Genomic DNA, 57,671 nt, shown 5'->3' with positions numbered 1-57,671 from the left:
TGTCCCGCGGCGAGCTGGTGGAGATTGGCGGGGCGTTTCGCATCCCGGACGTGATGCGCCAGGCGGGCTGCACGCTGCATGAAGTGGGTACGACTAACCGTACCCATGCGAATGATTATCGCGCGGCGGTGAATGAAAACACCGCCCTGCTGATGAAGGTCCACACCAGCAATTACCATATTGAAGGCTTCACCAAAACGGTTGAAGAGGCCGAGCTGGCGGCGATTGGGCGCGAGCTGAATATTCCGGTGATTGCCGATCTTGGCAGCGGCTCGCTGGTGGACCTCAGCCAGTACGGGTTACCGAAAGAGCCGATGCCGCAAGAGATGATCGCCGCGGGCGTGAGCCTGGTCAGCTTTTCCGGCGACAAACTGCTGGGCGGGCCGCAGGCCGGGATTATCGTCGGCAAGCGCGAGCTGATTGCGCAGCTGCAGCAGCACCCGCTCAAGCGCGCCCTGCGGGCCGATAAAATGACCCTTGCCGCGCTGGACGCGACGCTGCGGCTCTATCTCCACCCGGAGAAACTGGCCGACCGCCTGCCCACGCTGCGCCTGTTAAGCCGGGATGCCGCCTCGATTCGCGCCCAGGCCGAACTGCTGCTGCCGCGCGTTGCCCCGCACTACCCCGATTTTGACGTTCGCATTGAGCCCTGCCAGTCGCAGATTGGCAGCGGTTCGCTGCCGGTGGACAGGCTGCCGAGTGAAGCGCTCACCTTCACCCCGCGTGATGGGCGCGGTAGCCGCCTTGAGGCCCTGTCGTTGCGCTGGCGCGGCCTGCCGACGCCGGTCATCGGACGGATTTACGACGGCCGCATGTGGCTGGATCTGCGCTGTCTTGAAGATGAAGAGCGATTTCTGGAGATGTTGTTGAAATGATTATTGCCACCGCCGGTCACGTCGACCATGGAAAAACTACGTTACTGCAGGCAATTACCGGCATAAACGCCGATCGCCTGCCGGAAGAGAAAAAGCGCGGCATGACCATCGATCTGGGCTATGCCTACTGGCCCCAGCCCGATGGCCGCGTGCTGGGCTTTATTGATGTTCCGGGGCATGAAAAGTTTCTGTCCAACATGCTGGCGGGCGTAGGGGGTATCGACCATGCCCTGCTGGTGGTGGCGTGCGATGACGGCGTGATGGCGCAAACCCGTGAACATCTGGCGATCCTCCAGCTGACCGGCAACCCGCAGCTGACCGTCGCGCTGACCAAAGCCGATCGCGTTGACGACGCGCGCATCAGCGAGGTGCGCGAAGCGGTGCAGGCGACCCTACGGGAATATGGTTTTGCCGATGCGCCGCTTTTTGTCACCGTGGCGACTGAAGGGCGCGGTATCGACGATCTTCGCCACCATTTACAGCAGCTTTCGTCGCGCGAACACGCCAGCCATCACCGCTTCCGTCTGGCGATTGACCGGGCGTTTACCGTCAAAGGCGCGGGTCTGGTGGTCACCGGTACGGCGCTGAGCGGTGAAGTGAAGTTGGGCGATAGCCTGTGGCTGACGGGCGTTAATAAGCCGATGCGCGTGCGCGGCTTGCATGCGCAAAACCAGCCTGCGGAGCACGCCCACGCAGGGCAGCGGATCGCGCTCAACATTGCCGGGGATGCGGAAAAAGAGCAGCTTAACCGCGGCGACTGGCTGCTGGCCGACGCCCCGCCCGAGCCGTCTGACCGCGTCATTGTCTCCCTGCAGACAAACGTGCCGCTGACCCAATGGCAGCCGCTGCATATTCACCACGCGGCCAGCCATATCACCGGGCGGGTGTCGCTGCTGGAAAACGATCTTGCCGAACTGGTTTTTGATGCGCCGCTCTGGCTGGCGGACAACGACCGTCTGGTGCTGCGGGATATTTCCGCACGGGAAACGCTGGCCGGAGCGCGGGTGGTGACGCTGAACCCGCCGCGACGCGGCAAGCGTAAGCCTGAATACCTGCAATGGCTGGCTGCGCTGGCGCAGGCTCGGGATGATAACGCCGCGCTGCGGGTGCATCTTGAGCGCGGGGCGGTGAGCCTGAGTGATTTTGCATGGGCGCGCCAGCTGAGCGGCGAAGGGTTGCGTCAGCTGACCCAACAGCCGGGCTTTATTCAGGCCGGCAACAGCCTGCTCGATGCGCCGGTGGCTGCACACTGGCAGCGTAAGTTACTTAACACCCTCGCGACTTACCATGAACAGCATCAGGATGAACCCGGTCCTGGTCGTGAGCGCCTGCGGCGCATGGCGCTGCCGACGGAAGACGATGCGCTGGTGCTGCTGCTGATTGAAAACATGCGCGAAAGCGGGGTGATTAAAAGCCATCACGGCTGGCTGCATCTGCCGGATCACAAAGCCGGGTTCACCGCAGAGCAGGAGGCAATCTGGCAAAAAGCGGCCTCGCTGTTTGGCGATGAGCCGTGGTGGGTTCGCGATCTGGCGCGTGAAACGAACACCGACGAGCAGGTGATGCGTCAGGTATTGCGCCATGCGGCGCAGCAGGGGCTGATAGTCGCGATCGTGAAAGATCGTTATTACCGTAACGATCGCATTGTGGCGTTTGCTAACCTGATCCGCGAACTGGATCAGGCGCGCGGCTCCACCTGCGCAGCCGATTTCCGCGATCGGCTGAACGTAGGCCGCAAGCTGGCGATTCAGATCCTGGAATATTTCAACCGTATCGGGTTTACGCGTCGCCGGGGTAATGACCATCTGCTTCGCGACGCGCAGCTGTTCCCTTAAGCGTTACGAGCGAGCTTCTGCTTCGCCAGCCATACCGCGCCCAGTCTTCCCGCCTGGTTACCCAGCTCGCAGGGCAGAATGGGCACCTTGAGCGCTTCCCATTCCTCGAATCGCTGCAGGTACTTATCGAGCAGGAGATAGATTTTCTCCTGCTCGCTTACCCCGCCGCCAATCAGCACTGCCTGTGGATCGAACATCGAGATCACGCTATAAACGCCGCGCGAGAGAAAATGCGCCCAGGCTTCAATAGCTTCGCGCAGGTGCACATCGCTCTCCATGCGTTTAAACAGCTCCTCGCCGTCAGGCATCTCTTCTTCTGATACGGCCAGCGCGCGGCGGCAGGCTTTCATCAGGCCGCTGGCAGACGCAACCTCGTGCATCGGTTCGCCCTTGTCCCCCACGGGCAGCACGCCAAATTCACCGGCGCGGTAATGCGACCCGCGATAGAGATCCCCTTCCATCACAATCCCGCCACCGATGCCCGTGCCGATGGTGATACAGACGAAATGCTCGTAATCCTTACCCGCGCCCTGCCAGCGCTCGCCCAGCGCCGCACAGTTGGCGTCGTTTTCTACGGTGACGGGAAGGTCGGTCAGACCGGCGAAAAGTTCGCACAGGTTTTCGCCGTCGAGGTACTCGAGCGCGCCCGCTTTAGCCGCTTCGCCGCTGTGGTGGTTAATATGGCCGGGAAAGCTCACGCCGATACCGACGATGTCGTTTTCGTCCTGATACGCTTCAACCACCGCTTTCCACTTCTTTTTGAAGGTATTTTTATCCTCAGGGGTATCGTACTCGTCCGTCGTCAGCTCCTTGCCATTTTCATCAATCACGCCGTGCTTGATGTGGGTTCCGCCTACGTCAAAACCGATAAATAGCTGCATCGCATCGTTCCTTATGAGCTCTTGAACTGTTAAGTATGGCTCAGTGGCAGAAACGAAACGTAAAGTACGGTAATCCGTGATACGGCTCGTAAACCCGTCACCCACTGGCGAGAAAACCGCCAGCCGGGACTACCCTTGTTGTACAACAACAGCAAGGAGACGGTCATGACAAACAATCCTCCCTCTTCGCGTATCCAGCCCGGCGAGTATGGTTTTCCCCTCAAGCTGAAGCCTCGCTATGACAACTTTATCGGCGGCGACTGGGTGGCCCCCGTCGACGGCGAATACTATTCCAACCTGACGCCCGTTACCGGCCAGCCGCTGTGCGAGATTGCCAGCTCCGGCAAGCGTGATATCGATTTGGCGCTGGATGCGGCGCACAAAGCGAAAGATAAATGGGGCAACACCTCCGTTCAGGATCGCGCCGCCATTTTGTTCAAAATCGCCGACCGCATGGAGCAGAACCTGGAGCTGCTGGCGACGGCGGAAACCTGGGATAACGGCAAGCCGATTCGGGAAACGATGGCGGCAGACGTGCCGCTGGCTATCGACCACTTCCGCTATTTTGCCTCCTGTATTCGCGCGCAGGAGGGCGGAATAAGCGAAGTTGACAGCGATACCGTGGCGTACCACTTCCACGAACCGCTGGGCGTCGTCGGGCAAATTATTCCGTGGAACTTCCCGCTGCTGATGGCGAGCTGGAAAATGGCGCCCGCGCTGGCCGCCGGGAACTGCATTGTGCTCAAACCGGCGCGTTTAACCCCGCTCTCGGTCCTGCTGCTGATGGAAATTGTGGGCGATCTTCTGCCGCCGGGAGTTATTAACGTGGTGAACGGCGCGGGCGGTGAGATAGGGGAATATCTGGCCACCTCAAAACGGATCGCTAAAGTGGCGTTTACCGGGTCGACGGAAGTGGGCCAGCAGATTATGCAGTACGCCACGCAAAACATCATTCCGGTGACGCTGGAGCTGGGCGGGAAGTCTCCGAACATTTTCTTCGCGGACGTGATGGAGGAAGAGGACGCCTTCTTCGATAAGGCGCTGGAAGGGTTTGCGCTGTTCGCCTTTAACCAGGGCGAAGTCTGCACCTGCCCAAGCCGCGCGCTGGTGCAGGAGTCCATCTACGAGCGCTTTATGGAGCGGGCCATTCGCCGCGTCGAGTCTATCCGCAGCGGTAATCCGCTCGATAACGTCACCCAGATGGGCGCGCAGGTCTCGCACGGACAGCTGGAAACCATCCTCAACTACATTGATATCGGCAAGAAGGAAGGGACGGATATCCTGACCGGCGGTCGCCGTAAGGTGCTCGGCGGGGATCTGCAGGAAGGGTATTACCTTGAGCCGACGATCCTGTTCGGACAGAACAACATGCGCGTCTTCCAGGAGGAGATTTTCGGACCGGTGCTGGCCGTGACCACCTTCAAAACGATGGAGGAGGCGCTGGATATTGCCAACGACACGCCGTATGGCCTGGGGGCGGGGGTCTGGAGCCGTAACGGTAATCTGGCCTATAAAATGGGCAGGGGCATACAGGCCGGGCGCGTCTGGACCAACTGCTACCACGCCTATCCGGCGCACGCGGCGTTTGGCGGGTATAAGCAGTCGGGCATCGGGCGTGAAACCCACAAGATGATGCTGGAGCACTACCAGCAGACGAAATGTCTGCTTGTCAGCTACTCCGATAAACCGCTGGGGCTGTTCTAATCCCCCGGTTCAGGCCGTCCGTGGGCGGCCTGAGCAATTTGCTGGCGCAGACGGTTCAGTACGCCATCCAGAACATACTGTACGCGCCAGGGCTGGTATTCGCGTTTGCGGAAGATAGCGGTTAGATCGAGCCACCACTCTTCCTGGTGCGGGAAGCAGGGGACCAGCGTGCCCTGCGTTAATTCTTTCTTCAGGCTTTCTTTCGGCGCGAACACAATGCCAAGGTTATTTCTTGCCAGCTCCAGGGCCGTCTGCGTATTGTCGCAAATATAATTGCCGGTCACCCGATAATCATGCACATCCTCACTGCCGTGTACGCGAAAACGCCAGATATTGGCATCATCGACGAGCATGGAGTCGATCAGGATACACGAGTGATTAATTAAATCTTCAGGTCCGGTTAAAGGGTGTTTATTTAAATATTCCTGGGTAGCGAATGCCGTGACGGAATATTTCGTTAACACGCTGGCGACAAGATTTTCATCTTTAGGTTGCGCATAGGTAATTAAAATATCGCAGTCGTCCGGGAAGGACACGCCTTCTGAATATTCGTTGCGATCCAGGTTGTAGGTTTTCAGGGAAATGCGAATGTCCCCGATGTCCTTTATCTGGTGGATCACGTGGCGCGCGAGATAGGTCACGATGCCCGTTGGGGCGTAAATCGTGACTTTTCCACGCTTTTCATGCTTGTAATCAGCAATGAAATTAATAAGTTGCGTATTTTTGTCCAGCGTGGCGTCGACATAAGGAAGTAATGCTTCACCGAACTGCGTCAGAGCGAGCTGGCGGGTCGTGCGCTCAAAAACCTTCAGCCCAACCCGCGTTTCAAAATCCGAGAGATATTTACTGACGTTGGCCTGCGCCATGCCCAGCAGGGCGGCGGCATCACCAATGCTGTGGGTGGCTGCGATGACGGAGATTATTTTTAATTCGCGTGGCTTTAGCTGTAATTTATTCATCATGCGCACCCATCTATATGGTTTTATATATAATATTATATAAACCGCAGCGTTGCACAGGCAAATTTGTAACCATTATTATTCGCCCCGCTTATTTGGCGTATAAATGGATTACTTCACATGACTATTAAATACAATTTACTGATTGCTGCCACGTTATTTGCAACATCTTCTGCAATGGCCGGTGACTTTTCACTTGGCGCGGGGGCCGTATTTAATGAGTCTCCTTACAAAGGCTATAACGAAAATACCACCGCGGTGCCGTTAATTAGCTATGAGGGCGATCGCTTTTATGTTCGCCAGACCACGGGCGGATGGATCCTGTGGAAAGACGCAAAAAATGAACTCAGCCTGACCGCATCCTGGATGCCGCTGCATTTTGATCCGGACGATAACGACGACCATCAGATGAAGCAGCTTGATGAGCGTAAAGCCTCTGCGTTCCTCGGCGGTGCGTACTACCGCCACGAAAGCTGGGGTTCTTTGAAAGTGGCGGTCTCTGGCGATGCCACGGATGAAAGCGGCGGCGTGGTGGGCGAGGTATCCTACTTCCGCCCAATCAGGATGGAACGCCTGACCCTGACGCCCTCTGTCGGTGTTTTTTACAGCGACGAAAGCTATAACGACTACTACTACGGCGTATCCGGCAGCGAGTCTCGCCGCTCAGGTCTGGATCAATACACCGCTGGCGACAGCTGGACGCCGTACGTTGGCCTGGCAGCTAAATATCAGCTAACCCAGAAGCTGTACCTCAACGCCAGCGCGGTCTATACCGTGCTGCCTGACGACGTGAAGAACAGCCCGATGATCGACCGCGACGACAGCTTCGCGCTGATGACCGGCCTGACCTGGCGTTTCTGATGCGATAAAGCCGGGTGGCGGCGTTGCCTTGCCCGGCCTACGATCGTGCCTGCATATTTGTCTGCAATACAATGTATTCCTTTTTCATTTCTCGATGCTTCTTCCCGTTCCGTCAAAACACCGCTGCACTGATGTTCCTTGTGAGCTAATGTGATTTAACCCGGTAGTGATGGTGTGTATTATGTGTATAATCATGGAAGGATTGGGATGTGAAAAGTGCGGATGTCATTACTGTTCTGATCGGCCACGGCTGGAAATGTGTCAGAACGAAAGGAAGCCATCATCAGTTTCGCCATCCCGTGCAGAAAGGACTGGTTACCGTCCCACATCCTAAAAAGGATATTAAACCGGGCACGCTCGCGCAGATATGGCGGCAGGCGGGAATCAAACACTGATATCAGGAGTAGTTATGTTTTATCCGGCTTACATTCATTCTGATACCGACGGCAGCGCCAGCGGCTTTTTCCCTGACGTTCCAGGCTGTTTTTTTGCAGGTGATTCCCTGGATGACGCATTTCAGGATGCACGTGAGGCGCTCACAGCGCACTTCGAAGCGCTGTTTGAAATGGATGAAGCATTGCCGCTCCCGGGTAACGTGGAAGCGCACCTGGAAAGTCACCCTGACGACTTCACTGGCGGACAATGGCTTCTGGTGGATATCAATATGAAACAGTTCGACGGCAGGGCCGAGCGTATCAACATCACGATGCCTCGTCGTTTACTGATGAAGATTGACTCCTTTGTCAGCGAGCATCCTCAGTTCAGCAATCGAAGTGCGTTTCTGGCTGAGGCAGCACGTCGCGTGCTGCCATAGCGTTCACCCTCTCCCGTGGGTGAGAGCAACAGACCGAATATATTCAGCCTTCATCCACCCATATCCGCATTTCCCCTTCTCCCCGGTTAGCCCAGCTAAACCACGGAATAAAGGTCAACGTCTGGGGCTGACGCTGTATCGGCGGGCGGTCGTACTGCCACAGCGCATTCGTGTCCTTTGCCTGGCACCCAATCCCCTCTGCCTGTATCAGCATCTTGTGCGCGAAGATGCCTTTGCCTTCAAACACCCGGAACTCGCTCTCTCGGGGCAGGGAGAGGTTATGCAGGTTGGCGCCGTTATCCGCTTCTTCCAGGCAGTAAACCAGCGGTCCGCGCTGGAGCGCGACTTTACCCGCCTGCTGGCGCACCTGGGGGTTACCGTACACGCGGCGGACCGGCATCGGTAGCGTCAGGGTCAGGGTGTCGCCTTCCTGCCAGCGGCGGTTGAGGTAGAGGTATCCGCGTGAAGCTTCACCGGTAATGGCTTCGCCATTCAGCGAAACAGCAGGTTCCGCGCACCAGTCCGGCAGCCTGAGTGCCAGCGTGTGGGTGACCGGAACCAGCGAGGTGATTTCGATCTTCACCTGCTCCTGCCACGGATAGTTACCGCTAATGCGCAGCTGTAGGGTGCTATCCCCCACCGGAATGGCGACATCGTTCCCCACGTACAGGTTAATCAGCAGCGCATCCGGGCGAACAGTATAAATGTAGTGCCCCAGCGAGGTCAGTACGCGGGCGATATTCGGCGGGCAGCAGGCGCAGCCGAACCAGCGCTGGCGCACCGGCTTCACGTGGTCATAGATATGGTTAAAGGCCAGCGTTTTCGGGTGCACTTCCAGCGGGTTCACATAAAAGAAATGCTTACCGTCCAGCGCCATCCCGCCCAGCACCGTGTTATACAGCGCGCGCTCCATCACGTCGGCGTAGTGGCCTTCTGCCTCCATCTCCAGCATCCGGCGGGCAAACATCATCAGGCCGATTGAGGCGCAGCTTTCGGCGTACACCGTATCGTTGGGCAGATCGTAATCGCTGCTGAACGCTTCCCCGCTGCTCTGCGAGCCAATCCCGCCGGTAATGTACAGCTGGCGCTGCGCCATGTTGTTCCACAGCCGCAGACAGTCCTGCCGTTTACCCTCGTCATGACTCAGGCGCGCCAGGTGCGCCATGCCCGCCATCAGGTAGACAAAACGCACGGCGTGGCCGATGGCCGTTTGCTGCTCGGCAAGCGGCTGATGCGCCTGGCTGTAGGCTTTGTCCTTGACCATCCACGCCGGGCCATAGGTGTTCCAGTAAGACGTTTTGCCGCGCTTCTCGTATTCGCTATCGTAGAAGTGAGGCTGCGCGCCGCGTTCTTCGATAAAGTATTTCACCAGATTGAGATAGCGCGGCTCCTGCGTGATGTCGTACAGCCGCATCAGCGCCAGCTCGATTTCCGGGTGGCCAGGGTAACCGTGTAGCTGCGTCTCGCCCGGTCCAAACACGCTGTCGATATGGTCCGCCAGCCGGCACACCACGTCCAGCAGGCGACGTTTTCCGGTTCCCTGGAAATACGCCACGCCCGCTTCAATCATATGCCCGGCGCAGTACAGCTCGTGGCATTCGGCCAGATTCGTCCAGCGTTCCTCGGGGGCTTTTACCGTAAAGTAGGTATTGAGGTAGCCATCTTCACACTGCGCCGCCGCGACCAGCTCAATTACCTCGTCGGCGGTTTTTTCCAGTTCTGCATCCGGCTTCTGGCACAGCGACCACGCCACGGCTTCGAGCCATTTCGCCACGTCGCTGTCCTGAAATACCATCCCGTAAAACTCCCCCTGTTCCAGCCCGGCCGCGATGCGGAAGTTGGCGATGGCGTGGCTGGGTTCGGCCTCCGCCACGCGGTCGTTAAGCGCATCCCACTGGTATGGGATCACCACGTCACGGACCAGCCGTTGATATTGTCCGAGAAACGGATCGTTGATTTTCAGCTGGTGCAGGTCGGGTTCCATTATGAACATAGCGTTCTCCTCAGGACGGTACGTGACGCTGGCGCAGGTCGGTGGCAATGCGCGACATCACAGGGTTATTAAGCCTGCACCAGCGGATAGCGACCGCCAGCAGCAGGTGGAAAAGGGCAGGCAGCAGCGTCTCCATGGCGGTGATGCCCTGCAGTGAGGCTGGCGTCTGGTTGCCCGCGCCTGGCTGATAGGCCACGGCAATAAACACCAGGCTAATGATCCCGGCGCTGGACGCCCACGCAAGCTTGATGAAAAACAGGTTGAAGGCGAAGTTCATTCCCGACGAACGGACGCCGGTTTTCCACTCGCCGTAGTCATCGGCAAAGGCCATAAGCGAGAAGTGCAGCGGCAGGGTGAAGCCCAGGATCACGCCGTTGCTCAAAATGACGATCAGCCACAGCGTCTGGTGCGCCGGGCCACCCGGCAGAAACCACATGCCCACTGCAAGCGCCGCGAGCACCAGGTTGGTGTAGTAGTAGAGTTTGACGGTATCAATACGGCGGGAAAGCGGGCTGACGATCACCGCGCCCAGAATGGCGGCAAAGGTTACCATGGTGAAAAACAGCGAGGTGTACGCCGTGCTGCCCTGAAGCACGTAGGTGATGAAGTACATATATCCGCCGCCGCGAATGTTAAAGACGTTGATCAGCAGAAACGACATCAACAGCATCAGCAGCAGCTGATCGTTTTTACGCAGGCCCGCCAGGTGCTCGCGCAGGGTGAATTTGCCCATCAGCGCCAGCGGGACGCGTTCGCGCACCCAGAAGAAGCAGCACAGGAACATCACCACGGCGATGGCGCACAGCACGCCAACGCCCAGCTGATAACCCTTTGCGGCATCGCCCTGGCCCAGCTCCGCCACCAGCCACGGCAGGCCAACGGAGACCAAAAAGCCCGCCACGCCGCACAGCACAAAGCGCCAGGACTGGCAGGCGATCACCTCGTTGTGGCGGGTGGTCATGGTGTTAATCAGCGCGCAGTAGGGCACGTTGATGGCGGTATAGCCCACGGATAACAGCAAATAGGTGCCGAACGCCCAGGCGATTTTCACGCCCATGCTGGCTTCCGGAACGGTGAAGGTCAGTACGCCGATAATGCCTATCGGGACCGCGACCCACAGCTGCCAGGGACGAAAACGCCCCCAGCGGCTCTGCGTGCGGTCAGCAATGACGCCCATCACCGGATCGGAAATGGCGTCAAACACGCGAAGGGCAATAAACAGCGTGCCCACCAGCGCAGGGGTGAGGCCAAATACATCGGTATAGAAAAAGGTCAGAAAGTTCATGATCAGGCAGGTAATCACCGTGCCGCCCGCATCGCCCAGGCCGTAGCCAATTTTCTCGCGGACGGACAGCCGGTTATCGACTTTCTGTTTTGCAACGTCTGCGTCTGTAATCGGTGTGGAAGTCATGGGTAACTCCTCGATAAACGATTTTTTATCGTATTTGTAGGTACCCCATTTATTCTGCATTCAACGGTCAGACCAACAAGGGAAGGGAAAAGTATAAAAAGGTGACGATTCCGACCTGATGATAAAAATGTGATTCCGATCGGACAGATATTCGAATATTAATTAATAATCAACGGGTAAGTTGAATATTAGCGGCAATAAAAGCGGAATGGTGAATATCCATGCTCGAATTATCCATAGCGCTTCCGGTTAAGGTCCAAAACGGCGGGCTATTTATCTCCCGCGGAGTGGGCCGCCATCCTGCGCGAAAATTAACATCGTGGGAGATTATTTTCGTCGAAAAAGGGACATTAACGATTCAGGAAGAAAATCATCTTTTTGACGTTAATGCGGGAGAGAGTTTGTTGCTCTGGCCGCAGCGTCGGCATGTGGGCGTGGAGGATTTTCCGGCGGACCTGCGCTTTTACTGGCTTCATTTTGAGGTGGAACCGCAAGATTCAGCGTTACCCAACGCCGCTCCTCTGGCAATAGAACAACACTGCCGGGTAAGGGATGCGGAATATGTAATTGCGCTATTTCGGCAATTCCTCAGCGAGCAGGAGAAATTACAGCGCAGCCTGGCGCTGGAGATGATTTTATTATTGATTTTACAGCAGGTGTCGAACTCTTCAGGATATGAAGACAGCGCCGATCAGGCCGGCGCGGCGATGGCCTGGAAGGCAAAACAGCTTATTCGCACGCAGTTTCATTTACCGATATCCACCTCGCAGCTGGCAAAAGCGTTGCACTGTAATGCGGATTATCTCGGGCGCGTATTTCGCCGGACTTTCCATTTAACCCTGACGGAGGCGATACATCGCCAGCGCGTCAGGGCGGCGGAAAAACTGCTGCTTAACGATTCTGCATCGTTAACCGAGGTCGCAGCGCGCTGCGGCTTTAATGACGTGGGGTATTTCCGGCAGATATTTTCTAAGCATACCGGGTTAACCCCCGCCGTCTGGAAACGGCGGTACTGTAAGGAGCATATTAACTCCGGTTGACCCGTGCCGGGGCCGCCAGACTACGCTCGACTCTGCGGCACAATCTGGCGTAACGCGTTATTGACCGCCTTCGTGCCAGGCTTTTTCAATTTCTTCGGCGAGAATTTTGACGCCCGCTTCGATTTTTTCCGGATCGGGCACGTAGTTCATGCGCATGCACTGGTGCGTATGCGGCCACGGCTTATCCAAACCCGGGAAGAAGTAATCGCCCGGCACCATCAGCACGCCGCGTTTTTTCAGGCGCTGGTAGAGCAATTCGGTGGTGATCGGCAGATCCTTAAACCAAAGCCACAGGAAAATCGCCCCTTCAGGTTTGTGGATCAAGCAGCGTTCTTCCGGCAAATAGCGGCGAAGCGTCGCAATCGTCTCCTGAACGCGCTGGTAATAGAACGGCTTGATCACCTCGTTAGACAGACGCAGCAGGTCGTTGCGCTTGATCATTTCGCACATCATCGCCGGGCCAATGCCGCCCGGTGAAAGGCTGATAATGCCGTTCATATTGGTAATGGCGGTGATGATTTTCTCGTTGGCGATGATGATGCCGCAGCGGCTGCCCGGCAGACCCAGCTTTGAGAGGCTCATGCACAGAACAATGTTCGGGTTCCACAGCGGGCGTGCTTCGCTGAAAATAATGCCCGGGAACGGTACGCCGTAGGCGTTATCGATCACCAGCGGGATGCCGTGCTGATTCGCCAGGACATCCAGCTTCATCAGTTCGTCGTCGGTAATCACGTTGCCCGTTGGGTTAGTCGGGCGCGATACGCAGATCATCCCCGTCTCTTCACCGATATGCAGGTGTTCAAAATCGACGTGGTATTTGAACTGGCCTTCCGGCAGCAGCTCGATGTTCGGGCGCGCGGAGACGAACAGATCCTCTTCCAGACCGGAATCAGCATAGCCGATATACTCCGGTGCCAGCGGGAACAGTACCTTTTTGGTTGTGCCGTCGGCACGACGCCCTGCGAAGAGGTTAAACAAGTAGAAAAACGCGCTCTGGCTGCCGTTTGTCAGTGCAATATTCTGTGGTTCGATATCCCAGCCCAGCTCTTCACGCAGCATTTTGGCAAGGAGAGTCAGTAGCTCGGTTTTACCCTGCGGACCGTCGTAATTGCAGAGCGCATCGGTCGCTTTGCCGTTTTCCAGCATCTGTGCGAGCAGCGTCTGGAAATAGGTCGTCATCTCCGGAATTTGCGCCGGGTTTCCGCCGCCGAGCATGATGGCGCCCGGTGTGCGCAGCCCGTCGTTGAGGTCCTCCATCAGGCGAGTAATGCCTGAATGGCGGGTGAATTTGTCGCCGAAAAGTGAAAACGTCATAGCAGGTGTTCTATCGAGCTTATTTTGAAAGTGGGTAACCATAACGCTAGCACCGTGCTGGTGCAAATCTGGGGGTGTGGTCGGATTTGTTTTTTTGTATGGCGGAGTTGGATTTGTGTAGTGAATAGTTCTGATGGAGGTACCCCTCACCCCGGCCCTCTCCCCAAAGAGGCGAGGGGGAAAAGACGGTGCCGTGCGGTTCCCTCTCCCCTGCGGGGAGAGGGTTAGGGTGAGGGGGCGGGGAAATTATTGATTACCCGCCCATACCACCATCACCTTATCGCCCTTGTGCTCGCGCACGAAGCCGTACCCCTCTTTCAGCGACAGCGTGGTTTGCCTGCCTTCACCGATCGCCGGATGGCGGGCGCGGAACTGGCCCAGCGTTTGCCAGTGGGCGACGGTTAAGGCCTGCTTGCCCGTCACGTCCTGCCAGTTCATATCCGAGCGGGTACCCTGCAGCGGGTCGGATCCCGTCAGGCCAAACGGACGCTCGGATTCATCCCCGTAATAGATTTGTACACTGCCCGGCGCCAGCAGGAGCAGCTCCGCTGCGCGCTGGCCCCCTTCGCGGAACAGGCGCGTGTCATGAGAAGATAGGTAGCTCAGGACGTTGAAGCTTTGCAGCTTTTCCGCCATCTGCTGCCACGTCAGGTCGATATCGGCTAGGCAATTCACCGCTTTCGCCGCCTGCTCCTGATAATCAAAGTTGATCATCGCGTCGAAACCGTGGCGGTAATAGTCGCTTTGCATCACCCCGTGGCCCCAGGATTCGCCGGTCATCCAGAACGGTGCGTTATCGAGCTTTTTGTCCGGGTTGGCCCCTTTCCACGCGGCCAGCGCCTGGCTTGCCTGGTCTTTCAACTGCTGCCAGGCCTCAAGCTCGACGTGCTTCGCGGTGTCCACCCGGAAACCGTCAATGCCGTAGTCGCGTACCCACTGGCTGAGCCAGTGGGTGAGATAGTCGCGCGGGGTATATCCCGGGATGGCCTTCGCGTGGGTATCGGGCTTGTGCTGATAAAAGTTGGGTAATCCGGAAGGGGCGGTGGATTCCGTTTTCAGATCCGGGAGAAACGCCAGCGACATGGTTAAATCGTCGAAGCCGGGGTTGTCGTAATCGCCAATGTCGGTGCGGATCCATTTCTTGCCCCACCATTTTTCCCATGCGGCTTTGTCGCTAAAGTTAATGTAGTCATTAAAACTGTGCCAGCTTTGGCCAGCGCCAGGCTTCCAGTCAGTCCAGCGGTTGCCCAGGGTCTTTTTCAGCTCATCCCCCTGCAGATACAGCGAGCCAAACTGGTACTCCTGCATGTCCGCAAGCGTCGCGTAGCCCGCGTGGTTCATGACGATATCGAACAGGACGCGAATGCCGCGCCTGTGCGCTTCATCAATAAGATGGCGCAGGTCATCCTCGGTGCCCATATTGGCATCGAGCTTCGTCCAGTCCTGGGTGTAGTAGCCGTGATAGGCGTAGTGTGGGAAGTCCCCTTTGGTGCCGCCTCCTACCCAGCCGTGGATCTGCTCAAGCGGGGAGCTTATCCAGAGCGCGTTCACCCCCAGCTGCTGTAAATAGTCGAGCCTGCTGGCGAGCCCTTTGAGATCGCCACCGTGGAAGGTGCCAATCTCCTGCATGCCGTCTTTGTGGCGGCCATAGCTATTGTCGTTGCCCGGGTCGCCATTCACAAAGCGGTCGGTTAGCACAAAATAGACGGTGGCGTTCTGCCAGCTAAACGGCGCTGGTTTGTCGGTTTCGGCGCGCTCAAGCAGCAGCAGGCCACCACTGCTGGCGGCTGGCTGCAGGGTAATGTTTCCGTTCTGCACCGTCGCGGTCTGTTTGCTGTAGAAATCACGCACCACGGTGCCTTCCGGGAAGGTATGGCTGACGTCCAGCGTCAGCGGTTTACCGTCCCACTTCGGGCACTGACGGATAACGTTTGCAACCGGCTGTTCTGCGGCACTCTGAATGGTCAGCAGCAGGGTCGGCGTGCCGGATCGGGTATCAATCCGCATCTGGTATTCACCGTCGCGGAACAGGCGCCACTGCGGCGGTGTGCCGTCGCAGGGCTTGAGCGACAGCATCTCATTGAGTTTTATCGCCTCCGAAGGCTGCCAGCACGTCTTGTCAAAACTCAGCGTCAGAGGACGCGTACCCTTCGCAAGCTTTGCCTGGCTGGTAAAAACCCCGGTGCCTTCGGCGTGAAATGCGTTAAACCCCGGCGATGACCAGTCGGCATGTGCCAGAGCGGGTAACATCAGAAATGCTAATGCGGTGCGTTTCATTCCATTTTCCTGTCGCGGCATTTTTGACCAGTGTGCCATCAGGTTGTGGTTAAAAACTCATCCCCCATCGCTTTCTCCCGGGAGGACGCGTGAGGATGAGTGATCCCGCGCAAAATGAGGCAGTTATCTGCGATATCGCACACATTTTTTCAGCAATGATGTTTTTATGAGCAAGTTTCAGGTGACATAGTTTCAGATTTGGACTATTTCTATACGTGCTCTTGAAGTCTATTTTTGATATGATTTGAGATTCCGCTCTCAAATTTGTGAAAAAAATAAGGTGTTGGGATGATTACATCCGACCAGGAGACCTAATGATATCGACTCCCATTCGACGATATGGGGCCGCGATACTCATGTTACTCACCACGACATTTTCGGGTGGGGTGCTTGCGAAGACGCACACGGATACAACGAGTAAGAAAGCCCACGTAATAAAGACGACAAGTAGTAAGGTTAGCAGTAAACAAGAGTATTCTCGCAATAGTGCAAAGAGTAGTTCACTTCCTGATTTGCGAAAATACCCTTCCGGAACACCAAGAAAAAAAGCGTTTCTCCGGACGGTAATGCCTTACATAACAAGTCAAAATGCCGCGATTACGGCGGATCGTAACTGGCTGATTTCAAAACAGTACGATAGCCGCTGGTCGCCGTCTGAACGCGCGCGTTTGAAAGACATCACGAAGCGCTACAAGCTGAGCTGGAACGGCAACACGCGTCGCGTACCGTGGAATGCTCTCCTTGAGCGTGTGGACATTATCCCAGGCAGCATGGTTGCGACCATGGCAGCAGCCGAAAGCGGCTGGGGAACGTCTAAGCTGGCGCGTAATAACAACAACCTGTTCGGCATGAAGTGTGCGAAAGGGCGTTGTAATAATGCGCCTGGCAAAGTGAAGGGCTATTCACAGTTCGAATCAGTAAAAGATTCCGTGAATGCTTACGCGGTGAATCTTAATACGCACCCGGCCTACTCATCGTTCCGTAAATCACGCGCTCAGTTGCGTAAAGCGGATCAGGAAGTAACGGCCAGCGCAATGATTCACAAGCTGAAAGGTTATTCGACGAAGGGAAGTAGCTATAACAACTATTTGTTCGCTATGTACCAGGATAACCAGCGCTTAATTGCCGCCCATATGTAATCTCAAAAAACGCCTTCCATCGGAAGGCGTTTTCTTTTCTATATCAGCACCTCGCTGTGGCGATCCCGGTACTCTTTTGGCGTGGTGTCATACTCTTTGCGAAACACCGAATAGAAATACTGTAGCGACGGGTAGCCGCACATCTGCGAGATTTCGTTGATCGACAGTGACGTAGAGACAAGCAGGCTGCGGGCCTTCTCCAGCTTCTCCGCATGGATGACGGCATGGATGGTTTCGCCCACCTCTTCTTTAAACCGCTTCTCCAGATTCGAGCGGGAAATGCCCACCGAGTCCAGGACCTGATCGACCTTAATCCCTTTGCAGGCATGGTTGCGAATATAGTGCATGGCCTGAATGACGGCCGGATCGCTTAGGGAGCGATAATCGGTTGAGCGACGTTCCACGACGCGGACAGGCGGCACCAGCAGGCGCTGAAGCGGCAGAGACTCTTTATCCAGCAGACGGTGCAGCAGCTTCGCCGCCTGATAGCCCATCTGACGTGTGCCCTGTGCAACGGAGGAGAGCGCCACGCGGGACAGATAGCGGGTAAGCTCTTCGTTATCAATGCCAATCACGCACAGTTTTTCAGGCACCGGGATATGCAAATGTTCGCAGACCTGCAGCACGTGTCGGGCGCGGGCGTCCGTGACGGCAATAATCCCGGTTTGCGGCGGCAGCGTTTGCAGCCAGTCCGCCAGGCGGTTTTGCGCGTGCTGCCAGTTTTCCGGTGCGGTTTCCAGCCCCTGATAGACCACGCCGCGGTACTTCTCCTGCGCGACCAGCTGGCAAAATGCATGTTCACGCTCAACGGCCCAGCGCTTGCCGCTGGTGGTGGGTAAACCATAGAACGCGAAGCGATGAACGCCTTTCTCCTTTAAATGGAGAAAGGCGGCCTCGACCAGGGCATGGTTATCGGTAGCGATATAGTGAACCGGGGGATAGTGTTCGGGTGAATGGTAGGAGCCGCCGACGCCCACTATCGGGACGTCGACGTCGGTCAGCAGCTGCTCGATGACGGGATCGTCATAGTCGGCGATGACGCCATCGCCCAGCCAGTCTTTGATGTTCTCCAGGCGGGTGCGGAAGTCTTCCTCGATAAAAATATCCCACTCGGATTGCGACGCCTGCAAATATTCACCAACACCTTCCACCACCTGACGGTCGTAGGCTTTGTTGGCATTGAATAACAACGTAATGCGGTGACGCTTTTCAAACATGGCTCGCTTCCCAATTAAGTCACAATGCGGTTATCAGGCTCGTCGCTTGGTGGCAGAGTCCATCCAGACTGCCAGTAAAAGAATGGCCCCCTTGACGATATACTGCCAAAACGTCGGGACGTCCATCATACTCATCCCGTTATCCAACGACGCCATGATAAATGCCCCCATAACCGCGCCCGCCACGCTTCCGATACCGCCTGCGAGGCTGGTACCACCGATGACGCAGGCGGCGATAGCATCCAGCTCGGCGATGTTACCGGCGGAGGGTGAGCCGGCCCCCAGACGCGAACTGAGGATCAGCCCGGCGATAGCGACCATCAGGCCGTTAATGGCGAAAACCGCCAGTTTGGTACGTTCGACGTTAATACCCGAAAGGCGAGCAGCTTCAAGGTTGCCGCCGATGGCATAAATACGGCGGCCAAACGCGGTGCGCGTCGCCATAAACATGCCGCCGAGCAGCAACAGCGCCAGCAGCAGCACCGGCGTCGGAACGCCGCGATAGTCGTTAAGAAGCCAGATAGCGCCCAGCACAATGACCGCTGTCAGCGCCTGACGTCCTACCACTGACGTTGACGCTGGCGACGTAAGACCCAGCGCCTGACGGCGCATACGTCCACGCCACTGCCACGCGACAAAGGCCAGCAGTCCCACCACGCCGATCGTAAAGCCTATGCTGTCGGAGAGGTAACTCTGGCCAATTTGCGACATCGCCGCGCTGGTGGGGGAGACGGTCGTACCGTTGGTAATACCGATCAAGATCCCACGGAAGGCCAGCATTCCCGCCAGGGTGACGATAAACGATGGCACCTTCCGGTAGGCAACCCACCAGCCGTTCCAGGCGCCTAAAACCAGCCCCAGAACCAGCGTGACAGCCACGGTCAGCGGCAGCGGCCAGCCGAGCCAGACGTCAAAAATGGCCGCCACGCCGCCGAGAAGACCCATCATCGACCCGACCGACAGGTCGATTTCCGCAGAGATGATCACGAACACCATGCCCACGGCCAGGATGCCGGTGATAGCGGTCTGGCGGAGCAGGTTAGAGACGTTACGCGCGCTCAGGTAAGAGCCATCCGTCATCCACGTGAAGAACAGCATGATGACGATAATCGCCGCGATCATCACGAAAACCTGCAGGTTCAGCGCTTTTAGCCCCGCGAACGCGCCGGGCGTCGGAACAGCGACTTTGATATCAGACGGATTGCTTTTCGACATGACGTTCGCTCCTTAAAGCGGCTTCCATCACCTGCTCCTGCGTCAGGTTCTGGTTAATCAGGTTGGCTTTCAGTTTCCCCTCGTGCATGACCAGCACGCGGTCGCTCAGGCCGAGCACTTCGGGTAACTCAGACGAGATGACAATGACGGCAATCCCTTGCTGTACAAGCTGATTAATCAGTTTGTAGATTTCGTATTTGGCACCGATATCGATCCCACGCGTTGGCTCATCAAGGATCAAAATGCGTGGATTGAGGAGCAGGCAGCGCGCCAGAATCGCCTTCTGCTGGTTACCGCCGCTCAGGCGGCCAATCGCCAGTTCCGGCGAGGAGGTTTTGACCTTCAGCCGGGCAAGTGACTGAAGGATGCACTGCTGCTCGGCGGCATCATCCAGGCTGCTCAGCGCGCCGGAGAACCGATCGAGCACCGCAAGGGTGATGTTTTTACCCACCGCCATGACCGGCACAATGCCGTCTTTTTTGCGGTCTTCCGGCACCATGGCAATGCCGCGGGCAATCGCCTGCTGGCAGTTGTCGATTTTCACCGGCTGGCCGTCTATGTAAATCGTGCCCTCCCAGCGCCCCGGCCACACGCCAAACAAGCACTGCACGGCTTCGGTGCGCCCGGCACCGACGAGTCCCGCAATCCCAAGAATTTCGCCGCTGTGAAGGGAAAACGAAACGTTATTGACCCGCTTAATGTGGCGGTTAACGGGGTGCCACGCGGTCAGGTTTTCCACGCGCAGCACTTCATCGCCCTGAGTGTGGGGCTCATTCGGGTAGAGCGCGGTCAGCTCGCGGCCCACCATCATGGTGATGATGTCATTTTCACTCATGCCCGCGGCTTCACGCGTGCCGATGTGTTGCCCGTCGCGGATCACGCAGATGGTGTCCGAAATGGCTTTAACCTCGTTCAGCTTGTGCGAAATGTAGATGCAGGCGATACCGTGGTTTTGCAGATCGCGGATGATATTGAGCAGAACCGCCGTTTCCTGTTCAGTGAGCGAGGCCGTTGGCTCATCGAGGATCAGCAGCCTGACCTGTTTATTCAGCGCCTTCGCAATTTCGACCAGCTGCTGTTGCCCCAGACCCAGATCGCCCACGCGGGTATCCGGCGAAATGTTGAGGCTCACCTGTGCCAGCAGCTTTTCACAGCGGAGCGTCATGGTGTCGTAATCCAGCACGCCGTGGCGGGAAATCTCGGCTCCGAGGAAGATGTTCTCCAGCACGGTGAGATGTTTCACCAGCGCCAGCTCCTGGTGAATGATGGCGATGCCTTTGCGTTCGGTGTCGCGAATGTGTGTCGCCTGGATGACTTCACCGGCAAAGACGATTTCGCCTTCGTAGCTGCCGTGCGGGTAGATCCCGCACAGCACTTTCATCAACGTTGATTTGCCCGAACCGTTCTCGCCACACAGCGAAACCACTTCGCCGGGGTTCAACCGGAGACTGACGTTGTCGACGGCTTTCACCGCCCCGAAGCGCTTGGTGATGCTTTTCATTTCAAGTAAATAAGGCATAACTGCTCCACATAACCCGAGGGAAGAACAGTACAACGTGATGCGCCCCCGCAGGGCAGGGGCAGCGCCGGATTACAGTTCGCTCTTCTTGTGGAAACCGTCTTTAATCACGGTGGCGTCAATGTTCTCTTTATTAACTTCAATTGGCGTGAGCAGGCGAGCCGGGACGTCTTTCAGGCCGTTATTCAGCGTCGCGTCTGCTTTAGGTTGCGTACCGTTGCCCAGCTCAACGGCAATTTCCGCCGCCGTATTGGCAAGTTCGGTAATCGGTTTGTAGACCGTCATGGTCTGGGTACCTGCGATAATGCGTTTTACGCCTGCCAGGTCGGCATCCTGACCAGAAATCGCGACTTTACCGGCCAGCCCCTGGGCACTCAGGGCCTGGATAGCCCCGCCGGCTGTGGCATCGTTGGAGGCCACGACAGCATCAATTTTGTTGTTATTGGCCGTCAGCGCGTTTTCCATAATCTTCAGGGCGTTTTCTGGCAACCATCCGTCGGCCCACTGATCGCCAACCACCTTAATTTTTCCGTTGTCGATGTACGGCTTAAGAACCTTCATTTGCCCTTCGCGGAACAGTTTGGCGTTGTTATCCACCGGCGAACCGCCCATCAGGAAATAATTGCCCTGAGGCACTTTATCGATCAGGCTTTGCGCCTGTAATTCGCCCACTTTTTCATTGTCGAAAGAAATATAATAATCAATATCGGCATTATTAATCATGCGGTCATAAGCGAGAACTTTTATGCCTTCCTGCTTCGCTTCTTTCACCACGTTACTTAATACCTGGCCGTTATAAGGGATAATGACCAGAACATCGACTCCCCGGTTGATCATATTCTCGATCTGCGACATTTGCGTTTCTTCATTGCCGTTAGCCGACTGAACAAACACATTCGCGCCGAGTGATTCCGCTTTTTTCACAAAAATATCGCGATCTTTTTGCCAGCGCTCCAGACGCAGGTCGTCAATCGCCATGCCAATTTTGACCTCCTTGGCATGCCCTGCAAAGCTTGCAAGGAGAAGCGTAGTGCAGAGCGTTAGGGTCAGGTTCTTTATCTTCATAATTATTAGGCCTTTTTGTAGGGGTATGTGTTGCTGAGATAAAAGAAACATTCACTGCTGGGTCGCAGCAAATTTTTAACGCGGAAAGGCGGGCTGGCAATTACAGATTTTTATCTTCTCATTACGATATTTGGTTTATTTCTGAATTTATGACCGCGATCGGATTTTAAAATTCGTAACGCCTTAATTACATTTGATTCTGGAATACGCGCCGAAAAATAGTTTGTCTGCGCATTATTTTGCGAGCCAGCGCACAGTTGTGCATTCTCTCAATAGCAGTGTGAAATAACGTAATTGAGCAACCTAAAATGTCTATTCACTATTACTCCTGTATCAACGACTCGCCGCATACCCTGATTATGGAGCTCAATATGCAAGCTTATTTCGACCAACTCGATCGCGTTCGTTACGAAGGCCCAAAAACGACCAATCCTTTAGCATTTCGTCACTACAACCCGGATGAGCTGGTGCTGGGTAAGCGCATGGAAGATCATCTGCGCTTTGCCGCCTGTTACTGGCATACCTTCTGCTGGAACGGCGCCGATATGTTCGGCGTGGGTTCCTTTGACCGTCCGTGGCAGCAGCCGGGTGAGGCCATCGAGCTGGCGAAACGCAAAGCCGACGTGGCGTTTGAGTTCTTCCACAAGCTGAACGTGCCGTACTACTGCTTCCATGATGTCGACGTGTCGCCGGAAGGGGCGTCGCTGAAAGAGTACCTGAACAATTTTGCGCAGATGGTGGATGTGCTGGCGGCAAAACAGCAGCAAAGCGGCGTGAAGCTGCTCTGGGGTACGGCAAACTGCTTCACCAACCCACGCTACGGCGCGGGTGCGGCCACCAACCCGGATCCGGAAGTGTTTAGCTGGGCGGCCACGCAGGTGGTGACGGCAATGAACGCCACGCATCAGCTGGGCGGCGAAAACTATGTCCTGTGGGGCGGTCGTGAAGGCTATGAAACCCTGCTCAACACCGACCTGCGCCAGGAGCGCGAGCAGATTGGCCGCTTTATGCAGATGGTTGTCGACCATAAGCACAAAATCGGCTTCCGCGGCACGCTGCTGATCGAGCCGAAGCCGCAGGAACCGACGAAGCACCAGTATGACTACGACGTGGCGACGGTGTATGGCTTCCTGAAGCAGTTCGGTCTGGAAAAAGAGATTAAAGTGAACATTGAGGCCAACCACGCCACGCTGGCGGGCCACTCATTCCATCACGAAATCGCGTCTGCAATTGCGCTGGGTATCTTTGGCTCTGTCGATGCTAACCGTGGCGATCCACAGCTGGGCTGGGATACCGATCAGTTCCCGAACAGCGTGGAAGAGAATGCGCTGGTGATGTACGAGATCGTCAAAGCGGGCGGCTTCACCACCGGCGGCCTGAACTTTGACGCCAAGGTGCGTCGCCAGAGCACCGACAAATACGATCTCTTCTACGGCCACATTGGCGCGATGGACACCATGGCGCTGGCGCTGAAAGTGGCGGCGCGTATGATTGAAGACGGCGAGCTGGATAAGCGCGTGGCGAAGCGCTACAGCGGCTGGAACAGTGAGCTGGGCCAGCAAATTTTGAAAGGTCAGTTATCGCTTGAGGAAATCGCGAAGTACGCTGAACAACATCAGCTGGCGCCGCAGCACCAGAGCGGCCACCAGGAGCTGCTGGAAAACCTGGTTAATCACTACCTGTTCGATAAATAACAGCATGCAGGCCCGGCAAGCGGAAGCACCGCCGGGCATTTCTGTCAAAGGAGTCACCGCAATGTATATCGGGATCGATCTTGGCACATCGGGTGTAAAAGCCATCCTGTTAAGCGAGCAGGGCGACGTGTTAGCAACGCAGACTGAAAAGCTGCAGGTTTCACGTCCGCATCCGCTGTGGTCGGAGCAGGACCCGGAGCAGTGGTGGCAGGCGACGGATCGCGCAATTAAGGCGTTAGGTGAACAGCATTCTCTGCGTGACGTGAAAGCCCTGGGGATGGCCGGGCAAATGCACGGTGCAACCTTGCTGGATAGCGAGCATCGCGTGCTGCGTCCCGCGATCCTCTGGAACGATGGCCGCTGTGCGGAAGAGTGTGCGCTTCTTGAGGAACGCGTACCCGCGTCCCGCGAGATCGCCGGCAACCTGATGATGCCGGGCTTCACCGCACCAAAACTCTTGTGGGTTCAGCGCCACGAGCCGAAGATTTTCCGTCAGGTGGCGAAAGTTCTGCTGCCAAAAGATTATCTGCGTTTTCGCATGACGGGCGATTTCGCCAGCGACATGTCCGATTCCGCGGGCACCATGTGGCTCGACGTGGCGAAACGCGACTGGAGCGAGGCGATCCTGGATGCCTGCCATCTGACCCGTGAACATATGCCCGCGCTTTTCGAAGGTAGCGAGGTGACAGGCACGCTGCTGCCGGACGTTGCCGAGCGCTGGAACATGCCTACCGTACCGGTAGTCGCCGGGGGCGGCGATAACGCGGCGGGCGCCGTGGGTGTCGGGATGGTTGAGGCGGGGCAGGCGATGCTGTCGCTGGGCACCTCCGGCGTCTATTTTGCCGTCAGCGACGGGTACCGCAGCAACCCCGAAAGCGCCGTGCACAGCTTCTGCCACGCCCTTCCCGGTAAATGGCATTTGATGTCGGTGATGCTCAGTGCGGCGTCCTGCCTGGACTGGGCAGCAAAGCTCACCGGCGTGGCCGACGTTCCTGCGCTCATTGCCGCGGCGCAGCAGGCGGATGACGCGGCGGGGACGGTCTGGTTTTTACCGTATCTTTCCGGCGAGCGTACGCCGCACAACAACCCGGAAGCGAAAGGGGTGTTCTTTGGCCTAACCCATCAGCACGGCCCGGCAGAACTGGCGCGTGCGGTTCTGGAAGGCGTGGGATATGCACTGGCCGACGGGATGGACGTGGTGCACGACTGCGGCCTGAAGCCGACAAGCGTCACCCTGATTGGCGGCGGCGCGCGAAGCCCTTACTGGCGACAGATGCTGGCGGATATTAGCGGGTTGCAGCTGGATTTCCGCACCGGCGGGGATGTCGGGCCCGCGCTCGGTGCCGCGCGTCTGGCGCAGATCGCCATGAACCCGGAAAAACCGCTTTCGCAGCTGTTGCCGCAGCTTACGCTTGAGCAGGCGCATTTCCCGGACGCGGCGCGCCATGCGCGGTACGCGGAAAGGCGCGACGTGTTCCGCAAAATTTATCAGCAGCTGCTGCCGCTGATGTCATAAACACGCTTGTCCGGGAGAGGCACGAGGATGTCCTTTTTTGGTCTGTGCGTGCCTTCGTTTCCTCGTCAGGATAAGGTCATACCCACTGACGAGGAGTTCCATCATGTCCCGCATCGCATTAATCAACATTGATACTCAGCAGTCGTTTCACCACCGCAGCTACTGGCAGGAGGACGATATTCCCGCCTTTCAGCAGGCGATGCTGGGGCTGATTGAAGGCTGCCAGGCGCGCAATATTCCGGTCGTTGATATTTTTCACGTTGATGAAGACGGCCCCTTCACCCTGCAAAGCGGCTATGTAAAACCGATGGCCTTTTTGCGTCATCAGCCGGATGTGATATTCCAGAAACACGTCCATAATGCCTTCACGGATACCGGGCTTGACCGCTGGCTGCGCGAGCGTGATATCAACCGGCTGATTATCTGCGGCATTCGCACAGAACAATGCTGTGAAACTACGGCCCGGGTGGCATCCGATCTGGGTTATGCTGTGACCTTTGTGAGCGAGGCAACGCTGACGTTTCCCATGACGTATAAGGGCATTACCCTTAGCGCAGCGGAGATTCGCCATCGTACCGAGACGGTGCTGGCCGGGCGTTTTGCCGAGATTAAAACGGTAGCGGAGACGCTGGAGTCACTGTAATGCGCATCGACGTCTGGTTTGTGATGTTGCCCGGAGTGCTGTCATTAGACATGACCGGCCCGGCAGAAACCTTTGTTCTGGCAGGCGATGCGTTTCGCCTGCATTACATAGGCCCGCAGCCTGATGTTCAGACGTCGATTGGCCTGTCGATGAGCGGCATTCAGCCGCTGCCGGAAAGCCTGCCTTCAGGCTGCCTGCTGGTATTGCCGGGTGTGAGCGACTCACGCTTTCAGTTCTCAACGCCACAGGCGCAGCAGATCCAGCACTGGCTGATGCGGCTGCAGCCGCAAATACAGCGCCAGGAAATCACCGTGATGTGCGTCTGTTCAGGGGCGCTGCTGGCGGCAAAATCGGGCCTGCTAAATAACCGACAGTGCACAACCCACCATGACGTTATCAGCCGTTTACGCACCGCGGCCCCTACGGCGACGATTAAAGAGAACCGGATATTTGTGCAGGATGAAAATATCTGGACCAGCGCAGGGATCACCTCGGGCATCGATCTGGCGCTGCACACGATCAACCGCCTGTGCGGCCCTGAAAAGGCGCTGGCAGTGGCGCGTGAGATGGTGGTCTGGTTCCGCCGCTCCGGTGACGATCCCCAGCTTTCTCCGTGGCTACGCTACCGCAACCATCTTCACCCGGCGATTCATCGGGCGCAGGATGCGCTCATCGCCGAGCCGCAAAAAACGTGGAGCTTGCCTGATATCGCCGCGCTGGCGCACGTCAGCCCGCGCCACCTTACCCGGCTTTTCCAGTCACATTTAGGGATTAGCGTTCGCGATTATCTGGAGCAGCTGCGTCTGGCGGTGGCGGAGCAGTGGCTGATGCAGGGACGCGGCGTGGAGCAGGCCTCACTGGCGGCAGGGTTTTCCTCCCCGCGCCAGTACCACCGCGCCCGGCAGCGAAGCGCTAACTGACGAAGCGGCGAACGTCTATTTTTTGCAGCAGCATCGACAGCAGCAGGCTGACAGCCAGCGTGGCGGCAAAAATCCAGACGATATCCAGCACCGGCCAGCTTTTCAGCTCAACGCCCCTCGTGCGCAGCGCGTGGATCACCAGCGCGTGAAAGCCGTAAATCCCGAGAGAGTGTCGCGAAATAACGTTCAGCACGGGCAGGGGACGCGCGTTCAGGGTGTTTTTGACGAGCGTAAGCAGCGATACGGCACAGATAAAGACCATCGGCCCGCAATAGAGATACCAGGTATCGGCAAAATTGCCGCGCCACTGAAGCTCATGCAGCGTCCCGCGTGAAATCACCGCCACGCCGGCGATAAACAGCGCCCCGCAGAGCCAGTTCAGACCGCGTTTTTGCGTGTCCATCATCCCGATGGCGCGCCCCAGCATGCCGTAAAGCACGTAGTAGAAGGTATCGCCGTTGATATAGAGGTTCACCGGCAACCATTCGAAACCGTCGATTTTCTGCGAGATCGTATTCGGGTTGGCGACAATGCCAATCACCACCATCAGGGCCAGGAGCATTTTCCCGCTGACGTTTTTCACCTGAATGAGCGGAGAGACAAGATAGATAACGATGATGGCGAAGAAGAACCACAGATGGTAGAACACCGGTTTTTGCAGCAAATATTTGAGGGATAACCCGGCGTTAATGGAGGTAAACAGGGCGATATAGAGCAGGGCAACGGCGCTGTAGAACCCCAGGCAGGCCGCGATGCGGATGAAGTGCCTCGGCTGCGCGCTACGCTCGCCAAAAAAGAGAAAGCCGGAAATCATAAAAAACAGCGGCACGCTGACGCGCGACGCGGAGTTGAGGATATTGGCAATATCCCAGTTAACGGGGCTGATGCTGTGGGCATTCGTGACATACCAGGTCGTCGTGTGGATCATGACCACCATCAGACACGCTATTCCTCGCAGGTTATCAATCCAGTTAATTTTTGACGGCATCAGTTCCTCGTATTCCCTGTAAAGTGAGTGTGACTCCCGTTGTCCAAAAGTCTTCGTTTGGAAAATTCTGAGTTTTATGTGCAGGCTTGCCGGGAGACCGTGAGATTCGCAGAATGGCAGACCTTAATCTATAAAAGTGTTGATACTAAAAATAACAGCCGCTGACCAGGACGGTAATAAAAATGATGATGAAGCGTGTGGTATCACTCTTTCTGCTGTTGATGCTGGCAGGATGCAGTGCGCCACAAGAAGTACCCGTGCAAAAAGCGCAGCAGGGCAAAATAAGCCCGGAGCGTTCACTGAATATGGAAGCGCTCTGCAAAGACCAGGCCGCTCGACGCTATAACTCGAACGCTCAGAAAATTAACGTCATCGGATTCGAGCGCTTTCAGGGCAGCTATGAGCTTAGAGGGTATACTGCGCGTAAAGAGGGCTTTGTCTGCTCGTTTGATGCGGACGGTCAGTTTTTACATCTCTCCATGCGCTAGCCTGCTCGCATAATCAGCAGCCAGACGCCGCCAGCGTTCTGGCCGGAAGGCTTATTTCCCCAATTTTCCCTAAACAACCCCGTTTCGTACTGTATATCTTGCAGCCAGCGGGTATACTGGTCCCTTCCATTTAAAACCACACGTATCCAGCACGAAATACTATGCAAAAGTTTGATACCAAGACCTTCCAGGGCCTGATCCTGACCTTACAGGATTACTGGGCTCGTCAGGGCTGTACCATTGTTCAACCTTTGGACATGGAAGTCGGCGCCGGCACTTCACACCCGATGACCAGCCTGCGCGCGTTGGGGCCAGAGCCAATGGCGACCGCGTATGTGCAGCCTTCCCGTCGTCCGACCGATGGTCGTTACGGTGAAAACCCGAACCGTCTGCAGCATTACTATCAGTTCCAGGTGGTGATTAAGCCATCACCCGACAACATTCAGGAACTGTACCTCGGGTCGCTGAAAGAGCTGGGTATGGATCCAACCATCCACGACATCCGTTTCGTGGAAGACAACTGGGAAAACCCAACGCTGGGTGCCTGGGGTCTCGGTTGGGAAGTGTGGCTGAACGGCATGGAAGTGACCCAGTTCACTTACTTCCAGCAGGTTGGCGGTCTGGAATGTAAGCCAATCACCGGTGAAATCACCTACGGTCTGGAACGTCTGGCGATGTACATTCAGGGCGTAGACAGCGTTTACGACCTGGTCTGGAGCGACGGCCCGCTGGGTAAAACCACCTACGGCGACGTGTTCCATCAGAACGAAGTGGAGCAATCCACCTATAACTTCGAATACGCGGACGTGGACTTCCTGTTCACCTGCTTCGAGCAGTACGAGAAAGAAGCGCAGCAGCTGCTGGCGCTGGAGACTCCGCTGCCGCTGCCTGCCTACGAGCGTATTCTGAAGGCCGCCCACAGCTTCAACCTGCTGGACGCCCGCAAAGCGATCTCCGTGACTGAACGTCAGCGCTACATTCTGCGTATTCGTACCCTGACCAAAGCCGTTGCAGAAGCTTACTACGCGTCCCGTGAAGCCCTTGGCTTCCCGATGTGCAACCGAAACAAATAAGAGGCGGCCATGTCTGAGAAAACTTTCCTGGTGGAAATCGGCACCGAAGAGCTGCCACCAAAAGCCCTGCGCAGCCTGGCTGAATCTTTTGCTGCGAACGTGACCGCCGAGCTGGATAACGCTGGCCTGGCGCACGGTAAAATTGAGTGGTTTGCTGCACCGCGTCGTCTGGCGCTGAAAGTGGCAAATCTGGCGGCGTCTCAGCCGGATCGTGAAGTTGAAAAACGTGGCCCGGCGATTGCCCAGGCGTTCGACGCGGAAGGCAAGCCGAGCAAAGCGGCAGAAGGCTGGGCGCGCGGCTGCGGTATCACCGTTGATCAGGCCGAGCGTCTGACCACCGATAAAGGCGAATGGCTGCTGTATCGTGCGCACGTGAAAGGTGAAAGCGCTGAAGCGCTGCTGCCGAATATGATCGCCACCTCGCTGGCCAAGCTGCCGATTCCTAAGCTGATGCGCTGGGGCGCGTCTGACGTTCACTTCGTGCGTCCGGTGCATACCGTGACCCTGCTGCTGGGCGATACCGTTATTCCGGCCACCATTCTGGGCGTGGCGTCCGATCGCGTGATCCGCGGCCACCGCTTTATGGGCGAGCCGGAGTTCACCATCGACAATGCCGACCAGTATCCGCAGATCCTGCTGGAACGCGGTAAGGTCATTGCCGACTACGAACAGCGTAAAGCCAAAATCAAAGCGGACGCGGAAGAGGCGGCCCGCAAGATTGGCGGTAATGCCGACCTGAGCGACAGCCTGCTGGAAGAAGTTACCTCTCTGGTTGAATGGCCGGTTGTGCTGACCGCGAAGTTCGAAGAGAAATTCCTGGCCGTTCCGGCTGAAGCGCTGGTGTACACCATGAAGGGTGACCAGAAGTACTTCCCGGTCTACGCCAACGACGGCAAGCTGCTGCCAAACTTCATCTTCGTGGCGAATATCGAATCGAAAGATCCGAGCCAGATTATCTCCGGTAACGAAAAAGTGGTGCGCCCGCGTCTGGCGGATGCCGAATTCTTCTTCAATACCGACCGTAAAAAGCGTCTGGAAGATAACCTGCCGCGCCTGCAGACCGTGCTGTTCCAGCAGCAGCTGGGTACGCTGCGCGACAAGACCGACCGTATCGCGGAGCTGTCCGGCTGGATCGCCCGTGAAATCGGTGCCGACGTTAACCACGCGACTCGCGCGGGCCTGCTCTCCAAGTGCGACCTGATGACCAACATGGTGTTCGAATTCACCGACACCCAGGGCGTGATGGGCATGCACTACGCGCGTCACGATGGCGAAGCGGAAGACGTGGCGGTGGCCCTGAACGAGCAGTATCAGCCGCGCTTTGCGGGTGACGATCTGCCGTCCAACCCAGTTGCCTGCGCCGTAGCGATTGCCGATAAGATGGACACCCTGGCGGGTATCTTCGGCATCGGCCAGCATCCTAAAGGCGATAAAGACCCGTTCGCGCTGCGTCGTGCCGCACTGGGCGTGCTGCGTATCATCGTAGAGAAAAACCTGAACCTCGATCTGCAAACGCTGACCGAAGAAGCGGTGCGTCTGTACGGCGACAAGCTGACCAACGCGAACGTTGTGGATGACGTGATCGACTTTATGCTCGGTCGTTTCCGCGCGTGGTATCAGGACGAAGGTTACACCGTCGACACCATTCAGGCGGTGCTGGCGCGTCGCCCAACCCGTCCGGCTGATTTCGATGCGCGTATGAAGGCGGTGTCCCACTTCCGTACCCTGGAAGCGGCATCTGCCCTGGCCGCGGCCAACAAGCGAGTGTCCAACATCCTGGCGAAATCCGACGAGACGCTGAACGAGCGCGTAAATGCCGCGTCCCTGAAAGAGCCGGAAGAGATTGCTCTGGCGATGCAGGTTGTGGTGCTGCGCGACAAGCTCGAGCCGTTCTTCGCGGAAGGCCGCTACCAGGAAGCGCTGGTTGAGCTGGCTGAGCTGCGTGACGTTATCGACGCCTTCTTCGAGAAAGTGATGGTGAACGTAGAAGATAAAGAACTGCGTATTAACCGTCTCTCCATGCTCGAAAAACTGCGCGAGCTGTTCCTGCGCGTGGCGGATATTTCGCTGCTGCAGTAATGTGCCCGCTGTTACAAATGCTTAAAACCCGCTTCGGCGGGTTTTTTTATACCGTGTCGCTGAAAATTTAACCTTGAAATGGTCAACCCATTACCGCTATCCTTATCCCCGTTAAATTTCTCGCTTCGGAGCGCCCGCCAAAAATGAACAAACACGACTGATGAATTTCGATCCTTGCTAAACGCCACCGCGTGGGCAGGGGATGTTTTGATTTCATTCAGGAGTGCTTATGGCTCATTTTGCGCAGTCCCCTTCTTTTATTTTGCATCAGGTCACCTGTCAGTTTGCGACGGGCGATACCCTTTTTGGTCCACTGAGTTTTTCGCTGGAGCCGTCTCTGTGCGCGCTGGTTGGCCGCAACGGCAGCGGGAAAACGCGTCTGCTGCGTCTGCTGGCGGGGCTTGATGAGCCTGCAAGCGGGCATATCGAACGTACCGGAACACATGTCTATGTGGCTCAGCAGCAGGACATTTCGCCGCACACGACGCTGGCTGAGCTGCTCGGGTACGAGGCGATCTTCTCGGCGCGAGCGCGCATCGACAGCGGCGATTACCAGCCTGACGATCTGGAAACGCTTGATGGATTCTGGGATTTAGCCGAACGTCTGGGCGAGGCGTTTGCCCGGGCGAAACTTCCGCCGTTTGAACCAGATAAGCCAGCCGGTGAGCTCAGCGGCGGCGAGCGCATTCGCGCGCTGCTGTGCGGGGCATTTACGGCTGAAGCGGATTTCCTGCTGCTGGACGAACCTACTAACCATCTCGATCGGCAAGGGCGGGCGTGGTTCTACGACCAGCTTAGTCGTTACCAGGGCGGCGTGCTTGTTGCCTCCCATGACCGTGAGCTGCTGGCGCAGGTGCCGCGTATTCTTGAGCTGAGCAGCGGCGGCCTGCGCAGCTACGGCGGGAATTATGCGGATTATCAAACCCAGCGCGATGCCGAACTGCAGGCGGCCCGCGCGGTGCTGGAGCATGCGGCCACGGAGCGCAAACGCACCCGCGCACGCATGCAAAAAGAGCATGACGACAGCCAGCGGCGTTCGGCAAAAACGTTGCGCACCGTCGATACCCTCAATATCGCGTCGTTTGAACGCGTCAAATATAAAAGCGCGGCGAAGGAACGTATCGGCTCATGGAAAAAACAGCACAGCGAGCAAAATGAAGCCCTGAACGCCGCGGTAAACAAGGCGCGTGAGCGGGTTGAAGAAGATAACCCGGTGATGTTTACCCTGCCGGGGAGTCAGATCCCGGAAGGCAAACAGGTGCTGGTGCTGGAAGATCTGGTGCTGCCGCATGTGCCTGTTCCTCCGCTCAGCTGGCGGATGGACGGGCCAATGCGCGTGGCGCTAAAAGGACCGAACGGCTGCGGAAAATCGACGCTGTTGAAAACAATCCTCGGCGACATTAGTCCACGCTCTGGAACCTGTAAGGTGTCGGTCAGCTGCGCTTATCTCGATCAGCATCTTTCCCGGCTCGATCTCTCGCAGTCGGTCATGACGCACCTCAACCTGGGCAATACGCCCCTGGAAGAGGGGATGTTACGCACCCGTTTAGCCCAGCTTCAGCTGGGGGCCGACAAAGTCTCGCTCCCGCTGGCGGAACTGAGCGGCGGTGAGCGTCTGAAGGCTGCGCTGGCCTGCGTGCTATGGCGCGCGGAGGCCACGCAGCTCCTGTTGCTGGATGAACCGACCAACCATCTGGATCTGGCCTCGGTGCAGGCGATTGAAGCGGCACTGGCCGGTTTCCCCGGCGCGCTGCTGGTGGTGTCACACGATGATGCGTTTTTAAAAGGGTTAACGTTGACGCACGAGATGGTGTGGGAGGAGACGGGCTGGCGTTTCGAGAGCCTTTAAACACAAGCCCCCGCAGAGGCGGGGGCGTTCAAACTTCACTACGCTATCTGTTTGCTGAGTGCAGGGTTGGCCTGAATCAGGCGCATCAGCTTTAGCTCGGTTGGGGTGGGTTTCTCTCGTTTTGACTCCCACTCCAGCACCATAGCCACGCTGACACCCATCGCTCTGGCGAATTCTTCAGTTTTCAGTCCTGTCCCTTTGCGCAATTGCTCATATTCTGTAAAGGGATTGGATTTTTGTTGCAGGGTAATGGCCTGCGGTACATCTTTAAAAACGATCTGTTCCAGACTGCTCAGCAGCTCAAACTCAGGATCTTTATATTCCATTGAGAACTCCTCTTAAATCTCACATCGTGATCAAGAACATCAGAGAGCCAATTAAGAATAGTCCCTAATACAAACCCAGGATCGTCACGGCTGTGACTAATCGTGCGGTAACGATCGCTTTATCCGATTCAGCTATATGGATAGTTATGCTAATTCCCTGATTAACCATATGTCGGCTTCGCCAGGTATTTTTTTGTAAATAGTAAGAAATAAATCGGCAATAGTCGTTTTACATGAAAAGAGTATCTTGCAAGGCTGACCTGGACTATCCTTGTCAGCGTCGGGCACGCGTGTGCCGGTGTGCGCTTTTTTGGGTGAAAGGAGTAATAAAATGGCGACAGGAAAGTCCTGCTCTCGCTGGTTTGCGCCTATTGCGGCGTTGTTGATGGTTGTTAGCCTGAGTGGGTGTTTTGATAAAGAAGGCGATCAGCGCAAAGCGTTTATCGATTTTCTGCAGAATACAGTGATGCGCAGCGGCGAGCGGTTGCCGACGCTGACTGCGGATCAGAAAAAACAGTTTGGCCCCTTTGTGTCCGATTACGCCATTCTTTATGGGTATTCACAGCAGGTGAGCCAGGCGATGGACTCCGGTATCCGCCCGGTAGTGGATAGCGTGAACGCCATCCGTGTTCCCCAGGATTATATGACTCAGCGCGAGCCGCTGCGCCAGTCCAACGGCGCGCTCGGCGTGCTGAGCCAGCAGCTGCAGAATGCGAAAATGCAGGCTGACGCGTCACGTTCTGCGTTGAAGCAGGGCGAGGATCTGAAACCGGTCTTCGATAAAGTGTATGAGAAAGTGGTGACGAAACCGTCTGAAGCGATACAACCGCTGATTCCGGCCGCGCAAGTCTTCACTCAGCAGCTGGTTCAGGTCGGGGATTTCATCTCCCAGCAGGGGACGCAGGTGAGCTTTGTTGCTAACGGCATTCAGTTCCCAACCTCGCAGCAGGCAAGTCAGTACAATACGCTGATTGGGCCGCTGGCCGCCCAGCACCAGGCCTTTAGCCAGGCGTGGGGCGCAGCTGTTGCTGCCACAGAATAACCCGAAAAACCCCGCCTCAGGCGGGGTTTTTTTATGCCTGCAGAAAATAACGCTTGTTATTCTTCTACCACATCGGTATAACTATCCCCGTCGGTTTGTTACACAGACCTAAAGCAGTTTAGTAAAGCAGTCCAGATTGTTATCCATAGATACCCTTCGTAGTGACCCTTCCTTCATCGCTTAAAAATCTGTAACGCAATCCATCAAGCCGGAAGGCACAATATATTTGTTAATAAGGTAATTTCTATGTCTGCTAAAATGACTGGTCTGGTTAAATGGTTCAACGCTGATAAAGGTTTCGGCTTCATCACTCCTGACGATGGCTCAAAAGACGTGTTCGTACACTTCTCTGCTATCCAGAACGATGGCTACAAATCTCTGGACGAAGGTCAGAAAGTTTCCTTCACCATCGAAAGCGGCGCTAAAGGCCCAGCAGCTGGTAACGTTGTAAGCCTGTAAGCTTCCAACCCAGTAGCACAAAATTCAAAAACCCGCCTTCTGGCGGGTTTTTTCGTTTCTACCGTTGGATCTGCGGGTTCACGCAGTTTTTATCCACTTTTCCGGCAAGCGCGGCAATCAGGTTGTCTACCGCCGTCGCCGCCATGTTGTAGCGCGTTTCGTGGGTAGCAGAGCCGATGTGTGGCAGGGCGACGACGTTTGGCATGCTCAGCAGCGGAGAATCCACCGGAAGCGGCTCCTGTTCGAACACGTCCAGACCGGCGGCGTGGATCTCGCCGTTTTGCAGCGCCTCAATCAGCGCCTGCTCATCTACCACCGGGCCGCGACCCGCGTTGATGAAGATGGCGGACCTCTTCATTTTTTCAAACGCGGATTTGCCAATCAGATGGCGCGTTTCCTCCGTCAGCGGCAGGATCAGGCAGACAAAGTCGGCTTCCTGCAGCAGCGTATCCAGCTCGCAGTAGCGCGCGTTGAAGCGTTCTTCTGCTTCACTGTGATGACGGCGCGCGTTATACAGAATCGGCATGTTGAAGCCGAAATGCGCGCGCTGCGCCAGCGCCAGCCCGATACGCCCCATACCCACGATGCCCAGCGTTTTGCCATGCACATCCACGCCGAACCAGTCCGGCCCAATGCTTTTCGTCCATTCGCCGGCTTTCACGCGCTCGGCCACTTCCACCACGCGGCGGGCCGTGCTGAGCACCAGCGCCATCAGCGTGTCCGCCACGGTTTCCGTCAGGGCATGCGGCGTATGCATCAGCAGGATTTTACGGGCGTTCAGGGCATCCACGTCGAAATTGTCATAACCCACGGAAACGGTAGAGGTAGCACGAAGCTTCGGCATTTTCTCCAGCAGGGCGATATCCACTTTTTCGCTTGAACCCAGCAGGCCTTCGGCGCTGGCGAACGCATCGGCGTGCTGCGCCACGGTCTCCGGGCTCAGGTTCTTCACCTGCGTAACGGTGAAGTGTTCTTCCAGGCGTTTCTGCAGATCTTCCGGCAGAGCTTTATACAAAATGACGGACGGCTTCATGCTAATCTCCGTTGATTTTTAAGGATTCAGGCGTGGCGTGCGCCGACGATGTGCTGTTGATTATTAGCAGGCTTAACAATCAGAGTAAGCCACACGGAGGCGAAAAGCGCCACCCCCATAAAGATGTACGACGCGGACGGGCTGCCGGTGGCACCGTTCAGGTAGCCGACAAACCAGGAGCCGCAGAACGACCCCAGCGCGCCCATGCTGTTAATCAATGCCATCGCGCCACCCGCGACGTTACGCGGCAGCATTTCCGGGATGATGGCAAAGAACGGACCGTACGGGGCGTACATGGCGGCACCGGCAATCACCAGCAGGGTATAAGAGGCCCAGAAGTGATTTGCGCCCACGGCCCACGAGCCGATGAAGGCGAAAGCAGCAATCAACAGCAGCGGCCAGACGAACAGCTTGCGGTTTTGCAGCTTGTCCGACGCCCAGGAGACGATAATCATCGCGATAGTCGCGGCCAGATACGGCACGGAAGAGAGCCAGCCCACTTCCACCATGCCGAGGTTTTCGCCGCCGCTGCGGATAATCGACGGCAGCCACAGCACAAACCCGTACACGCCGATACTCCAGGCAAAGTACTGCGCGCAGAGCAGGATAACGTTGCGGGAGCGGAACGCTTCACCGTAGTTACGTACCGCCTTCAGCCCCTGCTGCTCTTTATCCAGCTGCGCCTGCAGCGCGGCTTTTTCATCTTCGGAGAGCCACTTCGCCTGGGCAGGCTTATCTTTTACCAGCACCCACCAGCAGAATGCCCAGATAATCGCGGGAACCCCTTCGATGATAAACATCTCGCGCCAGCCGAAGGACTGGATCAGGTAGCCGGAGACTACCGACATCCACAGTACGGTGACCGGGTTACCGAGGATCAGGAAGGTGTTCGCGCGTGAACGCTCAGACTTAGTAAACCAGTTGCTGATGTAAATCAGCATCGCCGGCATGACCGCCGCCTCAACGACGCCGAGGATAAAGCGAATGGCGGCCAGGGCAGGAATATTGTTCACCACGCCGGTCAGTGACGCGCAGGCGCCCCACAGGATCAGACAGATGAAGATCAGCTTACGCACGCTGCGGCGTTCCGCGTAAATCGCACCGGGGATCTGGAAGAAGAAGTAGCCCAGGAAGAAAAGGGCGCCCAGCAGGGATGAAATACCTTTGGTGATCCCGAGGTCTTCGGTGATCCCCGCCGCGGACGCGAAGCTGAAGTTGGCACGATCGAGGTACGCCAGGCTGTACGTGATAAACACGATTGGCATGATGTACCACCAGCGTTTTACTGCATTGGTCGAACTGTTCATAGGCTTGCCTCTGTTGTTGAGGTTGTTACCGCCGTTGTCTGTAGGGTACACGGTGGCTTAATTATTTGGTGCGGCTTGCTGCCCTCACCCTGGCCCTCTCCCACAGGGAGAGGGAATTTAAACGCCGAGCTCTGCTCGCGTTGGCAATCCTTCGCTGTCTCCCTGCACCTGAATGGCCAGTGAGCCAATCTTGTTGCCCCGCGCGACGGCCTGCTGCAGCGGTTTGCCTTCCAGCAGCGCGCTAATGACGCCCACGGCAAAGCCATCGCCCGCGCCGACGGTGTCGACCACGTTCTCAACCTTCACCGCCGCGACCGCGCCCTGTTCGCCGTTGGCCGTTTTGAACCATGCGCCATCGGCACCGGTCTTCAGCACTACCGCTTTTACCCCTTTGTTCAGGTAGTAATCAGCAATGCCTTCCGGCGTATTTTCACCCGTCAGGATCATCCCCTCTTTCAGGCCCGGCAGAACCCAGTCCGCCTGGAACGCCAGGCGGTTCAGCTTCTCGACCATTTCCGCTTCGCTTTTCCACAGCACCGGGCGCAAATTCGGATCGAAAGAGATCGTTTTGCCCTGCGACTTCATGGTCGTTGCCGCATGGTCCAGCAGTTCATAGGAACTGTCAGAGAGCGCTGCCGCCACGCCGCTCAGGTGCAGATGGCGCGCGGCGGCAAAATAGCCGGCGTGGTAATCTTCCGTTGAGAGATGGCTTGCCGCCGAACCTTTACGGAAATACTCCACGATGGGATCGGTTCCATTTTCGACCTTCGATTTAAGCTGAAAGCCGGTCGGAAAGCGTCCGTCGAGGGTGACGCCTGCGGCATCAATATTCTCTTTTTTCAGCGAGTCGAGAACGAAATGGCCAAAGCTGTCGTCCCCCACGCGGCTGACCCAGCCGACGTTCAGACCGAGACGCGCCAGGCCGGTCGCGACGTTCAGCTCTGCGCCCGCTACGCGTTTGATAAAGTGCTCTACCGCGCTCAGCTCGCCCGTTTCGGTCGCGACGAACATCGCCATGGCCTCGCCGATCGTGATGACATCCAGCGTCTTGTACATGGTTTACTCCTCGCGCAGCAGGTTGACGTAATGGCGGGTAACGGCGGTCAAATCCGCCCCTTCCAGCGGGAACTCAATACCGCGCGGGGCATCTGCGGGCAGCTGGCCGAGCAGATCCAGCCAGCGCGCATCTGCGCGGTCCGGCGCCACGGCGCGGAAGTTATCTTTATGCGGAACGGCGGCTTTAACGTGGATATAGCTCACCGCTGGGGCCAGGTGACGCGCGGCCTCTTCGGGGGAGTCGCCGACCCACAGCCAATTGCCCATGTCGAAGGTCAGCGTGACGGGCAAGGCCAGTTCCCGGCAGGCGGTCTGGAAGCGTCGCATGGGCGCGAGCTGCCCGCAGTCGGTCTGATCGTTCTCCACGACCAGCGCCATACCGCTGGCGTTCAGCAGGGCGCGCAGGGCGTCGAGAGGCTGCGCGTCGCGGAAATGGCCCAGGGAAACCTTCAGCCACAGGGCGTTAAGGGTGTTGGCCTCAGAGAGATAGCGGGGCAGGTCCGGGTTGAGAGTGCCGTCGGACATAAACAGGGCGGCGGGCGCAGAGTAGCACGCCAGCAGACCCATCAGCTCAATGGATTCGCTCAGTGCGGGCAGCGCCAGCAGCTCTTCGCTGGTAAACAGTTCGCGGCGGATCTCCACGCCGTCTGCCCCTGCGCCTGCAATAACGGGCAGCATCGCCCGCTGACCGCCTGCCTGTCGCACCTGTTCCGCGCCATACGCGGCGGTGACCACCATGATTTTCCTGCCCATCTCCGGACTCCATCGCAACATATCAATACTATTACGCTAGATGGAACCGGTTCCAAAGAAAAGATCAGGATGTCGAATTTATGATCGGTATCACAAGGGGGAATTAACGGGCGGTGGAGCCGCGAACGATCAGCTCGCCGGAGAAGACCTGCTCGCGTACGGCATCGCGGGTGCCTTCTATACGACGAACCACTTGTTCTACAGCAGCATAGCCAATCTGCCAGGTGGGTTGTTTAAGGGTCGTAATGCCAACGCCAGCCAGCTCTGCCCACTCCAGCTCATCAAAGCCCAGCAGACCGATATCGCTGCCCCAGTGCAGGCCAATGCGCTTAAGCGAGCGGGCGACCTGAAGCGTCAGCGCCCCGTTGGCTGAGATAACGGCTTTGCGCATCCCGCGATGGCGAGTATGGAACTGGCGCAGGGTGTTGTCGATCTGGTCGGCTTCGTGAAGCGGCGTTTCGGCATTTTCGGCGATCGCACCGGGATAACGGGCAAGCGTGGCGCGAAATGCCGCCAGGCGATCGCGTCGGGTATTTACCATGCCCAGCGGTTCGCTCAGGAACAGAATCGCTTCGAAGCCCTGTTCGATCAGGTGCTCGGTCGCGGTTGTGGCTGCCTGGGTGTTATCCAGCCCAACCACATCGCAGGCGAATTCCGGGATTTTACGGTCGATGAGGACCATGGGCAGGGAGGATTGCTGCAGGCGGTTCAGGCCCTCTTCACGCATGCCTACCGCGTTAACCACAATCCCTTCCACCTGGTAGCTGCGCAGCAGATCGAGGTAGTGCAGCTCCTGGTCAACCTCGTTATTGGTATTACAGACCAGCGGCGTAAAACCCTTCTCGCGGCAGGCGGCTTCAATACCGCTGAGGACGTTGACGGAGTAGGGGTTGGTGATATCGGCGATGATAAGGCCAATCAGTCGGGTGCGGCCGCGTTTGAGCCCGCGCGCCATCAGGCTGGGGCGGTAGTCGAGATCGGCGATAGCCTGTTCAATACGCGCCAGCAATGCGTCGGACAGCAGATGTTTCTCGCCGTTAAGGTAGCGCGAAATGCTGGTTTTACCGGTTTTGGCGGCTTTCGCTACGTCGCTGATGGTGGCCCGGGCTGGTTTGCTCATCGCTGATTTCCCTGAATTTAGTGAGAATACCTTAGCGGGAAAATCAACGATGGCAAGTGGTTCATTATGGAAGGTGCTGCTTGATGCCCTCACCCCAACCCTCTCCCACGGGAGAGGGCGCAAACACTAAAAACGGCAACGGGGTTGCCGTTTTGCTTTTACCTACTGAATCGGGCTCAACGTAATCTCTACGCGACGGTTCTGCGCTTTACCTTCCGCCGTGCTGTTGCTGGCGATAGGGTTGGCAGGGCCCATGCCGCTGGTGCGGATGCGGTTTGCATCAACGCCCTGGGTAATCAGCGAGCTGGCCACGGAATCGGCGCGCTGCTGAGACAGACGCATGTTCAGATCCTGGCCGCCGGTGCTGTCGGTGTAGCCAATCACGTTAACTGCGGTCTTGTTGTACTCTTTCAGCACCATCGCCACGCCGGTCAGGGTGTTCGCGCCCGCAGGTTTCAGCGTGGCGCTGCTGCTGTCAAAGGTCACGTTGTTCGGCATGTTCAGGATGATGTTGTCGCCGCTGCGGGTGACGCTCACGCCGGTTCCCTTCATTTTGTCGCGCAGTTTTGCTTCCTGTACGTCCATGTAATAACCGACGCCGCCGCCCAGGGCCGCGCCCGCCGCTGCGCCAATCAGCGCACCTTTGCCGCGGTCTTTCTTGGAGGAGGAGAGCGCCCCAACGCCTGCGCCTACCAGCGAGCCGATGCCTGCGCCGATGCCGGATTTACCCGCTTCGCGCTCACCGGTGTAAGGGTTGGTTGTGCAGCCAGAAACAGCCAGTGCACCGCTCACCAGAGCGGCAATAACGAGTACGCGTTTTTTCATCTTCTTTCCTTAATCCTTTTTATTCTTTGCCACGGCGAGCGTGGCAGTTGATTATGACGTCCAGATACGGAGAAAATTCCGGGTATAACTCTGAAATTTGTGACAAACCATAAACGGCCTCAACGAGAAGGCCGTAAAACCTGCACGCAACCAGGAGCGCACGCTTGAGCACCTCAACAAAAACCATTCTGACCGCCGCCCACTGGGGGCCGATGCTGGTCGAAACCGATGGCGAAAATGTTCTGTCCTCCCGCGGGGCACTGCCAACACAACATCCCAATTCGTTACAGACCGTCGTTCGCGATCAGGTGCACAGCAAAACGCGCGTGCGCTGGCCGATGGTGCGCAAGGGTTTTCTGGCCTCGCCGGATAAGCCGCAGGGGATCCGTGGTCAGGATGAGTTTGTTCGCGTGAGCTGGGACGACGCGCTGGCGCTGATCCATACGCAGCATAAGCGCATTCGCGACAGCTATGGTCCATCGTCCATTTTTGCCGGCTCTTACGGCTGGCGTTCGAACGGCGTTCTGCACAAGGCCTCGACCCTGCTGCAGCGCTATATGAGCCTGGCGGGAGGCTATACCGGTCATCTGGGCGACTACTCGACCGGCGCGGCGCAGGCAATCATGCCGTACGTCGTGGGAGGAAACGAAGTGTACCAGCAGCAGACCAGCTGGCCGCTGGTGCTGGAGCACACCGACGTAGTGGTGCTGTGGAGCGCCAACCCGCTGAACACGCTGAAAATTGCCTGGAATGCCAGCGACGAGCAGGGGATTGGGTATTTCGACGCGCTGCGCAAAAGCGGGAAGCGCATCATCTGCATTGATCCGATGCGTTCTGAAACCATGGATTTCTTCGGCGACAGCGCCGAGTGGATTGCTCCGCATATGGGCACCGACGTGGCGATGATGCTGGGCATCGCGCATACGCTGGTGGAGAACGGCTGGCACGACCGCGACTTCCTCGCCCGCTGCACCTCCGGCTTCGACAAATTCGCCGACTACCTGACGGGCCAATCCGATGGGGTAGTGAAAACGGCAGAGTGGGCCGCGGAAATTTGCGGCGTTCCTGCGGGGAAAATCCGCGAACTCGCGACACTGTTCCATAAAAATACCACGATGTTCATGTCCGGCTGGGGGATGCAGCGCCAGCAGTTCGGCGAGCAGAAACACTGGATGCTGGTGACGCTTGCCGCGATGCTCGGACAGATTGGCACGCCGGGCGGCGGTTTTGGTCTTTCCTATCATTTTGCGAACGGCGGTAACCCAACGCGTAAAGCGGCGGTGCTGGCGTCCCTGCAGGGCTCGGTGCAGGGCGGCGTGGATGCCGTGGATAAAATCCCGGTGGCGCGAATCGTTGAAGCCCTGGAAAACCCGGGCGGTTTTTATCAGCATAACGGCCTGGACCGTCACTTCCCGGACATTAAGTTTGTCTGGTGGGCGGGCGGGGCGAACTTCACGCACCATCAGGATACCAATCGCCTGATCCGCGCCTGGCAAAAGCCGGAGCTGGTGGTGATTTCCGAGTGCTTCTGGACCGCCTCGGCCAAACACGCCGACATCGTGCTGCCGGCGACCACGTCGTTTGAGCGTAACGATCTCACCATGACCGGCGATTACAGCAACCAGCACATGGTGCCGATGAAGCGCGTGGTGGCCCCGCGTGACGAAGCGCGTGATGATTTTGACGTGTTTGCCGAACTGAGCGAGCGGTGGGAAGCGGGCGGTCGCGAACGCTTTACCGAAGGGAAAAATGATCTGCAGTGGCTGGAGAGTTTCTATCAGATCGCCGGACAGCGCGGTGCGGCGCAGGGCGTGACGCTTCCGCCATTTGCTGAGTTCTGGGAGGCGAACCAGATTCTCGAAATGCCGGAAAGCGAACAAAACGCCCGGTTTGTCCGTTTCGCCGATTTCCGCCGCGACCCGGAGAACCATCCGCTGAAAACCGAGAGCGGCAAGATTGTGATCTACAGCGAGCGCATCGCCAGCTTTGGATATGCCGATTGTCCGCCACACCCTTCGTGGCTGGAGCCGGACGAGTGGCACGGCAACGCTCAGCCGGAGCAGCTGCAGGTGCTGTCTGCCCATCCGGCGCATCGTCTGCACAGCCAGCTTAACTACACCTCTCTGCGCGAGCAGTATGCGGTCGCCGGGCGAGAGCCGATTACGCTGAACACCCTTGACGCCAAAGCGCGTGGGATTGCGGACGGTGACGTGGTGCGCGTCTGGAACCAGCGTGGACAGGTGCTGGCAGGGGCGCTGGTCAGCGACGGCATTAAGCCAGGCGTGATCTGTATACACCAGGGAGCATGGCCCGACCTTGAGCCAGCCGAAGGTGGGATCTGTAAAAACGGGGCGGTTAACGTGCTGACCAAAGATCTCCCCAGCTCGAAGCTGGGGAATGGTTGCGCGGGGAACACGGCGCTGGCCTGGGTTGAGAAATACCAGGGCCCGAAGCTTACCTTAACGGCGTTTGATCCGCCTGCCAGCTCATAATCCACGTCGGGTGCTGGGTATCATCCTGCCAGGCGCTGTCTTCAATGCGAAAGCCCTGAGCGTGGTAGAAATTCACCGCCCGGACGTTTTTCTGGTACACCTCCAGGCTTAAGTGCGGGAAGCGCTGTTGAACATGGTTCAGCAGCGCGCGCCCGATGCCTTTTCCGATATACGCTGGCGTAACGAACAGCGCCCCCACAAACTGCGACTGTATGACGCTGATAAACCCGCGCGGCGTGCCGTTCTCTTCCCACACCCAGGTTTCCGCCGCGGGCAGGTAGACCTCCCGCACCATGGCTTCGTTCTCTTTCCAGTAGCTTGCGCTAATAAACGGGTGCGCCTCGGTGGTGCTTTCAAGCCACAGGCTCAGGAGCGGATCGGCATTTTCACTTTGCCATTTGCGGATCATGTTGCCTCCCCGGATGACAGAAGCAGCCGGTGACATGGTCGTTGACCAGGCCACAGGCCTGCATAAAGGCGTAGCAGATGGTGGAGCCGACAAACTTAAAGCCGCGTTTTTTCAGTGCCTTAGATAGCGCGTCAGACGCAGGCGTGGACGCCGGGATCTCCGCCAGCGTGGCGGCCTGCGTGATTTGCGGATCGTTATTCACGAACGACCAGACAAACTCTGAGAACGATTCGCCGTTTTGTTCCATCGCCAGCCAGGCGCGGGCGTTGCCGATGATGGCCTGGATTTTACCGCGATGGCGGATGATACCGGCATCCTGCACCAGCCGCTCTACGTCATCTTCGGTCATGGCGGCGACGGCAACGGGATCGAACTGGTGGAAGGCGTTGCGGTAATTTTCGCGTTTCTTCAGTACCGTAATCCATGATAACCCCGCCTGCTGGCCCTCCAGGCAGATCATCTCAAAGAGTTTTTTGCCATCCGTCTCCGGTATGCCCCATTCCCGATCGTGATAGTCGATATAAAGCTGATCCTGGCTTACCCAACCGCAACGTTCCATCCGTCATCTCCCTTATTGATACTGAATTTCGCAAAATTTTCATTCCGTCAGTCTTGACGTGCCTGGTATAAAGACAATAGTTAATACAGGGCCATATGCTCTCTAAAGTCTTCCTGAATAACGACAAATATCGCCGAATTCGGCTCTCTCTGGGGTCGCTTTGATGATGATAAAAAAAATCAGTGGTCGCCATGCTGTTTCTGGCCTGGTGGGGATTTCAGCCTGCCTGTTGTTGTGTAATACAGCGTTTGCCTGGCAACAGGAATATATCGTTTCAGACGCCCAAAATAATACGGCGGAACGCTATACATGGGACGCGGATCACCAACCGCGTTATGAGGATATTCTGGCTGAGCGTATTCAGTCTTCCCAAAATTCGCCGGGACTGGCCCTGGCTGTGCCTTCTGGTGCGAAAACGGAAGCGGCGATGAGCGTAGGCTGGAATTTTCCGGTTTCAGCGCGGGTCACCACCGGTCCGGTGATGGCCTGGCGGTATGACGGCTCGACGCCGATGATGATCAATCAGTTTGGTGATAGCGCGACGACGCAGACGCTCGCCGATCCGCTCTGGCATGCCAGCGTGAGTACGCTAGGCTGGCGCGTGAATACCCGGTACGGCGATCTCCGTCCCTGGGCGCAGATTAGCTATAACCAGCAGTTTGGCGAAAACCAGTGGAAATCGCAGTTTGGCATGCCTCAAACGCCGGCCCCTGCCCAAAACGGTAACTGGATGGACGTCACCGTGGGAACGGACATTCCGTTTAATACGCACATGGCGGCCTATGCGTCGCTGGCACAGGGGGAACGCGCCACCACCGGCGAAGAGTTTCTCTATACCTTGGGGGTGAGCGCGAATTTTTAGTGTTGTTATTTTTTTACACGTTACGATAACATCTTAAAAACAATAACCACAGGCTTTACAGCGATAGCAGGCACTAACCTGTTATCGCTTTCTTCCCCGGCAAGGTCGTTCATTCCCGATTCCAGGCATTTCATTCCGTTCTTCCTGCATTTCATGACGTTTTACCCCATCGGTATTAAGGTTTTGTTTATCGTTGTCCTCAGCGAATTCCCTTAATTTCTGTTGCAGGACAACGGCCATGAACACATCAACCTATAATCGTACGCGCTGGCTCACGCTCTTCGGCACCATCGTCACCCAGTTCGCGCTGGGATCGGTCTATACCTGGAGCCTGTTTAACAGCGCGCTTTCTGACAAACTCGGCGCCCCGGTCAGCCAGGTCGCGTTTTCCTTCGGCCTGCTGAGCCTGGGTCTGGCGATTTCGTCTTCCGTCGCGGGCAAGCTGCAGGAACGTTTCGGCGTGAAGCGCGTGACCATGGCGTCCGGCATACTGCTGGGCCTGGGCTTTTTCCTGACGGCGCATTCCAGCAACCTGATGATGCTGTGGCTGAGCGCCGGCGTGCTGGTGGGTCTGGCAGACGGTGCAGGTTACCTGCTGACGCTGTCGAACTGCGTGAAGTGGTTCCCGGAGCGTAAAGGCTTAATCTCCGCGTTTGCTATCGGCTCCTATGGCCTGGGCAGCCTCGGCTTTAAATTTATCGACTCTCAACTGCTGGCGTCCGTTGGCCTCGAAAAAACGTTCATGATCTGGGGAGCTATCGTCCTGGTGATGATTCTGTTTGGCGCCACGCTGATGAAAGATGCGCCGCAGCAGGAAGTGAAATCCGTTAACGGCGTGGTGGAGAACGATTTCACCCTCGCACAGTCCATGCGTAAACCGCAGTACTGGATGCTGGCGGTGATGTTCCTGACGGCCTGCATGAGCGGTCTGTATGTTATCGGCGTGGCAAAAGATATCGCGCAGGGGATGGTAAAACTGGATGCCGCGACGGCGGCGAATGCGGTGACGGTCATCTCCATCGCTAACCTCTCGGGCCGTCTGGTGCTCGGTATTCTGTCTGACAAAATTGCCCGCATCCGCGTGATTACGATTGGGCAGGTGGTTTCGCTGGTGGGAATGGCGGCCCTGCTGTTTGCACCGCTGAATGAAGCAACCTTCTTTGCCGCGATTGCCTGCGTGGCCTTTAACTTCGGCGGCACCATTACCGTCTTCCCGTCGCTGGTGAGCGAGTTTTTCGGCCTGAACAACCTGGCGAAAAACTACGGCGTCATTTATCTCGGCTTCGGTATCGGCAGTATCTGCGGTTCGCTGATTGCCTCGCTGTTTGGCGGGTTCTATGTCACCTTCTGCGTAATCTTTGCCCTGCTGATTATTTCACTGGCGCTGTCCACGACTATCCGTCAGCCGCAGCGTGAAGTGTATAAAGAAGCGCACGCATGATTCGATAAAAAGAGGCCTCCGGGCCTCTTTTTTTATCTCCGCATCGCTGCCAGACCTGTTATTTTGTAAAAATCTTCATCGATCACACTCTCTGTTGCCACTTTTTTTCCCCGCTGTGGTCTACTTATCGCGCTTGTGGACGTTTCTGATAACGGTTTCTCTCGCATCTACTTACTCTGTCTGCTTTCTCGATGAGATTCGGCGGGTCTTTATACCCCTTCCCCCAGGGTTGTTTGCATGAAATATATTAGGTCTCTTACCCAGCAAAGATTATGTCTGATGCTGGCTGTCTATATCGGTTTGTTTCTGAATGGCGCGGTACTGTTCAGACGCGTGGAAGGTTATTTTGAACACCTCACCGTAAGAAATGGAATTTTTGCCGCCATTGAAGTGTTTGGCTCTATCCTGGCAACTTTCTTCCTGTTACGCCTGCTCTCTCTGTTTGGGCGTCGTACATGGCAAATTCTGGCCTCGCTGGTGGTGATTATTTCTGCCGCCGCAAGCTATTACATGACATTCATGAACGTGGTCATTGGCTACGGCATCGTTGCCTCGGTGATGACCACGGATATCGACCTCTCGAAAGAGGTGGTGGGTCAAGGGTTCATCATGTGGACGATTTTGACCTGCCTGATCCCGCTCTTCTTTATCTGGAGTAATACCTGCCGCTATACCCTGTTACGCCAGCTGCGTACCCGGGGACAGCGCATCCGCAATATCGCTGTCGTTCTGCTGGCGGGCCTGCTGGTGTGGGCGCCGATTCGCCTGATGGAAAAACAGCAAAAACGGATCGAAAAAGCGACGGGCGTAGATATGCCAAGCTATGGCGGCGTGGTGGCTAACTCGTATCTGCCGTCCAACTGGCTGTCCGCGTTAGGTCTGTACGCCTGGGCACAGGCGGACGAATCCAGCGATGTGAAATCGCTGATTAACCCGACCAAAAAGTTCACCTACCAGGCGCCGGCTGACGGGCTGGATGATACTTACGTGGTCTTTGTCATCGGCGAAACGACGCGCTGGGATCACATGGGTATGCTCGGTTATGACCGTGATACCACCCCGAAACTGGCGCAGGAAAAGAATCTGGTGGCTTACCGCGGCTATTCCTGCGATACCGCCACGAAGCTCTCGCTGCGCTGTATGTTTGTGCGTGAAGGCGGGGCGAGCGATAACCCGCAGCGTACCCTTAAAGAGCAAAACGTGTTTGCGGTTCTGAAGCAGCTTGGATTTAGCGCCGATCTGTTCGCCATGCAAAGTGAAATGTGGTTCTACACCAACACCATGGCGGATAACATCGCCTATCGTGAGCAGATTGGCGCCGAGCCGCGTAACCGTGGAAAGAACGTTGATGACATGCTGCTGCTCTCCGAGATGGAGCAGTCGCTGAAAAACCATCCGAAAGGTAAGCATCTTGTCATTCTTCATACCAAAGGATCGCACTACAGCTATTACCAGCGCTATACCCGCGATTTCGCGAAGTGGAAACCGGAGTGCGTTGGCATTAATAAAAACTGCAGCAAGCAGGAGCTGATCAACGCCTACGATAACTCCGTTCTGTATGTGGATACGTTCCTGAGCCGCGTAATCGACCAGCTGCGTGATAAAAAAGCGATTGTTATCTACGCCGCAGACCACGGCGAGTCCATCAACGAGAAAGAGCACCTGCACGGTACGCCGCGCAAGCTGGCACCGCCGGAGCAGTTCCGCGTGCCGATGATCATGTGGATGTCCGATAAGTACCTGGAGAACCCAGACAAAGCCAAAATGTTTGCCCATCTGAAACAGCAGGCAGAAATCAAGGTACCGCGCCGTCACGTTGAGCTGTACGACACCATTATGGGTTGTCTCGGCTATACCTCACCGAACGGTGGGATTAACGAAAACAACAACTGGTGTAAACTCCCTGATAACACCGCAAAAGCCGCGCAGTAGCTGCTCTGGCGAGAATATCGCCAGTTGAATGGCTTTTTGAAAATAAGGGATTGACGGGGGCGCACCTCAGCAGTAAGATGCGCTCCGCATTCGGCGAGTAGCGCAGCTTGGTAGCGCAACTGGTTTGGGACCAGTGGGTCGGAGGTTCGAATCCTCTCTCGCCGACCACATTCTGAAAAGGGCTAACCGCAAGGTTAGCCCTTTTTGCATTAACGGCTTACTTATCCTGATTCAGCAAAACGCCCTTTATCCCCGCTTCTCCCTGCGTGTTAACGATTTTGTGACATAATCCATTGTATTTTTTTATATATAGATTGATCTTTTTTCGCGTTGCTTATGGATAACCTCAGCATTTTTCGCTGTGCGTTTTAACGTTCGCGGTATTTAGTGCTCAGATAATCACCATTCTGCAAGAAAATTTACCCATTCTGAATAAAAGTTAATCACTGATTGTTGCGAAATATGAAGATATTTGTGCTGGAAGTTGGCGAGTAGCATAAATTTCCCTGCTGAAAACTGGCGTTCAGGGTTTTTTTAATCTTTGTTTGCGGTTTCTCACACTCGGCGCAAATCCCCGTCACCTGTATTGACGTTTTCACATTCTGTTGACAGATTGTAGGGCATGAGGGGCATTTCAGGGACGATCTGCGCTGCAACTCAAACGCTCTTCTGAAAGGATTCTCCATCCCTTTAACGCCTTCGGGCACCTCCGACCGGACCGGGTAAAAAATAAATAAAGGTCTGGCGGCGTAACACAACAAAGCAAAACATCACATTGGAGCAGAATAATGAGTATTTCCTTGAAGAAGTCAGGGATGCTGAAGCTTGGTCTGAGCCTGGTGGCTATGACCGTGGCAGCAAGCGTACAGGCAAAAACCCTGGTTTACTGTTCTGAAGGCTCGCCGGAAGGCTTTAACCCACAGCTCTTTACCTCTGGTACGACTTACGACGCAAGCTCTGTACCGATCTATAACCGTCTGGTTGAATTCAAAACCGGCACCACGGAAGTGATTCCGGGTCTGGCCGAGAAGTGGGACATCAGCGAAGACGGTAAAACCTATACCTTCCACCTGCGCCAGGGCGTGAAGTGGCAGGACAGCAAAGAATTCAAACCAACGCGCGACTTTAACGCTGACGACGTTGTGTTCTCCTTCGACCGTCAGAAAAACGCCCAGAACCCGTACCACAAAGTGTCTGGCGGCAGCTACGAATACTTCGAAGGGATGGGTCTGCCGGACCTGATCGCCGAAGTGAAAAAAGTGGACGACAAAACCGTTCAGTTCGTGCTGACCCGTCCGGAAGCGCCATTCCTGGCTGACCTGGCCATGGACTTCGCCTCTATTCTCTCTAAAGAGTATGCGGACAATATGCTGAAAGCCGGCACGCCGGAAAAAGTGGACCTGAACCCAATCGGTACCGGCCCGTTCCAGCTGCTGCAGTACCAGAAAGACTCCCGTATTCTGTATAAAGCCTTCCCGGGCTACTGGGGCACCAAGCCGCAGATCGACCGTCTGGTCTTCTCCATCACGCCTGATGCGTCCGTACGTTACGCTAAACTGCAGAAAAACGAATGTCAGGTTATGCCGTATCCAAACCCGGCAGACATCGCGCGCATGAAGCAGGACAAAAACATCAACCTGATGGAGCAGGCGGGCCTGAACGTGGGTTATCTCTCCTTCAACACCGAGAAGAAACCGTTTGATGACGTGAAAGTGCGTCAGGCGCTGACCTACGCGGTGAACAAAGAAGCGATCATCAAGGCCGTTTACCAGGGCGCGGGCGTTGCGGCCAAGAACCTGATCCCACCAACCATGTGGGGCTATAACGACGACGTTAAGGACTACTCCTACGATCCTGAGAAAGCGAAAGCGCTGCTGAAAGAAGCAGGCCAGGATAAAGGCTTTACCGTCGAGCTGTGGGCGATGCCGGTACAGCGTCCGTACAACCCGAACGCACGCCGTATGGCGGAAATGGTCCAGGCTGACTGGGCGAAAATTGGCGTTCAGGCCAAGATTGTGACCTACGAGTGGGGCGAATATCTGAAGCGCGCCAAAGCGGGTGAGCACCAGGCGGTGATGATGGGCTGGACCGGTGACAACGGGGACCCGGACAACTTCTTCGCCACCCTGTTCAGCTGTGCGGCGGCAAAAGACGGCTCTAACTACTCTCGCTGGTGCTACAAGCCGTTTGAAGATCTGATCCAGCCGGCGCGTGCGACCGACGATCACAACAAACGTATCGAACTCTACAAGCAGGCTCAGGTTGTTATGCACGATCAGGCTCCGGCGCTGATTGTTGCTCACTCCACCGTGTATGAGCCAGTGCGTAAAGAAGTGAAGGGCTACGTGGTTGATCCACTGGGCAAACACCACTTCGAAAACGTATCGGTTGAATAATAAGTAGGGTGTTCTCCCTCTCCCTCTGGGAGAGGGCAGGGGTGAGGGGCGTGCATGCATCCCCTCACCCTAACCCTCTCCCCATGGGAGAGGGAATTTACATTTGTGAGCAATACAGACGTCACGCCACTGGTCGTGCGTCATCAGAGAGAATCCGGGTTATGTTGCAGTTCATCCTCCGACGTCTGGGACTTGTTATCCCGACGTTTATCGGTATCACCCTTCTCACTTTTGCCTTCGTCCATATGATCCCCGGCGACCCGGTAATGATTATGGCGGGCGAGCGTGGTATCTCCCCTGAACGTCATGCGCAGCTGCTGGCCGAACTCGGCCTCGATAAGCCGATGTGGCAGCAGTACCTCCACTATATCTGGGGCGTGATGCACGGTGACTTGGGGATTTCGTTAAAAAGCCGTCTTCCGGTGTGGGACGAGTTCGTGCCGCGTTTTAAAGCGACGCTGGAGCTTGGCATCTGCGCCATGATTTTTGCCACTGCGGTGGGTATTCCTGTTGGGGTACTGGCTGCCGTTAAGCGTGGCTCTATTTTTGATCATACCGCCGTGGGTTTGGCGCTGACCGGCTACTCCATGCCTATCTTCTGGTGGGGCATGATGCTGATCATGCTGGTCTCGGTGCAATTGAACCTGACGCCGGTCTCCGGGCGCGTCAGCGATATGGTCTTCCTTGATGATACCAATCCGTTAACCGGCTTTATGCTGATCGACACGGCCATCTGGGGCGAGGAGGGCAACTTCATTGATGCCGTCGCGCACATGATCCTGCCTGCCATGGTGCTGGGCACCATTCCTCTGGCGGTGATCGTGCGTATGACCCGTTCCTCCATGCTGGAAGTTCTGGGCGAAGATTACATCCGTACCGCGCGCGCCAAAGGGTTAACCCGCATGCGCGTCATCATCGTCCACGCGCTGCGTAACGCCATGCTGCCGGTGGTGACCGTTATCGGCCTCCAGGTAGGTACGCTGCTGGCGGGGGCGATCCTGACGGAAACCATCTTCTCCTGGCCGGGCCTCGGACGCTGGCTGATAGATGCGCTGCAACGCCGTGACTATCCGGTGGTGCAGGGCGGGGTGCTGCTGGTCGCGACGATGATAATCCTCGTCAACCTGCTGGTCGATTTGCTGTACGGCGTGGTGAACCCGCGTATTCGTCATAAGAAGTAAGGGGCCATCATGTCACAGGTTTCTGAAAACAAAGCTGTTGCTGCACCGGTTCCAATGACGCCGCTGCAGGAGTTCTGGCACTACTTCAAGCGCAATAAAGGCGCGGTAGTCGGGCTGGTGTATGTCGCCATCATGATTCTGATTGCGGTGTTCGCGAACTTTCTGGCGCCGTATAACCCGGCGGATCAGTTCCGCGATGCGCTGCTGGCACCTCCTGCATGGCAGGAAGGCGGCAGTCTGGCGCACCTGTTGGGTACCGATGATGTGGGCCGCGACGTGCTGTCGCGTCTGATGTACGGCGCGCGTCTGTCGCTGCTGGTTGGCTGTCTGGTGGTGGTGCTCTCCCTGATTATGGGGATCATCCTCGGCCTGGTTGCCGGTTACTTCGGCGGCATCGTTGATAACATCATTATGCGTATCGTCGACATCATGCTGGCGCTGCCAAGCCTGCTGCTGGCCCTGGTGCTGGTGGCGATCTTTGGGCCGTCGATCGGTAACGCCGCTCTGGCGCTGACCTTCGTGGCGCTTCCCCACTACGTGCGTCTAACCCGTGCGGCGGTGCTGGTGGAAGTGAACCGCGACTACGTCACCGCGTCTCGCGTGGCGGGTGCGGGTGCGATGCGCCAGATGTTCGTCAATATCTTCCCGAACTGCCTTGCGCCGCTGATCGTTCAGGCGTCGCTCGGTTTCTCTAACGCCATTCTTGATATGGCCGCTCTTGGCTTCCTGGGCATGGGTGCGCAGCCGCCAACACCGGAGTGGGGCACCATGCTCTCGGACGTGTTGCAGTTCGCACAAAGCGCCTGGTGGGTTGTCACCTTCCCGGGTCTGGCAATCCTGCTGACGGTGCTGGCATTTAACCTGATGGGTGATGGTCTGCGTGATGCGCTTGATCCCAAACTGAAGCAGTAAGAGGCACGAGATGGCGTTATTAAATGTAGATAAATTATCGGTGCACTTCGGCGACGAAGGCACCCCGTTTCGCGCCGTGGACCGCATCAGCTACAGCGTAAATCAGGGCGAAGTGGTAGGCATTGTCGGGGAGTCCGGTTCCGGTAAGTCAGTGAGTTCACTGGCAATCATGGGGCTGATTGATTACCCGGGCCGCGTGATGGCGGAAAACCTGCAGTTCAACGGTCAGGACCTGAAGCGCATTTCTGAGAAACAGCGCCGCCAGCTGGTGGGCGCCGAAGTGGCGATGATCTTCCAGGACCCGATGACCAGCCTGAACCCGTGCTATACGGTCGGTTTCCAGATTATGGAAGCGATTAAGGTGCACCAGGGCGGTAACAAGAAAACCCGTCGCCAGCGGGCGATCGACCTGCTGAACCAGGTCGGTATTCCTGACCCGGCATCGCGGCTGGACGTTTACCCGCACCAGCTTTCCGGTGGGATGAGCCAGCGCGTGATGATCGCCATGGCGATTGCCTGTCGACCAAAGCTGCTGATTGCGGATGAACCGACAACGGCGCTGGATGTGACCATTCAGGCGCAAATCATCGAGCTTCTGCTGGAGCTGCAGCAGAAAGAGAACATGGCGCTGGTGCTGATTACGCACGATTTGGCGCTGGTGGCCGAAGCCGCGCATAAAATCATCGTGATGTATGCCGGCCAGGTGGTCGAGACCGGGAATTCGCACGATATCTTCCGCGCGCCGCGTCACCCGTATACCCAGGCTCTGCTGCGTGCGCTGCCGGAGTTTGCCCAGGACAAAGCGCGCCTGGCCTCGCTGCCGGGCGTGGTTCCGGGTAAATATGACCGACCGCAGGGCTGTCTGCTGAACCCGCGCTGCCCGTACGCGACGGATAAGTGCCGGGCGGAAGAGCCAGAGCTGAACCAGCTTGCTGACGGCCGCCAGTCGAAATGTCACTACCCACTCGATGATGCCGGGAGGCCAACACTATGAGTACGCAACAGGCCACCACGCAGCAGCCGCTGTTGCAGGCCATCGACCTGAAAAAACACTACCCGGTGAAGAAGGGGATTTTTGCCCCGGAACGCCTGGTGAAAGCGCTGGACGGCGTGTCATTTACCCTCGAACGCGGTAAAACGCTGGCGGTAGTGGGGGAGTCAGGCTGTGGTAAATCCACGCTGGGCCGCCTGCTGACGATGATTGAAGTGCCGACCGGCGGTGAGCTCTATTATCAGGGGCAGGATCTGCTCAAGCACGATCCGCAGGCGCAGAAGCTGCGTCGCCAGAAAATCCAGATTGTGTTTCAGAACCCGTACGGTTCTCTGAACCCGCGTAAAAAAGTGGGACAGATTCTGGAAGAGCCCCTGCTGATTAACAGCAATCTGAGCAAAGAGCAGCGCCGTGAAAAAGCGCTGGCGATGATGGCGAAGGTCGGCCTCAAAACCGAGCATTACGACCGCTACCCGCATATGTTCTCCGGCGGGCAGCGTCAGCGTATCGCCATCGCCCGCGGGCTGATGCTCGATCCAGACGTGGTGATTGCCGATGAGCCGGTTTCGGCGCTCGACGTCTCCGTGCGCGCGCAGGTGCTGAACCTGATGATGGATCTCCAGCAGGAGCTGGGGCTCTCTTATGTGTTCATCTCCCACGACCTGTCGGTGGTGGAGCATATTGCCGATGAAGTGATGGTGATGTATCTGGGGCGCTGCGTGGAGAAGGGGAGCAAAGACCAGATCTTTAATAATCCTCGTCATCCGTACACCCAGGCGCTGCTGTCTGCGACGCCGCGTCTGAACCCGGACGATCGTCGCGAGCGCATTAAGCTGACGGGGGAACTGCCCAGCCCGCTGAATCCGCCACCGGGGTGTGCCTTCAACGCGCGCTGCAGCCGCCGCTTTGGTCCTTGCACCCAGCTGCAGCCGCAGCTGAAGGATTATGGCGGTCAGCTGGTTGCCTGCTTCGCGGTCGATCAGGATGAAAATGGCGAGAAGCCACACGCATAACGAAAAAAACCGGCGCTAAGCCGGTTTTTTTATGTCTGCCTGACTATTTTCGCAGGCGAATCTGGTCGACGGCGTGCTTCTCGCTCTTGGTGAGGATCAGGCTCGCGCGCTCGCGCGTCGGCAGAATGTTCTCTTTGAGGTTAACGTAGTTGATCTCATTCCACAGCCCCGTCGCCACATTGATCGCTTCTTCTTCAGAAAGCTGGGCGTAGTGGTGGAAATAGGAGTCCGGGTCGGTGAATGCCCCTTCGCGGAACTTCAGGAAGCGGTTGATATACCAGTTCTGCAGCAGGTCTTCCGGCGCATCAACATAGATAGAGAAATCGACGAAATCCGAAACGAACACATGATGCGGGTCGTGTGGATAATCCATTCCGCTTTGCAGCACGTTCAAACCTTCCAGAATCAGGATATCCGGCTGGACTACCGTTTTATCCCCATCCGGGATGCGGTCGTAAATCAGGTGTGAATAGACCGGCGCCGTGACGTGCGGCACGCCAGATTTCAGGTCAGAGACAAATTTCACCAGACGGTGCATATCATAAGAGAGCGGGAAGCCCTTCTTCTTCATTAGCCCGCGTTCTTTTAATACCTCGTTCGGGTGCAGGAAGCCGTCAGTCGTGATCAGCTCAACGCTGCGGTGTTCCGGCCAGCGGCTCAATAGCGCCTGCAATACGCGTGCGGTGGTGCTTTTACCCACGGCCACGCTGCCTGCAATGCTAATGATATAAGGAATGCGTTGACCGTTCGTGCCGAGGAACTGCTCCAGCACCGCCTGACGGCGCAGGTTGGAGCTGATATAGAAGTTAAGCAAGCGAGAGAGGGGGAGATAAATTTCTGCCACCTCTTCCAGGGACAGATCTTCGTTTATCCCTTTTAACCGTGCGATTTCACCTTCCGTCAGCGTCATAGGGACGGAATCACGCAGGGCAGCCCACTGGCTGCGGTTAAAGTGAAGATAAGGCGTCATTAACGTTTGCTCTTTTTTGCTCATAAGCATGCTTCAGTGAGCCAGCGCTATGCTGCCGGGACGTGGCTCATCACACAGTTAATTTTGGACAATGGGCAGGAGGTTAACACCAGATGGCGGGAATAATAAGAAAAAAGATGGAAAGCGCTGCGTTACGCGGAAGCCGTCACGCTACGGTGTATGCGGTGTAAATCACGCATGTATGTTGATTATTTGACCCGCAATGGCTACTTTTACATCGCTTAGCGCTGCGTTCGCATAAAATGTGAGCGAAAGAACGTTTTATGCAAATTTTTAGTTGCATGACCGCGCAGGTATCCATAGAATGCGCGCTACTTGATGCCGACTTAGCTCAGTAGGTAGAGCAACTGACTTGTAATCAGTAGGTCACCAGTTCGATTCCGGTAGTCGGCACCATCAAGTCCGGTGGGGTTCCCGAGCGGCCAAAGGGAGCAGACTGTAAATCTGCCGTCACAGACTTCGAAGGTTCGAATCCTTCCCCCACCACCACTTTCTGGCAGCGTAAATGCCGCCGGAGCTGGTTGGAAAAATTAGCCAGCTCAAACTGAAAAAGAGAGAAATCTCTTTTTTTGTTACAGAAAGAACTGGGTAGCCGAGTTTCAGGATGCGGGCATCGTATAATGGCTATTACCTCAGCCTTCCAAGCTGATGATGCGGGTTCGATTCCCGCTGCCCGCTCCAATACGTGCTGATATGGCTCAGTTGGTAGAGCGCACCCTTGGTAAGGGTGAGGTCCCCAGTTCGACTCTGGGTATCAGCACCACTTCACTTCTCCTTCCCGTTTCTCTCTGTTTCAATTTTACTGTATTCAACAATTCAGGCATTTCGCCTGGTTGATGTGGTGATATCACCGATTTATCCGTGTCTTAGAGGGACAATCGATGTCTAAAGAAAAGTTTGAACGTACAAAACCGCACGTTAACGTCGGTACTATCGGCCACGTTGACCATGGTAAAACAACGCTGACCGCTGCAATCACTACCGTTCTGGCAAAAACCTACGGTGGTTCTGCTCGTGCATTCGACCAGATCGATAACGCACCAGAAGAAAAAGCTCGTGGTATCACCATCAACACCTCTCACGTTGAGTACGACACCCCGACTCGCCACTACGCACACGTAGACTGCCCAGGCCACGCCGACTATGTTAAAAACATGATCACCGGTGCTGCGCAGATGGACGGCGCGATCCTGGTTGTTGCT

The 57,671-nt window shown here is 56.6% G+C and carries 49 protein-coding genes and 5 tRNA genes (1 of these 54 running past the window's edge); 33 read left to right on the top strand and 21 right to left on the bottom strand.

Annotated elements, in window-relative coordinates; all coding sequences use genetic code 11:
* Both selA and selB read left to right on the top strand, forming a co-directional pair.
* On the top strand, positions 1–875 hold the 3' portion of the coding sequence (selA, locus tag USG84_RS18570) for an L-seryl-tRNA(Sec) selenium transferase (protein ID WP_320738414.1). It extends 511 nt beyond the left edge of the window; 875 of the gene's 1,386 nt are visible here — the last part of the coding sequence; its start codon lies off the left edge, out of view; its stop codon occupies positions 873–875.
* Entirely contained in the window at positions 872–2,710 is a 1,839-nt protein-coding gene (gene selB, locus USG84_RS18565; protein ID WP_320738413.1) for a selenocysteine-specific translation elongation factor, read from the top strand. The genes selA and selB overlap by 4 nt, the downstream gene beginning before the upstream one ends.
* Here the strand turns inward: selB and USG84_RS18560 are convergent.
* Positions 2,707–3,591 carry an ROK family protein gene (locus tag USG84_RS18560; protein ID WP_151412679.1) on the bottom strand — a complete coding sequence of 295 codons (885 nt, stop codon included), beginning with the start codon at positions 3,589–3,591 and terminating at the stop codon, positions 2,707–2,709. The two genes, selB and USG84_RS18560, sit on opposite strands and share 4 nt — an antisense overlap.
* 165 nt (positions 3,592–3,756) lie before the next feature.
* On the opposite strand from USG84_RS18560, the gene aldB reads away from it, so the two are divergent.
* The gene (gene aldB / locus USG84_RS18555) at positions 3,757–5,295 is read left to right on the top strand and encodes an aldehyde dehydrogenase AldB (RefSeq protein ID WP_151412680.1); all 1,539 of its coding nucleotides are present in this window, start codon (positions 3,757–3,759) and stop codon (positions 5,293–5,295) included.
* Here aldB and USG84_RS18550 read toward each other — a convergent pair.
* Positions 5,292–6,257 (bottom strand): LysR family transcriptional regulator, encoded by a 966-nt coding sequence (locus USG84_RS18550; protein ID WP_151412681.1) that lies wholly within the window; start codon positions 6,255–6,257, stop codon positions 5,292–5,294. The genes aldB and USG84_RS18550 overlap by 4 nt on opposite strands.
* A gap of 117 nt (positions 6,258–6,374) precedes the next feature.
* On the opposite strand from USG84_RS18550, the gene USG84_RS18545 reads away from it, so the two are divergent.
* The 3 genes from USG84_RS18545 (at position 6,375) to USG84_RS18535 (ending at position 7,929) form a co-directional block, all read left to right on the top strand.
* On the top strand, positions 6,375–7,115 hold the full coding sequence (locus tag USG84_RS18545; protein WP_248071797.1) for a MipA/OmpV family protein: 741 nt from the start codon (positions 6,375–6,377) through the stop codon (positions 7,113–7,115).
* A gap of 209 nt (positions 7,116–7,324) precedes the next feature.
* The gene (locus USG84_RS18540; RefSeq protein ID WP_151412682.1) at positions 7,325–7,510 is read left to right on the top strand and encodes a type II toxin-antitoxin system HicA family toxin; all 186 of its coding nucleotides are present in this window, start codon (positions 7,325–7,327) and stop codon (positions 7,508–7,510) included.
* Positions 7,511–7,524: 14 nt separating this feature from the next.
* Positions 7,525–7,929 carry a type II toxin-antitoxin system HicB family antitoxin gene (locus USG84_RS18535; protein ID WP_080329864.1) on the top strand — a complete coding sequence of 135 codons (405 nt, stop codon included), beginning with the start codon at positions 7,525–7,527 and terminating at the stop codon, positions 7,927–7,929.
* Between the two features lie 43 nt (positions 7,930–7,972).
* Here the strand turns inward: USG84_RS18535 and USG84_RS18530 are convergent, their stop codons facing one another.
* Positions 7,973–9,922, bottom strand: coding sequence for a glycoside hydrolase family 127 protein (locus USG84_RS18530; RefSeq protein WP_253540270.1), 1,950 nt, complete (start codon positions 9,920–9,922; stop codon positions 7,973–7,975).
* A gap of 10 nt (positions 9,923–9,932) precedes the next feature.
* A complete protein-coding gene (locus tag USG84_RS18525) occupies positions 9,933–11,333 on the bottom strand; it encodes an MFS transporter (protein WP_151412683.1) in 1,401 nt (466 codons plus the stop codon).
* 221 nt (positions 11,334–11,554) lie between these two features.
* On the opposite strand from USG84_RS18525, the gene USG84_RS18520 reads away from it, so the two are divergent.
* The gene (locus USG84_RS18520; RefSeq protein WP_061096598.1) at positions 11,555–12,373 is read left to right on the top strand and encodes a helix-turn-helix domain-containing protein; all 819 of its coding nucleotides are present in this window, start codon (positions 11,555–11,557) and stop codon (positions 12,371–12,373) included.
* A 57-nt stretch (positions 12,374–12,430) separates the two neighbouring features.
* Here USG84_RS18520 and avtA read toward each other — a convergent pair whose 3' ends face one another.
* Positions 12,431–13,687, bottom strand: coding sequence for a valine--pyruvate transaminase (avtA, locus tag USG84_RS18515; protein ID WP_151412684.1), 1,257 nt, complete (start codon positions 13,685–13,687; stop codon positions 12,431–12,433).
* Positions 13,688–13,933: 246 nt separating this feature from the next.
* On the bottom strand, positions 13,934–15,964 hold the full coding sequence (locus USG84_RS18510; RefSeq protein WP_320738412.1) for an alpha-amylase: 2,031 nt from the start codon (positions 15,962–15,964) through the stop codon (positions 13,934–13,936).
* A 314-nt stretch (positions 15,965–16,278) separates the two neighbouring features.
* Here USG84_RS18510 and USG84_RS18505 point away from each other — a divergent pair, with 314 nt between their 5' ends.
* Positions 16,279–17,103 carry a protein bax gene (locus USG84_RS18505; protein WP_071888220.1) on the top strand — a complete coding sequence of 275 codons (825 nt, stop codon included), beginning with the start codon at positions 16,279–16,281 and terminating at the stop codon, positions 17,101–17,103.
* A gap of 38 nt (positions 17,104–17,141) precedes the next feature.
* Here USG84_RS18505 and xylR read toward each other — a convergent pair whose 3' ends face one another.
* The 4 genes from xylR to xylF form a co-directional block, all read right to left on the bottom strand.
* Positions 17,142–18,320, bottom strand: coding sequence for a D-xylose utilization transcriptional activator XylR (gene xylR / locus USG84_RS18500; RefSeq protein ID WP_061096594.1), 1,179 nt, complete (start codon positions 18,318–18,320; stop codon positions 17,142–17,144).
* 33 nt (positions 18,321–18,353) lie between these two features.
* Positions 18,354–19,535, bottom strand: coding sequence for a xylose ABC transporter permease XylH (xylH, locus tag USG84_RS18495; RefSeq protein WP_218728084.1), 1,182 nt, complete (start codon positions 19,533–19,535; stop codon positions 18,354–18,356).
* The gene (locus USG84_RS18490) at positions 19,513–21,054 is read right to left on the bottom strand and encodes a xylose ABC transporter ATP-binding protein (protein ID WP_151412685.1); all 1,542 of its coding nucleotides are present in this window, start codon (positions 21,052–21,054) and stop codon (positions 19,513–19,515) included. Before USG84_RS18490 ends, xylH begins: the two co-directional genes overlap by 23 nt.
* 72 nt (positions 21,055–21,126) lie before the next feature.
* Positions 21,127–22,119: a D-xylose ABC transporter substrate-binding protein gene (gene xylF / locus USG84_RS18485; protein ID WP_151412686.1), complete on the bottom strand. Its 993-nt coding sequence runs from the start codon at positions 22,117–22,119 to the stop codon at positions 21,127–21,129.
* A gap of 371 nt (positions 22,120–22,490) precedes the next feature.
* Between xylF and xylA the strand changes: the two genes are divergently transcribed.
* The 4 genes from xylA (at position 22,491) to USG84_RS18465 (ending at position 26,892) form a co-directional block, all read left to right on the top strand.
* Positions 22,491–23,813: a xylose isomerase gene (xylA, locus tag USG84_RS18480; protein ID WP_253543459.1), complete on the top strand. Its 1,323-nt coding sequence runs from the start codon at positions 22,491–22,493 to the stop codon at positions 23,811–23,813.
* Between the two features lie 61 nt (positions 23,814–23,874).
* Complete coding sequence (gene xylB / locus USG84_RS18475; RefSeq protein WP_151412687.1) at positions 23,875–25,329, top strand: xylulokinase; 1,455 nt, start codon at positions 23,875–23,877, stop codon at positions 25,327–25,329.
* A gap of 103 nt (positions 25,330–25,432) precedes the next feature.
* The gene (locus USG84_RS18470; RefSeq protein ID WP_061096589.1) at positions 25,433–25,972 is read left to right on the top strand and encodes an isochorismatase family protein; all 540 of its coding nucleotides are present in this window, start codon (positions 25,433–25,435) and stop codon (positions 25,970–25,972) included.
* On the top strand, positions 25,972–26,892 hold the full coding sequence (locus tag USG84_RS18465) for a GlxA family transcriptional regulator (protein WP_151412688.1): 921 nt from the start codon (positions 25,972–25,974) through the stop codon (positions 26,890–26,892). Before USG84_RS18470 ends, USG84_RS18465 begins: the two co-directional genes overlap by 1 nt.
* Here USG84_RS18465 and USG84_RS18460 read toward each other — a convergent pair.
* Positions 26,885–27,880: an acyltransferase gene (locus USG84_RS18460; protein ID WP_253540281.1), complete on the bottom strand. Its 996-nt coding sequence runs from the start codon at positions 27,878–27,880 to the stop codon at positions 26,885–26,887. The two genes, USG84_RS18465 and USG84_RS18460, sit on opposite strands and share 8 nt — an antisense overlap.
* Before the next feature lie 182 nt (positions 27,881–28,062).
* Here USG84_RS18460 and USG84_RS18455 point away from each other — a divergent pair, with 182 nt between their 5' ends.
* The 4 genes from USG84_RS18455 to USG84_RS18440 all read left to right on the top strand — a co-directional run bounded on the left by USG84_RS18455 (position 28,063) and on the right by USG84_RS18440 (position 33,369).
* Positions 28,063–28,368, top strand: coding sequence for a YsaB family lipoprotein (locus tag USG84_RS18455; RefSeq protein ID WP_151412690.1), 306 nt, complete (start codon positions 28,063–28,065; stop codon positions 28,366–28,368).
* Positions 28,369–28,529: 161 nt separating this feature from the next.
* Complete coding sequence (gene glyQ / locus USG84_RS18450) at positions 28,530–29,441, top strand: glycine--tRNA ligase subunit alpha (protein ID WP_003860141.1); 912 nt, start codon at positions 28,530–28,532, stop codon at positions 29,439–29,441.
* A gap of 9 nt (positions 29,442–29,450) precedes the next feature.
* Positions 29,451–31,520: a glycine--tRNA ligase subunit beta gene (gene glyS, locus USG84_RS18445; RefSeq protein WP_253540284.1), complete on the top strand. Its 2,070-nt coding sequence runs from the start codon at positions 29,451–29,453 to the stop codon at positions 31,518–31,520.
* A gap of 229 nt (positions 31,521–31,749) precedes the next feature.
* Complete coding sequence (locus USG84_RS18440) at positions 31,750–33,369, top strand: ABC-F family ATP-binding cassette domain-containing protein (RefSeq protein WP_253540288.1); 1,620 nt, start codon at positions 31,750–31,752, stop codon at positions 33,367–33,369.
* A gap of 38 nt (positions 33,370–33,407) precedes the next feature.
* Here the strand turns inward: USG84_RS18440 and USG84_RS18435 are convergent, their stop codons facing one another.
* Positions 33,408–33,695 carry an HTH-type transcriptional regulator gene (locus USG84_RS18435; RefSeq protein WP_028015078.1) on the bottom strand — a complete coding sequence of 96 codons (288 nt, stop codon included), beginning with the start codon at positions 33,693–33,695 and terminating at the stop codon, positions 33,408–33,410.
* Between the two features lie 331 nt (positions 33,696–34,026).
* Here USG84_RS18435 and USG84_RS18430 point away from each other — a divergent pair, with 331 nt between their 5' ends.
* Together USG84_RS18430 and cspA are read left to right on the top strand one after the other, a co-directional pair.
* Positions 34,027–34,737: a DUF3053 domain-containing protein gene (locus USG84_RS18430; protein WP_045260020.1), complete on the top strand. Its 711-nt coding sequence runs from the start codon at positions 34,027–34,029 to the stop codon at positions 34,735–34,737.
* Between the two features lie 246 nt (positions 34,738–34,983).
* On the top strand, positions 34,984–35,196 hold the full coding sequence (gene cspA / locus USG84_RS18425; RefSeq protein WP_003860775.1) for an RNA chaperone/antiterminator CspA: 213 nt from the start codon (positions 34,984–34,986) through the stop codon (positions 35,194–35,196).
* Between the two features lie 58 nt (positions 35,197–35,254).
* On the opposite strand, the gene ghrB is transcribed toward cspA, so the two are convergent.
* From ghrB to USG84_RS18395, 6 genes are all read right to left on the bottom strand, one after another.
* On the bottom strand, positions 35,255–36,229 hold the full coding sequence (ghrB, locus tag USG84_RS18420; RefSeq protein ID WP_253540290.1) for a glyoxylate/hydroxypyruvate reductase GhrB: 975 nt from the start codon (positions 36,227–36,229) through the stop codon (positions 35,255–35,257).
* A gap of 26 nt (positions 36,230–36,255) precedes the next feature.
* A complete protein-coding gene (locus USG84_RS18415; RefSeq protein ID WP_061096581.1) occupies positions 36,256–37,536 on the bottom strand; it encodes an MFS transporter in 1,281 nt (426 codons plus the stop codon).
* Positions 37,537–37,653: 117 nt separating this feature from the next.
* On the bottom strand, positions 37,654–38,592 hold the full coding sequence (locus tag USG84_RS18410) for a sugar kinase (protein WP_151412691.1): 939 nt from the start codon (positions 38,590–38,592) through the stop codon (positions 37,654–37,656).
* A gap of 3 nt (positions 38,593–38,595) precedes the next feature.
* A complete protein-coding gene (locus USG84_RS18405; protein WP_320738411.1) occupies positions 38,596–39,345 on the bottom strand; it encodes a sugar phosphate isomerase/epimerase in 750 nt (249 codons plus the stop codon).
* Between the two features lie 103 nt (positions 39,346–39,448).
* Positions 39,449–40,465 (bottom strand): LacI family DNA-binding transcriptional regulator, encoded by a 1,017-nt coding sequence (locus USG84_RS18400; protein WP_061096578.1) that lies wholly within the window; start codon positions 40,463–40,465, stop codon positions 39,449–39,451.
* A 162-nt stretch (positions 40,466–40,627) separates the two neighbouring features.
* Positions 40,628–41,290: an OmpA family lipoprotein gene (locus USG84_RS18395; protein ID WP_061096577.1), complete on the bottom strand. Its 663-nt coding sequence runs from the start codon at positions 41,288–41,290 to the stop codon at positions 40,628–40,630.
* 212 nt (positions 41,291–41,502) lie between these two features.
* On the opposite strand from USG84_RS18395, the gene USG84_RS18390 reads away from it, so the two are divergent.
* Positions 41,503–43,782 carry a molybdopterin guanine dinucleotide-containing S/N-oxide reductase gene (locus USG84_RS18390; RefSeq protein ID WP_061099600.1) on the top strand — a complete coding sequence of 760 codons (2,280 nt, stop codon included), beginning with the start codon at positions 41,503–41,505 and terminating at the stop codon, positions 43,780–43,782.
* On the opposite strand, the gene USG84_RS18385 is transcribed toward USG84_RS18390, so the two are convergent.
* Entirely contained in the window at positions 43,745–44,191 is a 447-nt protein-coding gene (locus USG84_RS18385; RefSeq protein ID WP_061096576.1) for an N-acetyltransferase, read from the bottom strand. The genes USG84_RS18390 and USG84_RS18385 overlap by 38 nt on opposite strands.
* Positions 44,169–44,750: a DNA-3-methyladenine glycosylase I gene (gene tag / locus USG84_RS18380; protein WP_151412692.1), complete on the bottom strand. Its 582-nt coding sequence runs from the start codon at positions 44,748–44,750 to the stop codon at positions 44,169–44,171. Before tag ends, USG84_RS18385 begins: the two co-directional genes overlap by 23 nt.
* Positions 44,751–44,913: 163 nt before the next feature.
* Here tag and USG84_RS18375 point away from each other — a divergent pair, with 163 nt between their 5' ends.
* The 9 genes from USG84_RS18375 (at position 44,914) to dppF (ending at position 55,478) form a co-directional block, all read left to right on the top strand.
* Positions 44,914–45,612: an autotransporter domain-containing protein gene (locus USG84_RS18375; RefSeq protein WP_151412693.1), complete on the top strand. Its 699-nt coding sequence runs from the start codon at positions 44,914–44,916 to the stop codon at positions 45,610–45,612.
* Between the two features lie 238 nt (positions 45,613–45,850).
* Positions 45,851–47,053, top strand: a complete 1,203-nt coding sequence (locus USG84_RS18370; RefSeq protein WP_061096573.1) for an MFS transporter — start codon at positions 45,851–45,853, stop codon at positions 47,051–47,053.
* A 237-nt stretch (positions 47,054–47,290) separates the two neighbouring features.
* Entirely contained in the window at positions 47,291–48,985 is a 1,695-nt protein-coding gene (gene eptB / locus USG84_RS18365) for a kdo(2)-lipid A phosphoethanolamine 7''-transferase (protein WP_151412694.1), read from the top strand.
* A gap of 91 nt (positions 48,986–49,076) precedes the next feature.
* Positions 49,077–49,153, top strand: a tRNA-Pro gene (locus USG84_RS18360).
* A gap of 620 nt (positions 49,154–49,773) precedes the next feature.
* The gene (gene dppA / locus USG84_RS18355; RefSeq protein WP_028015091.1) at positions 49,774–51,381 is read left to right on the top strand and encodes a dipeptide ABC transporter periplasmic-binding protein DppA; all 1,608 of its coding nucleotides are present in this window, start codon (positions 49,774–49,776) and stop codon (positions 51,379–51,381) included.
* 161 nt (positions 51,382–51,542) lie between these two features.
* Positions 51,543–52,562 carry a dipeptide ABC transporter permease DppB gene (dppB, locus tag USG84_RS18350; protein ID WP_028015092.1) on the top strand — a complete coding sequence of 340 codons (1,020 nt, stop codon included), beginning with the start codon at positions 51,543–51,545 and terminating at the stop codon, positions 52,560–52,562.
* 9 nt (positions 52,563–52,571) lie between these two features.
* Positions 52,572–53,474: a dipeptide ABC transporter permease DppC gene (gene dppC / locus USG84_RS18345; protein ID WP_061096570.1), complete on the top strand. Its 903-nt coding sequence runs from the start codon at positions 52,572–52,574 to the stop codon at positions 53,472–53,474.
* 10 nt (positions 53,475–53,484) lie between these two features.
* Positions 53,485–54,468, top strand: a complete 984-nt coding sequence (dppD, locus tag USG84_RS18340) for a dipeptide ABC transporter ATP-binding protein (RefSeq protein WP_008502772.1) — start codon at positions 53,485–53,487, stop codon at positions 54,466–54,468.
* Complete coding sequence (gene dppF, locus USG84_RS18335; protein WP_151413779.1) at positions 54,465–55,478, top strand: dipeptide ABC transporter ATP-binding subunit DppF; 1,014 nt, start codon at positions 54,465–54,467, stop codon at positions 55,476–55,478. Before dppD ends, dppF begins: the two co-directional genes overlap by 4 nt.
* Before the next feature lie 43 nt (positions 55,479–55,521).
* On the opposite strand, the gene coaA is transcribed toward dppF, so the two are convergent.
* Entirely contained in the window at positions 55,522–56,472 is a 951-nt protein-coding gene (gene coaA, locus USG84_RS18330; protein ID WP_032654569.1) for a type I pantothenate kinase, read from the bottom strand.
* A 317-nt stretch (positions 56,473–56,789) separates the two neighbouring features.
* Between coaA and USG84_RS18325 the strand changes: the two genes are divergently transcribed.
* The 5 genes from USG84_RS18325 to USG84_RS18305 all read left to right on the top strand — a co-directional run.
* A tRNA-Thr gene (locus USG84_RS18325) sits at positions 56,790–56,865 on the top strand.
* Between the two features lie 8 nt (positions 56,866–56,873).
* Positions 56,874–56,958 (top strand) — tRNA-Tyr (locus USG84_RS18320).
* A gap of 117 nt (positions 56,959–57,075) precedes the next feature.
* Positions 57,076–57,150 (top strand) — tRNA-Gly (locus USG84_RS18315).
* 6 nt (positions 57,151–57,156) lie between these two features.
* Positions 57,157–57,232, top strand: a tRNA-Thr gene (locus tag USG84_RS18310).
* A gap of 118 nt (positions 57,233–57,350) precedes the next feature.
* Positions 57,351–57,671: GTP-binding protein (locus USG84_RS18305; protein ID WP_040176433.1), on the top strand; the 321-nt coding region annotated here is incomplete at its 3' end.

Origin of the sequence: Enterobacter sp. 168J2 (assembly GCF_034107265.1) — a bacterium.
GTDB lineage: Bacteria > Pseudomonadota > Gammaproteobacteria > Enterobacterales > Enterobacteriaceae > Enterobacter > Enterobacter nematophilus.
Note: the sequence above shows the minus strand (reverse complement) of the source record. Positions and strands in the feature narration are given on the sequence as shown.

Bases quoted from the DNA above. Each gene is read 5' to 3' on its own strand.
- xylR (WP_061096594.1), bottom strand. From the start codon at position 18,320: ATGTTTGAAAAGCGTCACCGCATTACGTTGTTATTCAATGCCAACAAA.
- USG84_RS18505 (WP_071888220.1), top strand. From the start codon at position 16,279: ATGATATCGACTCCCATTCGACGATATGGGGCCGCGATACTCATGTTA.
- USG84_RS18525 (WP_151412683.1), bottom strand. From the start codon at position 11,333: ATGACTTCCACACCGATTACAGACGCAGACGTTGCAAAACAGAAAGTC.
- USG84_RS18550 (WP_151412681.1), bottom strand. From the start codon at position 6,257: ATGATGAATAAATTACAGCTAAAGCCACGCGAATTAAAAATAATCTCC.
- xylB (WP_151412687.1), top strand. From the start codon at position 23,875: ATGTATATCGGGATCGATCTTGGCACATCGGGTGTAAAAGCCATCCTG.
- USG84_RS18455 (WP_151412690.1), top strand. From the start codon at position 28,063: ATGATGATGAAGCGTGTGGTATCACTCTTTCTGCTGTTGATGCTGGCA.
- coaA (WP_032654569.1), bottom strand. From the start codon at position 56,472: ATGAGCAAAAAAGAGCAAACGTTAATGACGCCTTATCTTCACTTTAAC.
- selB (WP_320738413.1), top strand. From the start codon at position 872: ATGATTATTGCCACCGCCGGTCACGTCGACCATGGAAAAACTACGTTA.
- USG84_RS18395 (WP_061096577.1), bottom strand. From the start codon at position 41,290: ATGAAAAAACGCGTACTCGTTATTGCCGCTCTGGTGAGCGGTGCACTG.
- USG84_RS18390 (WP_061099600.1), top strand. From the start codon at position 41,503: ATGCTGGTCGAAACCGATGGCGAAAATGTTCTGTCCTCCCGCGGGGCA.
- USG84_RS18470 (WP_061096589.1), top strand. From the start codon at position 25,433: ATGTCCCGCATCGCATTAATCAACATTGATACTCAGCAGTCGTTTCAC.
- USG84_RS18370 (WP_061096573.1), top strand. From the start codon at position 45,851: ATGAACACATCAACCTATAATCGTACGCGCTGGCTCACGCTCTTCGGC.
- eptB (WP_151412694.1), top strand. From the start codon at position 47,291: ATGAAATATATTAGGTCTCTTACCCAGCAAAGATTATGTCTGATGCTG.
- xylH (WP_218728084.1), bottom strand. From the start codon at position 19,535: ATGTCGAAAAGCAATCCGTCTGATATCAAAGTCGCTGTTCCGACGCCC.
- USG84_RS18435 (WP_028015078.1), bottom strand. From the start codon at position 33,695: ATGGAATATAAAGATCCTGAGTTTGAGCTGCTGAGCAGTCTGGAACAG.
- USG84_RS18430 (WP_045260020.1), top strand. From the start codon at position 34,027: ATGGCGACAGGAAAGTCCTGCTCTCGCTGGTTTGCGCCTATTGCGGCG.
- dppD (WP_008502772.1), top strand. From the start codon at position 53,485: ATGGCGTTATTAAATGTAGATAAATTATCGGTGCACTTCGGCGACGAA.
- USG84_RS18490 (WP_151412685.1), bottom strand. From the start codon at position 21,054: ATGCCTTATTTACTTGAAATGAAAAGCATCACCAAGCGCTTCGGGGCG.
- USG84_RS18465 (WP_151412688.1), top strand. From the start codon at position 25,972: ATGCGCATCGACGTCTGGTTTGTGATGTTGCCCGGAGTGCTGTCATTA.
- USG84_RS18545 (WP_248071797.1), top strand. From the start codon at position 6,375: ATGACTATTAAATACAATTTACTGATTGCTGCCACGTTATTTGCAACA.
- glyS (WP_253540284.1), top strand. From the start codon at position 29,451: ATGTCTGAGAAAACTTTCCTGGTGGAAATCGGCACCGAAGAGCTGCCA.
- USG84_RS18520 (WP_061096598.1), top strand. From the start codon at position 11,555: ATGCTCGAATTATCCATAGCGCTTCCGGTTAAGGTCCAAAACGGCGGG.
- xylA (WP_253543459.1), top strand. From the start codon at position 22,491: ATGCAAGCTTATTTCGACCAACTCGATCGCGTTCGTTACGAAGGCCCA.
- ghrB (WP_253540290.1), bottom strand. From the start codon at position 36,229: ATGAAGCCGTCCGTCATTTTGTATAAAGCTCTGCCGGAAGATCTGCAG.
- cspA (WP_003860775.1), top strand. From the start codon at position 34,984: ATGTCTGCTAAAATGACTGGTCTGGTTAAATGGTTCAACGCTGATAAA.
- USG84_RS18510 (WP_320738412.1), bottom strand. From the start codon at position 15,964: ATGAAACGCACCGCATTAGCATTTCTGATGTTACCCGCTCTGGCACAT.
- USG84_RS18560 (WP_151412679.1), bottom strand. From the start codon at position 3,591: ATGCAGCTATTTATCGGTTTTGACGTAGGCGGAACCCACATCAAGCAC.
- USG84_RS18415 (WP_061096581.1), bottom strand. From the start codon at position 37,536: ATGAACAGTTCGACCAATGCAGTAAAACGCTGGTGGTACATCATGCCA.
- USG84_RS18440 (WP_253540288.1), top strand. From the start codon at position 31,750: ATGGCTCATTTTGCGCAGTCCCCTTCTTTTATTTTGCATCAGGTCACC.
- avtA (WP_151412684.1), bottom strand. From the start codon at position 13,687: ATGACGTTTTCACTTTTCGGCGACAAATTCACCCGCCATTCAGGCATT.
- dppF (WP_151413779.1), top strand. From the start codon at position 54,465: ATGAGTACGCAACAGGCCACCACGCAGCAGCCGCTGTTGCAGGCCATC.
- USG84_RS18385 (WP_061096576.1), bottom strand. From the start codon at position 44,191: ATGATCCGCAAATGGCAAAGTGAAAATGCCGATCCGCTCCTGAGCCTG.
- glyQ (WP_003860141.1), top strand. From the start codon at position 28,530: ATGCAAAAGTTTGATACCAAGACCTTCCAGGGCCTGATCCTGACCTTA.
- USG84_RS18400 (WP_061096578.1), bottom strand. From the start codon at position 40,465: ATGAGCAAACCAGCCCGGGCCACCATCAGCGACGTAGCGAAAGCCGCC.
- dppA (WP_028015091.1), top strand. From the start codon at position 49,774: ATGAGTATTTCCTTGAAGAAGTCAGGGATGCTGAAGCTTGGTCTGAGC.
- USG84_RS18405 (WP_320738411.1), bottom strand. From the start codon at position 39,345: ATGGGCAGGAAAATCATGGTGGTCACCGCCGCGTATGGCGCGGAACAG.
- USG84_RS18530 (WP_253540270.1), bottom strand. From the start codon at position 9,922: ATGTTCATAATGGAACCCGACCTGCACCAGCTGAAAATCAACGATCCG.
- xylF (WP_151412686.1), bottom strand. From the start codon at position 22,119: ATGAAGATAAAGAACCTGACCCTAACGCTCTGCACTACGCTTCTCCTT.
- aldB (WP_151412680.1), top strand. From the start codon at position 3,757: ATGACAAACAATCCTCCCTCTTCGCGTATCCAGCCCGGCGAGTATGGT.
- USG84_RS18410 (WP_151412691.1), bottom strand. From the start codon at position 38,592: ATGTACAAGACGCTGGATGTCATCACGATCGGCGAGGCCATGGCGATG.
- dppC (WP_061096570.1), top strand. From the start codon at position 52,572: ATGTCACAGGTTTCTGAAAACAAAGCTGTTGCTGCACCGGTTCCAATG.
- dppB (WP_028015092.1), top strand. From the start codon at position 51,543: ATGTTGCAGTTCATCCTCCGACGTCTGGGACTTGTTATCCCGACGTTT.
- USG84_RS18375 (WP_151412693.1), top strand. From the start codon at position 44,914: ATGATGATAAAAAAAATCAGTGGTCGCCATGCTGTTTCTGGCCTGGTG.
- USG84_RS18460 (WP_253540281.1), bottom strand. From the start codon at position 27,880: ATGCCGTCAAAAATTAACTGGATTGATAACCTGCGAGGAATAGCGTGT.
- USG84_RS18535 (WP_080329864.1), top strand. From the start codon at position 7,525: ATGTTTTATCCGGCTTACATTCATTCTGATACCGACGGCAGCGCCAGC.
- tag (WP_151412692.1), bottom strand. From the start codon at position 44,750: ATGGAACGTTGCGGTTGGGTAAGCCAGGATCAGCTTTATATCGACTAT.